Origin of the sequence: Bradyrhizobium zhengyangense, from assembly GCF_022012555.1 — a bacterium.
Classification (GTDB): Bacteria; Pseudomonadota; Alphaproteobacteria; order Rhizobiales; family Xanthobacteraceae; genus Bradyrhizobium; species Bradyrhizobium zhengyangense.
The window spans coordinates 1-57,192 of record NZ_JAKLTZ010000014.1; the positions used below are offsets into that span (position 1 = coordinate 1).

Annotated in this window: 49 protein-coding genes, 1 tRNA gene and 1 pseudogene (1 of these 51 only partly in view); 32 read left to right on the plus strand and 19 right to left on the minus strand. The window is 64.1% G+C overall.

Annotated features, from left to right (window positions below; all coding sequences use genetic code 11):
- Positions 1-265: 265 nt before the first annotated feature.
- On the plus strand, positions 266-1,621 hold the full coding sequence (locus tag L6639_RS33815; RefSeq protein ID WP_237865943.1) for a hypothetical protein: 1,356 nt from the start codon (positions 266-268) through the stop codon (positions 1,619-1,621).
- A gap of 289 nt (positions 1,622-1,910) precedes the next feature.
- Entirely contained in the window at positions 1,911-2,288 is a 378-nt protein-coding gene (locus tag L6639_RS33820; RefSeq protein ID WP_237865944.1) for a thiol-disulfide oxidoreductase DCC family protein, read from the plus strand.
- A gap of 276 nt (positions 2,289-2,564) precedes the next feature.
- Here L6639_RS33820 and L6639_RS33825 read toward each other — a convergent pair whose 3' ends face one another.
- The 4 genes from L6639_RS33825 to L6639_RS33840 all read right to left on the minus strand — a co-directional run bounded on the left by L6639_RS33825 (position 2,565) and on the right by L6639_RS33840 (position 5,344).
- A complete protein-coding gene (locus L6639_RS33825) occupies positions 2,565-2,801 on the minus strand; it encodes a hypothetical protein (protein ID WP_237865945.1) in 237 nt (78 codons plus the stop codon).
- Between the two features lie 446 nt (positions 2,802-3,247).
- Complete coding sequence (locus L6639_RS33830) at positions 3,248-3,622, minus strand: hypothetical protein (RefSeq protein WP_237865946.1); 375 nt, start codon at positions 3,620-3,622, stop codon at positions 3,248-3,250.
- Between the two features lie 132 nt (positions 3,623-3,754).
- Positions 3,755-4,693: an OmpA family protein gene (locus L6639_RS33835; protein ID WP_237865947.1), complete on the minus strand. Its 939-nt coding sequence runs from the start codon at positions 4,691-4,693 to the stop codon at positions 3,755-3,757.
- 111 nt (positions 4,694-4,804) lie between these two features.
- The gene (locus tag L6639_RS33840; protein ID WP_237865948.1) at positions 4,805-5,344 is read right to left on the minus strand and encodes a hypothetical protein; all 540 of its coding nucleotides are present in this window, start codon (positions 5,342-5,344) and stop codon (positions 4,805-4,807) included.
- A 384-nt stretch (positions 5,345-5,728) separates the two neighbouring features.
- On the opposite strand from L6639_RS33840, the gene L6639_RS33845 reads away from it, so the two are divergent.
- Positions 5,729-6,535: a lytic murein transglycosylase gene (locus tag L6639_RS33845; RefSeq protein ID WP_237865949.1), complete on the plus strand. Its 807-nt coding sequence runs from the start codon at positions 5,729-5,731 to the stop codon at positions 6,533-6,535.
- A gap of 130 nt (positions 6,536-6,665) precedes the next feature.
- Here L6639_RS33845 and L6639_RS33850 read toward each other — a convergent pair whose 3' ends face one another.
- On the minus strand, positions 6,666-7,517 hold the full coding sequence (locus L6639_RS33850; protein WP_237865950.1) for an SDR family NAD(P)-dependent oxidoreductase: 852 nt from the start codon (positions 7,515-7,517) through the stop codon (positions 6,666-6,668).
- Positions 7,518-7,642: 125 nt separating this feature from the next.
- On the opposite strand from L6639_RS33850, the gene L6639_RS33855 reads away from it, so the two are divergent.
- The 4 genes from L6639_RS33855 (at position 7,643) to L6639_RS33870 (ending at position 11,135) form a co-directional block, all read left to right on the plus strand.
- On the plus strand, positions 7,643-8,017 hold the full coding sequence (locus L6639_RS33855; RefSeq protein ID WP_237865951.1) for a response regulator: 375 nt from the start codon (positions 7,643-7,645) through the stop codon (positions 8,015-8,017).
- Positions 8,018-8,074: 57 nt separating this feature from the next.
- Positions 8,075-8,686 carry a LysE family translocator gene (locus tag L6639_RS33860; protein WP_237865952.1) on the plus strand — a complete coding sequence of 204 codons (612 nt, stop codon included), beginning with the start codon at positions 8,075-8,077 and terminating at the stop codon, positions 8,684-8,686.
- 589 nt (positions 8,687-9,275) lie between these two features.
- The gene (locus L6639_RS33865) at positions 9,276-10,478 is read left to right on the plus strand and encodes a GGDEF domain-containing protein (RefSeq protein WP_237865953.1); all 1,203 of its coding nucleotides are present in this window, start codon (positions 9,276-9,278) and stop codon (positions 10,476-10,478) included.
- A gap of 36 nt (positions 10,479-10,514) precedes the next feature.
- Positions 10,515-11,135, plus strand: a complete 621-nt coding sequence (locus L6639_RS33870; protein WP_237865954.1) for a peptidoglycan recognition protein family protein — start codon at positions 10,515-10,517, stop codon at positions 11,133-11,135.
- Positions 11,136-11,145: 10 nt separating this feature from the next.
- Here the strand turns inward: L6639_RS33870 and L6639_RS33875 are convergent, their stop codons facing one another.
- From L6639_RS33875 to L6639_RS33885, 3 genes are all read right to left on the minus strand, one after another.
- Entirely contained in the window at positions 11,146-11,487 is a 342-nt protein-coding gene (locus tag L6639_RS33875; RefSeq protein ID WP_237865955.1) for a hypothetical protein, read from the minus strand.
- A 183-nt stretch (positions 11,488-11,670) separates the two neighbouring features.
- A complete protein-coding gene (gene rpoH / locus L6639_RS33880) occupies positions 11,671-12,570 on the minus strand; it encodes an RNA polymerase sigma factor RpoH (RefSeq protein WP_100178250.1) in 900 nt (299 codons plus the stop codon).
- Positions 12,571-12,789: 219 nt separating this feature from the next.
- Entirely contained in the window at positions 12,790-13,797 is a 1,008-nt protein-coding gene (locus L6639_RS33885; RefSeq protein WP_237865956.1) for an RluA family pseudouridine synthase, read from the minus strand.
- Between L6639_RS33885 and L6639_RS33890 the strand changes: the two genes are divergently transcribed.
- The 9 genes from L6639_RS33890 (at position 13,796) to L6639_RS33930 (ending at position 23,194) form a co-directional block, all read left to right on the plus strand.
- Complete coding sequence (locus L6639_RS33890; RefSeq protein WP_237865957.1) at positions 13,796-14,140, plus strand: hypothetical protein; 345 nt, start codon at positions 13,796-13,798, stop codon at positions 14,138-14,140. The two genes, L6639_RS33885 and L6639_RS33890, sit on opposite strands and share 2 nt — an antisense overlap.
- Positions 14,141-14,348: 208 nt before the next feature.
- Positions 14,349-14,423, plus strand: a tRNA-Glu gene (locus tag L6639_RS33895).
- A 159-nt stretch (positions 14,424-14,582) separates the two neighbouring features.
- Positions 14,583-16,976 (plus strand): ATP-binding protein, encoded by a 2,394-nt coding sequence (locus tag L6639_RS33900; RefSeq protein ID WP_237865958.1) that lies wholly within the window; start codon positions 14,583-14,585, stop codon positions 16,974-16,976.
- A gap of 69 nt (positions 16,977-17,045) precedes the next feature.
- On the plus strand, positions 17,046-17,831 hold the full coding sequence (locus L6639_RS33905; protein ID WP_237865959.1) for a substrate-binding periplasmic protein: 786 nt from the start codon (positions 17,046-17,048) through the stop codon (positions 17,829-17,831).
- Between the two features lie 197 nt (positions 17,832-18,028).
- Positions 18,029-18,994, plus strand: a complete 966-nt coding sequence (locus L6639_RS33910; protein WP_237865960.1) for a 3-oxoacyl-ACP synthase III family protein — start codon at positions 18,029-18,031, stop codon at positions 18,992-18,994.
- Positions 18,995-19,969 (plus strand): NAD-dependent epimerase/dehydratase family protein, encoded by a 975-nt coding sequence (locus L6639_RS33915; protein ID WP_237865961.1) that lies wholly within the window; start codon positions 18,995-18,997, stop codon positions 19,967-19,969.
- Between the two features lie 5 nt (positions 19,970-19,974).
- The gene (locus L6639_RS33920; protein WP_237865962.1) at positions 19,975-20,769 is read left to right on the plus strand and encodes an MBL fold metallo-hydrolase; all 795 of its coding nucleotides are present in this window, start codon (positions 19,975-19,977) and stop codon (positions 20,767-20,769) included.
- Positions 20,769-22,049, plus strand: coding sequence for a F390 synthetase-related protein (locus L6639_RS33925; RefSeq protein ID WP_237865963.1), 1,281 nt, complete (start codon positions 20,769-20,771; stop codon positions 22,047-22,049). The genes L6639_RS33920 and L6639_RS33925 overlap by 1 nt, the downstream gene beginning before the upstream one ends.
- A complete protein-coding gene (locus L6639_RS33930) occupies positions 22,046-23,194 on the plus strand; it encodes an ATP-grasp domain-containing protein (RefSeq protein ID WP_237865964.1) in 1,149 nt (382 codons plus the stop codon). Before L6639_RS33925 ends, L6639_RS33930 begins: the two co-directional genes overlap by 4 nt.
- Before the next feature lie 3 nt (positions 23,195-23,197).
- Here the strand turns inward: L6639_RS33930 and L6639_RS33935 are convergent, their stop codons facing one another.
- The 3 genes from L6639_RS33935 to L6639_RS33945 all read right to left on the minus strand — a co-directional run bounded on the left by L6639_RS33935 (position 23,198) and on the right by L6639_RS33945 (position 26,474).
- Positions 23,198-24,181 carry a Rieske 2Fe-2S domain-containing protein gene (locus L6639_RS33935; RefSeq protein WP_237865965.1) on the minus strand — a complete coding sequence of 328 codons (984 nt, stop codon included), beginning with the start codon at positions 24,179-24,181 and terminating at the stop codon, positions 23,198-23,200.
- Positions 24,178-25,278 (minus strand): GNAT family N-acetyltransferase, encoded by a 1,101-nt coding sequence (locus tag L6639_RS43355; protein ID WP_237865966.1) that lies wholly within the window; start codon positions 25,276-25,278, stop codon positions 24,178-24,180. The genes L6639_RS33935 and L6639_RS43355 overlap by 4 nt, the downstream gene beginning before the upstream one ends.
- 98 nt (positions 25,279-25,376) lie before the next feature.
- A complete protein-coding gene (locus L6639_RS33945; RefSeq protein ID WP_237865967.1) occupies positions 25,377-26,474 on the minus strand; it encodes a PcfJ domain-containing protein in 1,098 nt (365 codons plus the stop codon).
- Positions 26,475-26,910: 436 nt separating this feature from the next.
- Between L6639_RS33945 and L6639_RS33950 the strand changes: the two genes are divergently transcribed.
- From L6639_RS33950 to L6639_RS33960, 3 genes are all read left to right on the plus strand, one after another.
- Positions 26,911-28,401, plus strand: coding sequence for an amidohydrolase family protein (locus L6639_RS33950; protein ID WP_237865968.1), 1,491 nt, complete (start codon positions 26,911-26,913; stop codon positions 28,399-28,401).
- A 3-nt stretch (positions 28,402-28,404) separates the two neighbouring features.
- A complete protein-coding gene (locus L6639_RS33955) occupies positions 28,405-29,331 on the plus strand; it encodes a CobW family GTP-binding protein (RefSeq protein WP_237865969.1) in 927 nt (308 codons plus the stop codon).
- Between the two features lie 71 nt (positions 29,332-29,402).
- Positions 29,403-30,272 carry an urea carboxylase-associated family protein gene (locus L6639_RS33960; RefSeq protein ID WP_237865970.1) on the plus strand — a complete coding sequence of 290 codons (870 nt, stop codon included), beginning with the start codon at positions 29,403-29,405 and terminating at the stop codon, positions 30,270-30,272.
- Between the two features lie 3 nt (positions 30,273-30,275).
- Here the strand turns inward: L6639_RS33960 and L6639_RS33965 are convergent, their stop codons facing one another.
- Together L6639_RS33965 and L6639_RS33970 are read right to left on the minus strand one after the other, a co-directional pair.
- Entirely contained in the window at positions 30,276-30,671 is a 396-nt protein-coding gene (locus tag L6639_RS33965; RefSeq protein WP_237865971.1) for a GFA family protein, read from the minus strand.
- A gap of 48 nt (positions 30,672-30,719) precedes the next feature.
- Entirely contained in the window at positions 30,720-31,097 is a 378-nt protein-coding gene (locus tag L6639_RS33970) for a tautomerase family protein (protein ID WP_237865972.1), read from the minus strand.
- A 159-nt stretch (positions 31,098-31,256) separates the two neighbouring features.
- Here L6639_RS33970 and L6639_RS33975 point away from each other — a divergent pair, with 159 nt between their 5' ends.
- The 7 genes and pseudogenes from L6639_RS33975 (at position 31,257) to L6639_RS34005 (ending at position 43,426) form a co-directional block, all read left to right on the plus strand.
- Complete coding sequence (locus tag L6639_RS33975) at positions 31,257-31,856, plus strand: TetR/AcrR family transcriptional regulator (protein WP_237865973.1); 600 nt, start codon at positions 31,257-31,259, stop codon at positions 31,854-31,856.
- A 242-nt stretch (positions 31,857-32,098) separates the two neighbouring features.
- Positions 32,099-33,781, plus strand: coding sequence for a methyl-accepting chemotaxis protein (locus tag L6639_RS33980; protein WP_237865974.1), 1,683 nt, complete (start codon positions 32,099-32,101; stop codon positions 33,779-33,781).
- A gap of 12 nt (positions 33,782-33,793) precedes the next feature.
- Positions 33,794-34,456 (plus strand): aspartate/glutamate racemase family protein, encoded by a 663-nt coding sequence (locus tag L6639_RS33985; protein WP_237865975.1) that lies wholly within the window; start codon positions 33,794-33,796, stop codon positions 34,454-34,456.
- Between the two features lie 139 nt (positions 34,457-34,595).
- Positions 34,596-36,252 (plus strand): annotated as a pseudogene (locus tag L6639_RS33990) (AMP-binding protein).
- A gap of 12 nt (positions 36,253-36,264) precedes the next feature.
- Positions 36,265-39,570: an acetyl-CoA carboxylase family protein gene (locus tag L6639_RS33995; protein ID WP_237865976.1), complete on the plus strand. Its 3,306-nt coding sequence runs from the start codon at positions 36,265-36,267 to the stop codon at positions 39,568-39,570.
- Between the two features lie 96 nt (positions 39,571-39,666).
- Positions 39,667-41,517 (plus strand): sigma-54-dependent Fis family transcriptional regulator, encoded by a 1,851-nt coding sequence (locus L6639_RS34000; RefSeq protein ID WP_237865977.1) that lies wholly within the window; start codon positions 39,667-39,669, stop codon positions 41,515-41,517.
- A gap of 457 nt (positions 41,518-41,974) precedes the next feature.
- On the plus strand, positions 41,975-43,426 hold the full coding sequence (locus L6639_RS34005) for a hypothetical protein (RefSeq protein WP_237865978.1): 1,452 nt from the start codon (positions 41,975-41,977) through the stop codon (positions 43,424-43,426).
- Positions 43,427-43,489: 63 nt separating this feature from the next.
- Here the strand turns inward: L6639_RS34005 and L6639_RS34010 are convergent, their stop codons facing one another.
- Both L6639_RS34010 and L6639_RS34015 read right to left on the minus strand, forming a co-directional pair.
- The gene (locus tag L6639_RS34010) at positions 43,490-44,059 is read right to left on the minus strand and encodes a flavin reductase family protein (protein ID WP_237865979.1); all 570 of its coding nucleotides are present in this window, start codon (positions 44,057-44,059) and stop codon (positions 43,490-43,492) included.
- 57 nt (positions 44,060-44,116) lie between these two features.
- Positions 44,117-45,214: an LLM class flavin-dependent oxidoreductase gene (locus tag L6639_RS34015; protein ID WP_237865980.1), complete on the minus strand. Its 1,098-nt coding sequence runs from the start codon at positions 45,212-45,214 to the stop codon at positions 44,117-44,119.
- Positions 45,215-45,432: 218 nt separating this feature from the next.
- Here L6639_RS34015 and L6639_RS34020 point away from each other — a divergent pair, with 218 nt between their 5' ends.
- The 3 genes from L6639_RS34020 (at position 45,433) to poxB (ending at position 48,810) form a co-directional block, all read left to right on the plus strand.
- Positions 45,433-46,347 (plus strand): 2-dehydro-3-deoxygalactonokinase, encoded by a 915-nt coding sequence (locus L6639_RS34020; protein WP_237865981.1) that lies wholly within the window; start codon positions 45,433-45,435, stop codon positions 46,345-46,347.
- Between the two features lie 13 nt (positions 46,348-46,360).
- Positions 46,361-46,993, plus strand: coding sequence for a 2-dehydro-3-deoxy-6-phosphogalactonate aldolase (locus L6639_RS34025; RefSeq protein WP_237865982.1), 633 nt, complete (start codon positions 46,361-46,363; stop codon positions 46,991-46,993).
- Positions 46,994-47,073: 80 nt separating this feature from the next.
- Entirely contained in the window at positions 47,074-48,810 is a 1,737-nt protein-coding gene (gene poxB / locus L6639_RS34030) for a ubiquinone-dependent pyruvate dehydrogenase (protein WP_237865983.1), read from the plus strand.
- Here the strand turns inward: poxB and L6639_RS34035 are convergent.
- Together L6639_RS34035 and L6639_RS34040 are read right to left on the minus strand one after the other, a co-directional pair.
- Positions 48,807-49,172, minus strand: coding sequence for a hypothetical protein (locus L6639_RS34035; protein ID WP_237865984.1), 366 nt, complete (start codon positions 49,170-49,172; stop codon positions 48,807-48,809). The genes poxB and L6639_RS34035 overlap by 4 nt on opposite strands.
- 79 nt (positions 49,173-49,251) lie before the next feature.
- A complete protein-coding gene (locus L6639_RS34040) occupies positions 49,252-50,160 on the minus strand; it encodes a PaaI family thioesterase (RefSeq protein ID WP_237865985.1) in 909 nt (302 codons plus the stop codon).
- A 130-nt stretch (positions 50,161-50,290) separates the two neighbouring features.
- On the opposite strand from L6639_RS34040, the gene L6639_RS34045 reads away from it, so the two are divergent.
- Both L6639_RS34045 and L6639_RS34050 read left to right on the plus strand, forming a co-directional pair.
- Positions 50,291-50,608, plus strand: coding sequence for a hypothetical protein (locus L6639_RS34045; RefSeq protein ID WP_237865986.1), 318 nt, complete (start codon positions 50,291-50,293; stop codon positions 50,606-50,608).
- Between the two features lie 187 nt (positions 50,609-50,795).
- Entirely contained in the window at positions 50,796-52,022 is a 1,227-nt protein-coding gene (locus L6639_RS34050; protein ID WP_271607379.1) for an LON peptidase substrate-binding domain-containing protein, read from the plus strand.
- A gap of 16 nt (positions 52,023-52,038) precedes the next feature.
- Here the strand turns inward: L6639_RS34050 and L6639_RS34055 are convergent, their stop codons facing one another.
- Positions 52,039-53,514, minus strand: coding sequence for an amidase (locus L6639_RS34055; protein ID WP_237865987.1), 1,476 nt, complete (start codon positions 53,512-53,514; stop codon positions 52,039-52,041).
- A gap of 108 nt (positions 53,515-53,622) precedes the next feature.
- A complete protein-coding gene (gene atzD / locus L6639_RS34060; RefSeq protein WP_237865988.1) occupies positions 53,623-54,738 on the minus strand; it encodes a cyanuric acid amidohydrolase in 1,116 nt (371 codons plus the stop codon).
- A gap of 396 nt (positions 54,739-55,134) precedes the next feature.
- On the opposite strand from atzD, the gene L6639_RS34065 reads away from it, so the two are divergent.
- Positions 55,135-57,192, plus strand: partial view of a Tex family protein gene (locus L6639_RS34065; protein WP_271607377.1) — the 5' portion only. Its footprint extends 279 nt past the window's final position; 2,058 of the gene's 2,337 nt are visible here — the first part of the coding sequence; the start codon lies at positions 55,135-55,137; its stop codon lies off the right edge, out of view.

The window sequence follows — 57,192 nt, forward strand, 5'->3', positions numbered from 1 at the left end:
GTGCCTTGGCGCTTTTTGGACGCCGGTCAGTTCGGCGTGCGGAGCCTCTTTGTCGCCGGCGTCCAAAAACCTGCACAATAGGCGACATGGGGCGCTCTTGGCGGCTGAACCGCGATCCGCTTTCTAGTCTTTTGCAGGGTCTCTTGCGAGGAAAGATCTAGAGGATGCATTAACACTCCAAAGCAATCCTCCTAGAGTCTTTAAGATCGACTTGGCAAACATCGTCTAGGCTGACGGCAGGAGTCGGCCTACAGGGTCCCCAAAAATGCGTCGATGGTTTCCGCTGATTAAGTTTGTTGGCGACATCAGCATCTCCACCGCCATTGTTGCGGCGGGATTGGTCGGTGCTTGGAGATTCGTAAGCACGCTCGGCGAGTTTTTCGCCGTGCTTCTCCTCTTCGGGAACCCAATCGGTCTTGTCCTTGTTGCTGCGCCATTCGTCATTGTGCTGATTCCTCTTCCTGCTTTTGGTCTCGCAAGGGCGCGGTATGGTCTTGTCCTCGGCCCCATCCTTTCTTTGGTGATAACGTATGGCTTTCACTCAAGGGAAATAAAGCAGGAGGACGATGTTTTAGAGCAAAAGAGGGCTGCTTTCGCGAAACTGGCATCCGGGACCGCCGAGCCCGTGGGCGTGGACCACACGCTTCTCGCCGTCGACGGCGATGTGAGTTCGTGCGATGAGGCCTGCATCAAGGTCCTCGCTACATCAAATCACACACTTGCGACAAGAAGCAGCCGCGATAGGGATCGTACTTGGACGCTCTATGCGCAGGCTGAGGGACCCGCGTGCCTTGCCAAGGAGAATGCCAAGCTCACTCTCGAATTCCTTTTGCGCGGTTTTCCAGACAAGTGCGCAACTCAAACGTCGATCCCTGGTTTCGAAGACGGCCTCCTCCTGCGCGCCATCCGGTCGAATAATCCGGGCTACCGGTTAACGCCCGACGCGCCTGAAGGGTTTACCGGCGGCATATACGAGTCCTTTGAACGAATCGACGGCCGTGACCATCTGCTGGCGCGCTATATCGACGGCAGCTTCGAAAGCAAATTGGATCGCTTCCCGCTTTGGAAAAGGCCGCCGGCCATCAAGGTCGGAGCGCCGATCGACCGAATGTCCTTCCTGGCAAGGGCCATCGGGAAGGACGTCAGCTATCTCAGGCAGCCCAACGCCCCCTTTCCGTTCGACGAAGTATTCGCCGGGATCGAGAAATTTTTCGACCAGAAAGAGAAGATTGACGCGAATACGTTCCGCTACGCTAGGTGGGCCTGGCTACAGATCGCTGCAAATGCATCGCGGCCGCAAACCCGGCTTCTGAAAGAGCGCATGCTTCGATTGTTTGCCAGTCACGATCCGTTTCAAATCGAGCTGGCAATCGAAGCTATCTCTTTCATGCGGCTGGACGAGCGTACCTTCCCAGATGATGTGATGCTCGATCTGGTGTTTGCTCCGATAAACAGAGAAGCGACAGTCTCGCTTCTCGAAAAGCAACTCGATCGACAATTTTCTCCGGGGCGGCCCCCTCCGACTGACGAGGTCCGCGAACGGGCGAAAGCTCATTTGAACGACCCGAACCTCAAGACCTGGCAATCGCACATCCTGACTCAGATTAGCCTGCTCCAGTAAAAAAGATGCCATGGTGAATTCTTTTCCAGGTCCGCTTTGGGTCACAAGCGGTAATGCTCTGACTGATCAGAAGATTTCCGCTTGGCCCTCAGAAGCTGACATCTTCGCCTTTATGAGTACAGGCCGTAAGCGAAGAGACCGCTATTCGTTTCGTCGAAATCGATATGACTCATCCAAGCCGGCGGCCGTATCGTGATCTACGCGTTTCTTCTTCGCCCCAACCCGCTCGATACGCTCAATTCCTATCTGGCTTTCTCTCGGACTATACTTCCGAGCGAAAGGCGCATCGATGCCTACCCATCTCACCGTCTACTACAACACCCGCTGCCCGGTCTGTGACGCCGGCATCGACTGGCAGCGCAACAAGCTGTTGGCGTTGGTGCGCAGCGGTGCTGTCGACTTCAAGGACATCAACGAGCAGCCCGATGCGCTGGCGCAATTTGGCGTCTCGCTCGACGACATCAGGCGCCGCCTGCATGCGACCGACGAGTCCGGCCGGCTCATTGTCGGTGCTGACGTCGCGATCGCACTGTGGAGGCTGACGCCGGGCGAGGGGTGGCTTGCGGCGCTATCAGGCAATCGCGTGGCGTTGCCGTTCACGCGGTTTGTCTACGACCGTTTTGCCGATCTGCTGTTTGCCTGGAACAAATGGTACGGGCGCTGGTGAGCGTTTGGCTGGAGCATTGTGGCTTTGGATTGAATTGATTGGCCGCGGACTCTGACACCTCTCCCCAGCGGGGAGAGGTCGATTTGCGCCTCGCGATGCGAAGCATCGTAGAGTGCAAATCGGGTGAGGGGGTGCAGCACACGGTGAGACCGTAAACCCTCACCCGGCGCGCGGGACGATGCTTCGCATCGCCCGGGACGCGCCGACCTCTCCCAAGGGAGAGGTGAACTCCCGATGCCGCACCAGTTCAGCCCAATCTCGTCGAGCCGCGGCTACCTACTTCTTCTTCGCCCCAACGCGATCGAGGCTCTTGATCTCCATCGGCGGTCGCCCGCTCTTTTCCGCGATCTCGCGGTCCTGCTCCATGATGAAGCTGCGCGCGGGTTCGTCGCCGTCGAGGCCGCCGAGCAGCTCTGCGGGCACGCGCCGGTTGGAGCGTTGGGAGCCGTCTTCGTAGACGACGTTGAAGAAGGCGAATTCGCCTTTCGGGTTGGTTCCGGGTTTCTTGGCCATGGCGGCTTGTCGTCGATCAGGGCGCCGCAGTCAAATGACTTCGCGCAGATGTCGACATCCTTCGCGACCAGAATACCGGCCGTATCCGCTGGTGGTGCCTGTTTTCGGGATGCAGCTAGCCGATGCCCGCGTGCGGCCCATCACCTCAATAAACGGCGGGCCGATAAGCCCGCCGTTTATTGGTCTTCAGCGTCGCCCGGGGCTGGCAGGGCGACAACTTGAGATAGAAGGCTATCCCTCGCGCTCCACGATGGCAAGGCAAATCGTGATAGCGATGATGTCGCAGCCAGCGCATCAGATATGCAGACGGTGTCATCAGCGGGTTCCCGCGATCGCGAAAAGCAGATGCTTGGATTATCGAAATAGTTTGTTCATCTTGCAGGCTCTCGCAACGCAACGAGAGCTGGCACCGATGCAAGGGAATGCGCTCATGAAAATAACATGAGTTAGTTGCTCCGACCTTGCGATGCGCCATTCATGTTCGGCCCTGCGCGCCGCGGCAGCTTCTGCATGGCCAATTGCGATGTGGCTCCGCCATTGCCACCGCCTCCGTCATCGTCCGGCTTGCGGCCCTGCGCCATGATCGCGCTGCCCATCGCGGCGGAACCGAAGGTGATGACGAACGAGGCGAGCAGCAACACCAGTCCGATGCCGGGCGCGCGATCAGCGAAGATCAGCTCGCGCAGATGTCCGGGGTTGAGCCACAGCAATCCGCCGACGAGGAGAACGGCCGCGCAGGCGCCGATCGCAAGGTTGATGGCGAGCAGGCGGAGAAGCGGGACGCGCAGCAGGGAAGGGCGGATTGATTTGTCGTTGGGCATTGATGGCTGCCTCATGCTGGCCGCAACCTGAGGGGCGATGGCATGATCATGATACGCGCGCACTGCGGGAGGCGCGCTAACTTAATCATCCCACATCGCCTGCACCACGATGTTGATGCGCATCAAACGCCCTTACGGCGCCACCAGCTCCACGCGCCGGTTCAGCGCGCGGCCGGCCTCCGTCGCATTGGAGCCGACCGGTGCCAGCAAGCCGACGCCGGCGGTGCGTAGCCGTGTCTGCGCGATGCGAAAGCTCTTCACCAGCTCGGCGGCGACCGCCTCGGCGCGGCGCTTCGAAAGGTCGAGATTGTAGTCATAGGCGCCCTGACTGTCGGTGTGGCCGACGATGAAGACGCTCAGCTGCGGCTGGCTGGTCAGCAGCTTTGCGATCTGCTCCAGCGTCGGGCGGCTCTCCGGCTTCAGCACCGCCTTGTCGGTGTCGAAATAAATGCCGTAGAGCGCGATGTGGCCGGTCTCGCCAAGACCCTTCGCCATTGCGGCGGCATCGACCATCTTGTTCGCGATCGCCCCGAGCTCGGCGACGGTGACCTGCGCGGTGATATCCTGGTTGTTCTGGCTGACGATGACGCTGGCCCAGGTCTCGCGCCCGCCCTCGGTCTTGCGGCCGGCGTAATAGCGGTAGTTGAAGCCGTCGACCCACATCTGCGGGACCGGCAGCGTGTCGATGCTTTCGGTGAAGGGAATGGCGCCGCAGGCGTCGGTGTCGCAGGCGAGCAGTGTCTCGAAGCCGGCCTTCGCCAGCTGTGTCTCGAAATTCCTGGAGACTTCGAGGATCGACGGGCCCGGATTGGTGCGATAGGCGATACGGACGATGCGGCCCTCCAGCCGCCGCGCATCGGTCGGCTGGCCGTCCTTGAAGGCGGCCGCCTGCATCCGCGTCGCGTCAAAGTCCTTCACCACGTAAGCCGTGGCGACGCTGCCGGCGAAGCGGCCAATGCCGGGATAGTCGCGCGCGCCCGGCACATCGCGGGTCTGGGCGGACGCCGGGGCCTGGAGGGAGAGCAGGGCGGCAAGGACAAGCGATCCGAGGATGTGTTTCGGCGCGGGCATCGGCACTCTCTATGGGTTCAAGGGAAGGGGGGCGCAGAGGTTAGTCGCGCGCACCGCGCCGCCGGTTCTCCCCGGCGGCCATCCGCTTGCCGATAGCCGAAAAAAGCGCCCTCACGCCGCCGGAGCGATCCGGTCGTCCGGCTTGGTCTGCTGCATCTGCTGACGCGCCATCATGTCCTGCCAAAGCGTGGCGATGCTGGCCTGCGTCTGCGGCGCGATCAGGCAATGGCCCTCATTGTCGAAGCCGCAGAACCGCGCGGACGGGTCTTTCCGGACCACGGTCAGCGCCTGGTTGATCATTTCGAGACAGGTCATGACCTGTTCGATCTGCTGCAGCCGCGTGTGGTGCAGGATGTCCATGAGGCGGAACGTCATCACCGCAGGCTGACCGTAGGTGATGCCGGGCCGGCCGAACTCGAACAGCACGTTCACCGCCGGGAAGGTGCCGCGGATGTGCTCGAGCACGCCGGCGACATCGTCCACGCTGCAGGCGACCAGATGGGCGGTTTGAGCTGGTGCGGCGACAGGCGGTCGCGGCGCAAGTCCTGCCGAATTAAGTCCGAGCGAATTGATCACCTCCTGCTCGATCCATTGCCGCACCGGTGCGGGTGCGTTGCGGATCTGATCTGCGGTCAGGGTAATTCCGGTCATGGGCTGGTCTCCTGGGCTGCTCTTCTGAGCAGGACGCTGCTGTTTGTTCCAGTCTATGAACGAGGGCATGAGGCATGTTGATGCGGATCAAACGGACAGCCTTGGCGCTGTTCGCTTTCGACAGGCGCTTCGCGGGCGGCCGCCAACGCCCGAAGTCTGCGATGCTGGCACTATACCCCTGTTTTGCCCGACGGGTCAATTGTAATTCGGAAAAACAAAATACACGGTTGGCGCTTCTACTGTGCATGGGGTTGTTTTCGGTTTTTGTTCGGCGCTGTCAGGCGCGGACTTCAGCCATGATCGGTTCCGCGGTCGCTTTGACGCGAATCCAGTTCCCGGGCATGATCGCCTTCCGTTTCGCGCCACTGCAGAGGACCCCTTCGTATGTTGAGACCGCTTCTCGCCGCCGCCTTCCTTGTCACGCTGGCCGGCGGGTCGGCTGAGGCCGCGCGCTGCGGCGGCGACTTCAACAGCTTCGTCGCCAGCATGAGCGCCGAAGCGCAAGCAGCCGGCGTCTCGGCGGGCGTGACCAGCGCGGCATTCGGCGGCATCACCCAGGATGGCGCCGTGCTCGCCTTCGACCGGCGCCAGCGCTACACCTTCAACAAGAGCTTCGAGCAGTACGTCTCGACCCGCGTCGGCCCCGGCCGCATCAATGGCGGCCGTGCATTGCTGCAGCGCCATGCCGCGCTGCTCTCGCGCATCGAGCAGCAGTTCGGCGTGCCGCGGCAGATCCTGGTCGCGATCTGGGGCCTGGAGAGCGATTTCGGCAAGGGCGACATGGGCAAGCTGCCGGTGATCCGCACGCTGGCGACGCTCGCGCATGATTGCCGCCGCACCGAGCTGTTCCAGGGCGAGCTGCTCGCCGCCCTGAAGATCGTGCAGCGCGGCGACCTGCCCTTGCGCGACCTCATCGGCGCCTATGCCGGCGAGATCGGCCAGACCCAGTTCCTGCCGTCGTCCTACATCAAATACGGTGTCGATTTCGACGGCGACGGCCATGTCGACCTCCGCCACAGCGTCGCCGACGTGCTCGCCTCGACCGCGAACCTCCTGCACTCGAACGGCTTCAAGATGGGCCAGCCCTATGACGAAGGCTCGGCCAATTTCGAGGCGATGCGCGAGTGGAACAGGGCCGTGATCTATCGCAAGACGATCGGGTATTTTGCCGATCAGCTGGTGGGGCGGTGACCGCATACTCGGTGTCATCGCCCGGCTTGACCGGGCGATCCAGTACGCCGAGGCGGATGTGGTTGAATCGATAGGCCGCGGCGTACTGGATGCCCCGGTCAAGCCGGGGCATGACAGCGTGTGAGGGACGCTACTGCGGCCCCGACGACTTCGCCGCTCCCTTTGCCATCTTCTCCAGCCGCCGCTGCAACGGCGCCCAATAGGTGCCCGGGCGAAAGCGCTGCAGGATGTCCATGAACCTGGCGTCGTTGCCGATCAGGATGCGCGGCTCGTTTTTCTCGATGCCCCTGATGATGCGCAGCGCCGCATCCTTCGGCGTCGTTCGCGCCGCGCTCTCGAACCGGTCGATCATCTGCGCGCGGCGTGCATTGTCGGTGACGCCAACCCCGGTGCGCGATGAGCGCGCGATCGAGGTGGCGACACCGCCGGGATGAACCACCGAGAGCCGCACCGGGCTGCCCGCGACCGCAAGCTCGTGCCGCACGCTCTCGGAAAAGCCGCGCACCGCGAACTTGGCGGCCGCATAGGCCGATTGTCCCGGCGGCGCGATGATGCCGAAGATCGAGGAGATGTTGACGATATGCGCCTCCGGCCTTGCCTTCAGATGCGGCAGAAAGGCGCGGGTGCCGTGCACCACGCCCCAGAAATTGATGTCGAACAGCCAGTCCATCTGCGCCTGGTCGATCTCCTCGAATGTCCCCATCAGCGCCACGCCGGCATTGTTGATGACGATGTTGAGCGCGGGATGCGCAGCGATCGCCTCGCGCGCGAATTGCGCGATGTCGTCGGGTTCGCCGACATCGACGCGATGCACGCTGATCTTGCGCTGTGCGCCGATCTCGGCAGCGAGCGCTTTCAGCCCGGCCTCGTCGCGATCGGCGAGCGCGAGGTCGCAACCGCGGCTGGCGAGTTCAATTGCAAGTGCGCGGCCGATGCCGCTTGCCGCTCCGGTGATGGCGGCGGCGCCGCGAATCGCAGTCATGGGTGGCTCCCTCGATCCAATCTGGAACTTCAATGTACATATTTTCAGTATGGAACCGAACCATATCGCCTCTCGCTTCCTTAACTCACCTGACACGAAGCGGATGCGAGCATTGGAGCAGCCAGATGGTACAGGCCCAGCCATATCGAGCGACCGCGTTGATCGTTGAGGACGATGCCTTGCAGCGGGAGATGCTCTGTCTCCTGCTCGAGGAGAGTGGCTACCAGGTCATCCAGTGCGAGAGTGCGGAAGCCGCCGAGCGTGTGCTGGACAAGAACGCCAGCGCGCTCTGCCTGATGCTGACCGACGTGCAGCTGGCCGGTCGCATGAACGGCGTCGAGCTGGCGCACGTCGCCAAGGATCGCAATCCGAAGCTCGACGTCGTCGTCACCTCCGGCCGCCCCCTGGCGCAGGCCTTGCCCGACGGCGCAAAATTCTGGGCCAAGCCCTGGGCGCCGCTGGACGTGTTGCGCGAAGCCGAGATCGCCCAGCTGAACTGAGGCGCGCTGACCGTGTCGTGACTTCTCGGCAAGCGGGCGGGGTGGTAGGGACAGGACATGTCCTGGTCCTTCCTGCTCACCTCGCTCATCGTCGTCGCCTCGCCCGGCACCGGCGTCCTCTACACCCTGGCTGCGGCACTCACCCGCGGCTCGCGCGCCAGTGTGGCGGCGGCCTTCGGCTGCACGCTCGGGATCGTGCCGCACATGGTCGCGGCGATGCTCGGGCTTGCCGCCGTGCTCCATACCAGCGCGCTCGCCTTTGCCGCGCTGAAATGGTGTGGCGTCGCCTATCTGCTCTATATGTCCTGGCAGGCGCTGCGGGAGACGGGGGCGCTTGCGGTCGACGGCGAGATCAAGGAGCGCTCGAGCGGCCGGGTCATCGTCACCGGCTTCCTGATCAACATCCTCAACCCAAAGCTCTCGATCTTCTTCCTCGCCTTCCTGCCGCAGTTCATCGCGGTGGACGAGGCGCATGTGCTGGGGCGGATGCTGGAATTGAGCGGCGCCTTCATGGCGATGACCTTTGTGGTGTTCGTCATCTACGGCCTCTGCGCCGCCTCCGTGCGCGAGCGCGTCATCTCCCGTCCCGGCGTGATGGCCTGGCTGCGCCGCTCCTTTGCGGCGGGCTTCGCCCTGCTGGGTGCCAAGCTGGCCTTCGCCGAGCGTTAGGCAATAAAAAAGCGGGCCTCGCGCCCGCCATCTTCAAACTCTCTTAGCCTTACCGACGCCCGGGCGGAGCGTGCTCCACCCGGGCAAAGAACATCCGCGCTACTTCTTCTTCGCGGCCTTCTTGGCCTTTTTCTTCGTCGCCTTCTTCGCCTTCTTCGCTTTCTTAGCCATAGGATCCTCTTAGGGGTTAATGGTGAAACGCGACACGAGGATCGCTCGGCGGAGGGCCAGCCTCGCAACATCCTCGATGACAAACTCAGCAGATTCGCGCGTCCATGCCCCGCGCTGTCACATCTGTGTCATTACGTTATCCACAGCCCAGATGCATTTTCAGGTGATTTTGGCCCGCGAATCCGCCTCGCGGTCGGCTCCGACGCGATCGCGCATCGACGCCGGCGGCGTGCCTAACGATCCGATAACCGAGACGCGGCGTTCATGAATCCAAAACCAAGGGCGCGCTTTCGAAGATCGCAGTGAGGTTCCGTTAAGTGCAACCCGCGCATGATCTTCCGCAAGAACACGGGGACGGGGTCATGGACGAACTTCTGCAGGGGACAGGGGGCGGGACGCTGCGCGTATCGCGGACGCCATGCTGAACGTACCGACGCTTTGGACGGTCTTCGTCGTCAACTTCCTGGCGCTGGGCCTGATCTGGGCCTACGTGACGCGTTCGTATCCGAAATTCGAAGCCGCGCGCTACTGGATGGCGTCAGCTTTCCTCGGGGCTTTCGGCGCGATGACGGCCCTGATCCACCTGTTTGTCGATTCTCCAATTCCACTTCTGTTCGCGGGCGCCGGCATCATTGCGGCGAGTTGCTTCTCGGCGATGGGCATTCAGCGCTTCTATGATCGCCCGGTCCATCTGCGCCTCATGGTCGGGACGGCAGTTGTCAGCGTCGCCGGTGTCGTGCTGTTCAAGATCGGCTTCAACCAGCTGCAGCTGCGTATGCTGAGCTACACGATCGGCCAGGGCCTGCCGCTGGTGTTGTCGCTGCGTCTGTTGCTGTCGCCGCCGGAAGGCCGCGTCAGCCCCGGCGCGCGGCTGTCCGGCATCGTCATCCTCATCATCATCGCTGTCTTCGTGGCACGCGCGGTCGGCAATTCGCTCGGCGGCGACTTTTCGGCGATAGCCGGCACTCAGGCCCATGGGGTCATGTTGCTCGGGCTTCTATTTCTGTCGATGACACTCAATTTCGGCTTCCTGCTGATGGCGATGGATCGCCTCCGCAACGAGGTCGCCGACCTTGCGCTGCTTGACGATCTTACCGGCGTCGCCAACCGCCGCCATTTGTTGCAGCGGCTGTCCGAGGAATGCGCCCGTTCGGAGCGCAGCGGCGAGCCGTTCTCGCTGCTGGTGATCGATCTCGACGGCTTCAAGACCATCAACGACACCTATGGCCACGCCGCAGGTGACGCCTGCCTCCAGCACTTCACCCTGATGGCGCAGACGCGCTTGCGGCCGGGCGATATGCTTGCCCGGACCGGTGGTGACGAGTTCTGTGTCGTGCTGCCGTCCTCGTCCTTGCGCGAGGGCGCACTGATTGCTCGCCGCATCCTTGAGGTCTGCCGTCAGGATGCCGCCGGTTGTTCCGGCAACGACATCCCGATCGCGATCTCGATCGGCGTTGCGGAATGGGATCGCGGCGTCGGCCAATTCCCCGACAGGCTGATCGCCCACGCCGACCATGCCCTCTATGCCGCCAAGAAGAACGGCAAGAACGATTTTGCGATCTATGATCAGGCCCCGCCGCTCTCGCCCGAGCCGATCGAACCCGCGCGCAAATTCGCGTAGATCCTGCTACGCTGGGGTCCGTTGTTGGATCCTGTGATGATATCTCGCCTCGTTGCAGCGGTTCTCGCCGCACTCCTGATCGTCCCCGCCGCCGCCATGGATGCCGAGCTCGCAAGGCTCGCGCGCAGCACTGGCACGCCCGATATTCCCGGCCTGAAGATCGTCTGGCTGGCACCGTGGGGCGATGTCGCGAGCGCCCATGCCTGGCGCAACATCATCGTGCACCAGACCGAAGGGCCGACGGGCTCGGCGCGCGGTGGCGCGCAGGAGCAGTTCAAGAATCCCACCCGGCGCGGCGTGATGGTCTGGGTCGAGACCGACGGTACGGTTTACTGGTCGGTCGCGGACAATCTGGTGCCGACCCATACCGACGGCGCCAACCGCAACGACAACAAATACGTCGACAACAGCACGACCTATCATCAGGTCGTGCGCGACAATTCGATCGGCGTCGAATTCGCCGGCAACTATCCCGATGTCACGATCGGTCCGACCGAAGCGCAGGTCGCGGCCTGGAAGATCCTGGTCCAGGTCCTGCGCGCGCGCTACGGCATCCCGCTCGATCACGTCTATGCCCATAACTGGATCGACTTCAAGGATGCCCGCTATTGCGAAGGCTGCTGGCTCGCGACGCTGGCAAGGATTTGGGGGGAGTGACGAGCGCGGCCTACACCGGCTGCGACATCCAGCCGAACAGCCGCCGGATCAATCCCGGCCGCTCAGGCAATTCGGGCGGGCCGTCCGCGGCCAGCACGCGGTTGAGGAAGAAATCCAGAAACACCATGTCGTTCGGCTCGGTGACGGTGAATTCCTCCTCGCCGAAGTAGACGCTGTAATTGAAGAAGAACGGACCCATGATCGGGATCGTCGCGGTCGAGGCATAGTCCTTGGAGATGACGAACTCGCTGGGATCGAGCCCGTGGTCGCGCATGGCCTGCTCGACCTGCGGCAGCTTGCGCATGAACTGGGCCGAGAAGCCGCCGACGGTGGATTGCAGGATGATTGACACGGTGCGTGTCCGTTTTCTGATTGTCCAATCATCTTTGGTCGCTTGACCCGTCACAGGCGTTCAAGATGTCGCGCCGGCATCTCTCGCAACCATGCTGCGGCTTACACAACAAAAAAGCCGGCGTTGCCGCCGGCTTTTGGTGTCTTGTCGATCCGCCAATTCGCGGACCGCGAAAAGCCGCGCTTAGTGCGCGGCTTCCAGCGCGGCCTGTTCGGCCCTTGCGATCGTGCCCTTGACCGCGGACTGCACCTTCTCGAAGGCGCGGACCTCGATCTGGCGGACGCGCTCGCGCGACACGCCGAACTCGGCGGCAAGGTCTTCCAGCGTCATCGGCTCATCGGCGAGGCGGCGCGCCTCGAAGATGCGGCGTTCGCGCGGGTTGAGCACGCCCATGGCGCCATTCAGCGCGTCACGGCGGTGATCATATTCCTCGTGCTCCGCCATCATGGCTTCCTGGTTGGGCGTATTGTCGACCAGCCAGTCCTGCCATTCGCCGGCTTCGCCGTCGTCCCGGATCGGTGCGTTGAGCGACGCATCGCCACCGAGGCGGCGGTTCATGTCGATCACGTCCTGATCGGTGACGCCGAGGCGCTTGGCAATGATCTTCACCTGATCGGGGCGGAGATCGCCCTCGTCCAGCGCGTTGATCTTGCTCTTCGCCTTGCGCAGGTTGAAGAACAGCTTCTTCTGGTTCGCGGTGGTGCCCATCTTCACGAGCGACCAGGAACGCAGGATGTACTCTTGAATCGACGCCTTGATCCACCACATCGCGTAGGTGGCGAGACGGAAGCCCTTCTCGGGCTCGAAACGCTTCACCGCCTGCATCAGGCCGACGTTGCCTTCCGAGACGACCTCGGAGATCGGCAAGCCGTAGCCGCGATAGCCCATGGCGATCTTGGCGACGAGCCGGAGATGGCTGGTGACGAGTTGATGCGCCGCGTCGCGATCGTCATGCTCGCGCCAACGCTTGGCGAGCATGTATTCCTGCTGGGGTTCCAGCATCGGGAACTTGCGGATCTCGGCGAGGTAGCGAGATAGGCCGGATTCTCCATTGAGGACCGGCAGAGCAGCGGTACGGGCCATGGTTAGCCCCTCCAAAGGTTCAGGCCCCCGATAGCGGCGGGCCAGGCAGACGACCGCTTGGTTAAAGCCGGCCGTAGCTGCGATGTTCCACGTTGGTCACTTCCAACGCAGGCGCAATATACCCCATCGGGGGTCAAAAAGGGAAGGATTGCTGACGTCACGTCCCCGTGTGGCAGCTATAACTTTTTGTAAGGTAAGGCCTTTCTCAAAGCCCCTGCGTCATAGCGCCGCTTTCAGAGCGCTCTCAAGGAGAAGCAAATCCTCCGGCAGACCCGCCTCCCAGTGAAGAAGTTCTCCGGTCCTAGGGTGCTCCAATACCAGCAAATAGGCATGCAGAGCCTGCCGCCCAAGGGCCGTCAAAGCGGCCTGCGAGTCGGGCCCGAGCTGGTTCGCTTTGGTCTTGAAATGGGGGCCATAGACCGCATCCCCCATCAGGGGGTGGCCGATATGGGCGAGGTGGACGCGGATCTGGTGGGTGCGCCCGGTCTCGAGCTCGCAGGCGAGCAGGGAGGCCACCGGCTTGCCGTCGCGCCCGTTAAAGCTCTCCAGCAGCTCCCAATGCGTGACCGCCTCGCGGCCGCCCTGGCGCACGGCCATCTTTTCCCGCGCATGCGGATGGCGGTCGATCGGCGCATCGACTGTGCCGCGATGCCGGCCCGGCAGCCCCCAGGCGAAGGCCATATAACCGCGCCGCATCGGTCCGGTGCGGCCGTGATCGGCGAATTGGGCGGTAAGCGAGGCGTGCGCGAGGTCGTTCTTGGCGACCACCATCAGCCCGGTCGTGTCCTTGTCGAGCCGGTGCACGATGCCGGGCCGGCGCACTCCGCCGATGCCCGACAGCGAGTTGCCGCAATGGGCAATCAGCGCGTTGACCAGCGTCCCGGTCTCGTGCCCGGCCGCGGGGTGCACAACCAGGCCTTTGGGCTTGTTGATGACGATGATGTCGTCGTCCTCGAACACGATATCCAGCGCGATATCCTCGCCCTTGGGCTCGGGCGGGGCCGCCTCCGGCACGTCGATTCTGATCGTATCGCCTGAGGCGACGTGATAAGCGGGGTCGCGGATCTCGGCGTCCTTGAGGCTCACCGCGCCCGCCAGAATCAGGGCTTTCAGCCTTGACCGCGACAGCTCCGGCAGGCGCGACGCCAGCACGCGGTCGAGCCGGGCCGAGCCCTCGTCGCCTTCGACCACGACTTCCAACCTCTGCGCTGAACCTGAGCTTTCCATGACGACGTCTGATACCGCTGTTCCCGAACCGACCCCCGAGCAGGCCGCGCTGTTCGCGCGGGTGCGACGGATGATGCTGATCGCGGGGTTGACCACGGCGCTGGCTGTCTGCGCCGTCCTGATCGCGGTGGGCTACCGCCTTTTCAAGTCGGAGGGAAGAGCGCCCGAGCCCACGGGCGACGTCATCGCGACCTTGCCGAAAGGCGCCAAGATCGTCTCCACGGGCGTTGCCGGCGATCGCCTCGTGGTGACCCTGGATATCGGCGGGGTCACCGAGATCCGCACCTTCGACGCCCACACCCTTAGGCCGGCCGGAAAGCTGAAATTTGCCAATGAGCCGTAGGGCCGGCCTCCGCGGTCGTCCTGGCGAAAGCCAGGACCGATAACCACAGGCGGGCATAGTTGCGGAGACTAGGAGTTAACCCTGCGCGTCACAATTGTCCCCTGGGTGATGGGTCCTGGCTTTCGCCAGGACGACGCTGCGGAGACATTTGAAACCCGCAATCTCACCTTGCCGTAGGCAAAATTCGCGGCTATGTCCTCTCCCTCACGCTCCCTTCGTCTAGCGGTTAGGACGCGGCCCTCTCAAGGCTGAAACAGGGGTTCGATTCCCCTAGGGAGCGCCATTCGCACCATATTGCACGGTCAAATTGCCGTTCGGGTGCGCGGGTTTCCGATGAGACCTGGTTGATTTCACACTCCGCTGATCGTTGACTTGCCACACCGAATCCCGAGGCGCAGATTGCGCTCCGCGGTTTCCGTCCATGTTTCGGGGGGAATGGTACTTGGACAAGGGCGAAAATGATCTCAATGGTCGCTACGTCATTGAGCCCGTTGCCGCGAAGGGGGATTTGCAGGCCATCGGATCGTCGCTCGCATCTGACTCGCTTGGCTTCCGCGCGGCCGAGATCCTCGACAGACTCCGCAGCGGTATCGGTTTCCGCCTGCTGGCCGCCGTGCTGCTGTTCAGCTCGCTCGTCACGCTGACGCTGACCGCGCTTCAACTTTACCTCGACTACGATCACGAGGTCGGTGTCATCGAGACGCGTCTCGACGAGATCGGCCGAAGCTACCTTGCGAGCCTGGGCGAGAGCCTTTGGGCGCTTGACCAGCACCAGCTCCAGCTTCAGCTCAACGGCATCCAGCGCCTGCCCGGTATCCGCGCGGTCGAGATCCGCGAGGTCATCGATCGTCCGGATCCGATCCACATCTCCGTCGGCGACCGCAGCGCGCGCGCCAGCATCGCCCGCGATTATCCGCTCGATTACATGGTTCGCGGCACCAAGCGTCCGATCGGGATCCTTTATGTCGAAGCGACGCTCACCGAGGTCTACCAGCATCTGCTGAACCGGACGCTCGTCATCCTCGCGAGCCAGGCGGCCAAGACGTTTCTTGTCTCGCTCTTCATCCTCTACATCTTTCACGTCCTCGTCACCCGTCACCTCGTCACCATTGCCGCCTTTGTCGGAAGCTACAATCTTGCACGGCCGCCGCCGCCGTTGCAGCTGAGCAGGAGGGGTCCCGACAAGCCCGACGAGCTCGACCAGGTCGCGGATGCATTCAATGAGTTGTGCGCCAATTTGCAGCGCGCTTATGGCGATCTGCAGCAAGTGAACGCGCAGCTTCAGCAGGACCTCTTTGTGCGCCAGAAGGCCGAGCAGGACGCCCAGTTGAGCGAGCAGCGCTTTCGCGATTACGCGGAGACGGCATCGGACTGGTTCTGGGAAACCGGACCGGATCATCATTTCACCTATATTTCGGAAAGACTGGATGCCTTCGGGATCGATCGAGCCGCGTTGATCGGCACGAGCCGCATCGACACCGCGATCAACAGCGGCGCCGAGCCGGAGAAATGGCGCGAGCATGAGGCGGTGCTGGAACGCCACGAGCCGTTCCGCAATTTCGAGTACACAAGGCGCGATCTGGCTGGTCGGCTGCGCCATGTCAGCATCAGCGGGCGACCCGTATTCGCACCCGACGGTCGCTTCCTCGGATATCGCGGCACCGGCACCGACCTCACCGAGCAGCACGAGACCACCGAGAGGTTGCGCCAGTCCCAGAAGATGGACGCGATCGGCCAGCTCACCGGCGGTGTCGCTCATGACTTCAACAATGTCCTGACGGTCATCACCGGTACCATCGAGATCATCCAGGAAGGCGTGGCCGACCGGCCTGAACTCGCCGCGATCGCCCACCTCATCGACGAGGCGGCCGTGCGCGGCGCCGAGATCACATCGCAGCTTCTGACCTTCGCGCGCCGCCAGCCGTTGCAGCCGCGCGAGGTCGACATCAATGAACTGGTGCTCGACGTCTGCAAGCTGCTCAAGCCGATGCTCGGTGAGCACATCGAGATCGACACGTTGCTCGCGAGCGATGCGTGGTCTGCGCTGGCCGACCCGTCGCAGCTTTCGGCGGCGATCGTCAATCTCGCGATCAATGCAAGGGATGCCATGCCCGGCGGCGGCAAGCTGGTGCTCGAAAGCGCCAATGTGGTCATCGACGACGCCGCTGCGTTCGATGACGGGGTGCGCGCCGGAGATTTCGTGATGATCGCGATCACCGACACCGGCCAGGGAATTCCACCCGATATCATCGATCGGGTGTTCGAGCCTTTCTTCACGACCAAAGGGGTCGGCCGCGGCACCGGGCTGGGGCTCGCGATGGTCTACGGGTTTGCCAGGCAGACCGGCGGCGCCGTGAAGATCGAAAGCGAACAGGGGCGGGGCACCGTGGTCAGGCTTTATCTGCCACGCTCGGAGATCCGGGCCCCGGTGAAATCGGCATCCGCTCCGGCCATCGCTGCGATCGGCGGCCAGGAAACCATCCTGGTGGTCGAGGATGATCCGCTGGTGCAAGGCTATGTGATCGCCCAGCTCGGCGGCCTCGGCTACAAGACCCTGATCGCCAGCGACGCGGAGGCGGCGTTGGCGCTGGTCGACCAGGGCGCCGAGTTCGATCTTCTGTTCACCGACGTGGTCATGCCGGGCGGAATGAACGGGCGCGAACTGGCCGAAGCCGTGCTCGAGAGTCGCCCGGGGATGAAAGTGCTCTACACATCGGGCTACACCGATGAGTTCGTCCATGACGGACGCCTCGACACCGGCGTCGCCCTGCTGCGCAAGCCATACCGAAGGGCGGACCTCGCGCAGATGATCCGTGAGGTCCTCTCGGCAAAATGATGCGCAAGATCTTGAGCAAGATCCTTTGAATGCCTGCGAGGCCAAGTACCGAATTTGCGAGAGCGCTTCATGTCATCCTCTCATTCCTATGCATCCGAGGGCGGCTTGCGGAACTGCGGATCGTGTTTCCTGTTCGCGGCTCTCCTGCTGCTGGCGGTGTTGCCTCATCCTCTCCGCGCGGAGCCATTGCGTCCGTTCGTGATGGTGACGGACCAGCCGGAAACCACATACGAAGGCAAATGGCAGCGGCTTGCCTACCAGGAGGCGTTCAGGCGGCTCGGCGTTCCGCTCGAGGTCGAGCTGATGCCGACGCAGCGGGTGAGCGCGATGGTCGATTCCGGCGCCGTTGACGGGCAGTTCATGCGCGTTCCCGCCTACGGGGAGACGCACCCCGACCAAGTGCGGGTCGACGAGTCGATCTACGAGGTGAGGTTTGCAATCTGGGCCAGCAATCCGGCGCTGACCTTGCCGCGTTTGGAGGATCTGACCGCGACGAACTGGATCGGCGTCTATCGACGCGGCGTCGAGCTGTGCCAGCGCTCGCTCTCGTCCCTGGTGCCGGAGACGCGCCTGACCAGCATCGCGACCGAATATGACGGGTTGCGCATGCTGCTAAGCGGCCGCGTCGATTTTTTTTGCGAGATCGATGCCGCGCTCCAGAGCGCCCTGTATTCGCCCGAATTCAAGGGCGTCACCTCGGTGCGGCCGCTGCTGACGATCGGCGACCGGGTCGTGCTCTATCCATATCTGTACAAGACCAATGCCGACCTCGCGCCCCGCCTGGCTGCCGTTCTGCAGGAGATGAAGGCGGAGGGCCTGCTGGAACGGTACAAGCAGGAAGCGCGCGAGAAGTGATGGCAGAGAGTCATTTGATCGCTTGGATGGTCGTCGCCTCAGAATGATAACGGCTGCGTGGCTGCGATCATGCGCAAACCCGCGCGATCGGCCTTTCTCGCGTGGCAACCGCCGTGCGCATCCGGTAGTTTAAGGCGCTTTCCACGGGAATCAGAGGGGCCATGACGCCGATTGCGTTCAGCTTGCGCGGAACGGGGATGAGCCTTCCCAGTCAAAAAGTCAGCTCGGCCGCCCTTGATTGCGAGCTGGGAAAGCCGGACGGATGGCTCGAGGCGAATTGCGGCGTCAGGGAGCGGTTCGTTTGCGAGGCCGAGACGCAGGACGAGCTCGCGGCCAGTGCTGCCCGGGTCGCGCTCGGCGAAGCCGGTATCGCGCCGTCTGCGATCGACCTCCTGATCTTCGCCAGCGCCGTTCCCAAATATTCCATTCCCATTACCGCACCGCTGATCGCGCGGCATCTCGGCATTCCATCTGGTGCCTGTTCGACGCTCGACGTGAACTCGACCTGCCTCAGCTTCCTGTCCGGCTTCGACATGGCGACGCTGATGATCGCTACCGGGCGCTATCGCTGTGCCCTGGTCGTCTCGTCCGAGATGGCCTCGCGGGCGTTGCCGTGGCAGACCGATCCGGTCACCGCCGGATTGTTCGGCGATGGCGCCGCGGCCGCCGTGCTGGTCCGGCCCGATCAGGGCGAGGCAAGCCATGTCAGGGCCGTCAGGTTCGAGGTTCATCACGAAGGCTACGAGGTCTGCTCGCTGGCATCGGGCGGGACGGGGATCGACTTCGCGCGCGAGCCGGAGCGCTTTGCGGCGGGGCGCTTCTTCCAGATGAACGGCCGCGAGTTGTTCAAGCTGACCGCGGCCAAGTTTCCCGGCTTCGTCGACCAGCTACTCGAGAGTGCGGGCTGGACACGGGAGAGCGTCGATCTCGTCGTGCCGCATCAGGCCAGCCCGTTTGCGCTAGCCCACCTCGTCAAACGCTGCGGCTTTCCGCGCGACAAGGTCATCGATATCGTCGCCACCCATGGCAATCAGGTGGCCGCGTCGATCCCGACTGCGCTGCATGTTGCGCGGCAGCGGCAACGCATCATCAGGGGATCGCGCATCATCATGCTCGGCACCTCCGCCGGCGTGTCGTTCGGCGGCATTGCGATCGAGATCTAGATGTCGCGAATATTGGTGACCGGAGCGGGTGGGTTCCTCGGCCGTCGCGTGGCTTGCCATCTGGCTGCGCGCGGCCGTGAGGTGATCGCGCTCGGCCGGTCCGACTCGCTACGGGACGTTCTGCGCGGCGAGCGGATCACCGTAGAGACCTGCGATCTCGCCGATGCTGCATCATTGTCCGCGCTCGAGCTCGGGGATGTCGACGCAATCGTTCATTGCGCCGGCCTATCGTCGAATTGGGGACCGCGGCGTGATTTCGAGCGCAACAATGTCACGGCAACGGCCAATCTGCTGGCGCAGGCGCAAAAATGGCGCGCGGCGCATGTCGTCTATGTCTCATCGTCCAGCGTCTACTTCCGTTTTCGTGACGGGCTTGGTGTCAGCGAGGGATCTGCCCTCCCTGCACCCATCAATCATTATGCCTGGAGCAAGGCTGCCGCTGAGCAGCTGGTTCGCTCCACGTCCGATCTGTCCTGGACCATCGTCCGTCCGCGCGGGATCTACGGGGCGGGCGACAAGGCGTTGCTGCCCCGCCTCCTGCGCGCAGCAAAACGCAGGCCGTTGCCGTCCTTCAACGGTGGGCGCGCGGTAATCGATCTCACTCATGTCGACGATGTCGTGGCTGCGATCGCCTGCATTCTCGATGTCAAGGACAAGGCGTCAGGCGCGATCTACAATGTTTCCGGCGGTGAGGCGGTTTCGATCCGCGACATCATTACCCGCAGCGCTGCGCTCGCAGGCGTCGATGTGCGCTGGCGCGAGCTGTCCTGGCCGGTCGCGCTCACCGCCATCCGCGCGATCGAGGGCTTCCACAAGCTGTTCCGACCGCAGGTCGAACCTGTCGTGACGGCCTATTCGGCGGGACTGCTTGCCTTCAGTCAGACGCTCGATCTGTCGGCCATCCGCAAGGATCTCGGCTGGACACCGACCGTCGATTTCGCCGAGGGTCTGCGCCGGACGTTCGGAGGAGAGTAGACAGCATGAAGCTGTTCAACAGCGCGCATATCGATGTCTTCGCCGGTCTCGTCAAGCGCGGCGCCGGCTTGAGGCGCGCGCGGCTGACCGTGCGCTACGGCGTGATCGATCTCGGTGAGCGCGGGCTCTGCCTGGTCGATACCGGCGTTGGACCTGAGGTGACGCAGGGGTCGCGCAGTGCCGCGTTGCGGCTCTATAGCGCGGTACTCCGCCCGCAACTGAATGCCGATGAGGCCGTGGAGACGACGTTGCGCAATCTCGGCGTCGCGCCGGCCGATATCCGCCATGTCATCGTCACGCATTTTCATGCCGATCACGTGTCGAGCCTTCGGTTGTTCGCGAACGCCGCGTTCACCGCCTGGGGCGCGACGGCACGCGCCGTCATGGGCATGAGTACGGCCGCCGCCTTGCACAACGGGATCTTCAAGGAGTTGATCCCGCCCGACATCACGCAGCGATTGATCCCGGTCGAAGGGTTGGCGCGCGTGGCGACCGGCACCGTGCTCGGCGACGGCCATGATCTGTTCGGCGATGGCTCTTATCTCGCAGTGCCGCTGCCGGGGCATGCCTTCGGCCATTTCGGCGTTTTTTGGCGTGAGGCTACCGGCCCCGTGATCTACGCCACCGATGCGGCATGGACGCGCGAGGCGCTGATGCAGGACAAGACACCGTGGATCTCCAGTGCCATCGTGTTCGACGATCGCGATGCCGGCCGCGACAGCCAGCGCCTGCTCAGGGCGTTCGCCGGGCAGGGCGGCAAAGTTCATCTCTGCCACGACGTCGACGAGCCGATATCGTGATGTCGCGGCTGGCTCTCGCTTCGGCCTATCTGCGCACGCGGTTGTTGCGGCGCTGGCTCACGAGCCGCAACAGGATCGAACGATGGCAGCAACCGCGCCTTGCGCGGCTCATGCACGATGCGACGCGGCAGGTCGCCTTCTATCGCGGCTTTCGCGACAAGGACTTGTCAGCTCTTCCTCTCGTCGACAAGCGCGAGGTAATGGCGCGCTTTCAGGATTTTAACCGTCTCGGTCTGATGGCAGCGCAGATCTGGAGCATGATCGATCGGGGCGAGGCGCCCAAAGGCTACGATGTCGGTTGCAGCACGGGTACCAGCGGGAATCAGGGCCTCTACCTGGTTTCTGACCAAGAGCGTTTCGTCTGGCTCGGCACCCTTGTCGCCAAGGCGATTCCTCTCTCTTTGCTGCGACAGCACCGCGTCGCCGTCGTGCTCCCGCGCTCGTCGCGGCTTTACGACGCCGCGAACGAATCGAAATTGCTGAAACTACGCTTCGTCGATCTCAGGCTCGGCCTGCAATCGGCCGCCGAGACGCTCGCCGCGTTCAAGCCTGATGTCGTCGTTGCTCCGCCGAAAGCGTTGCGCTGGTTTGCGGAGAATGACGTCGCGATTGCGCCGCGCACGATGTTTTCGAGCGCGGAAGTGCTCGACCCGCCGGATAGGGAGGTGATCGAGCGCCGCTTCGGCCTGAACTTGCGGCAAATCTACATGGCGACGGAAGGCCTGTTCGGCGTCTCCTGCGAGCGCGGCACGTTGCATCTGGCGGAAGACGTCGTGCATTTCGAGTTCGAACCGGTAGCTGGCAGCCCCGATCTCGTTGTGCCTGTTGTGACCGATTTCACGCGGCGCACGCAGATCATGGCGCGCTATCGCATGAACGATATCTTGCGCCTCGATTCCAGACGCTGCCCTTGTGGTTCGGCCCTGCAAGCCGTCGCGGAAGTGATCGGCCGTCGCGACGATGTCTTTGTTCTGCCGAACCGCGATGCGGCTAGGCCTGACGTCATGGTGACCCCGGATGTCCTGCGCAACGCGGTGCTGGCGGCGGACCGTAGCATCGACGATTTCCGTATCCGGCAGACGGGCGAAAACCGGATCGACATCGTCCTGCCGCTTCACGTCGGCGTTTCCGCCACTGAGGGCGTGCGCACGGCGGTGCTGGTGGCATGCACGCAGCTCGAGGCGCGGCCCGTCGTCGAAATGCAGCACGAGGCCCTGCAGCCGCGCAACGACGCAAAGCTTCGGCGCGTCGAAAATTGCTGGAAGCCGAGCGCCGCATGAGAAAGACCATCCTCATCACCGGAGCCCGGGCGCCGGCCGCCTTGCATCTGGCGCGTATCTTTTATCACGCCGGCCATCGTGTCGTCCTTGCCGATACGTTCCGCTATCCGATGTCGCGGGCGACGCGGATGAAGCATGCCTATGAGCAATTGCCGTCGCCACGGCAGGGCTTTTCGGACTATTGCGCGGCTGTGGCCGCGCTGGTTGCGCGCGAAGCGCCTGACGTCATCGTGCCGACTTGCGAAGAGGTGTTTTATCTCGCAGCGGTCCGCGACATCAGAGGCATCGACATCAAGTTTTTTGCGCCGCATTTCGACCTGCTTGCAAAAGTCCACAACAAGGCGGATTTCGCCGAGGTCGCCATGGGGCTCGGTGCCGATCCGCCGCCGACCGTGCGGCTCTGCTCGCGCGACGACCTGTCTGTTATGCCGCAGCCGGAAGGCCTGGTCCTGAAGCCTGCCTGGTCGCGGTTCGGATCACGCGTGCTGATCCGCCCCTCGCGCGCGGCGCTCGATGCGCTTTGCCCGACCGCGGCCGATCCCTGGGTCGCGCAAGCCTATCTGCCGGGCGAGGAGATCAGCGCCTATGCCGTCGCGGTCAATGGTCGGCTGGCGGCGTTTCAAAGCTACAAGCCGACCTATCGCGTCGGCCAAGGCGCAGGCGTTGCCTTCGCGCCGGTCGCTGATCCCGTTGCGCGAAAATTCGTTGACGGCCTGGTCGCGCGGCTGAACTGGACCGGACAGATATCGTTCGATTTTCGCCGCGACGCGCAAGGCGAACTGCACGTCATCGAATGCAATCCGCGCACGACGAGCGGCGTGCATTATTTCGGGCCGGCAGATGGTCTCGACAAAGCCATTCTCGAAGGACGCGACGCACGCGCATCGTCGACGGCGCCGATGACGCTTCCCTTGGCCATGCTGGCCTATGGCTTGCCAGACGCCATCCGCAATCGCGGCTTTGCACAGTGGCGACGCGATTTCGCCGGCATGCAGGACATCTCAGTCTGGCCCGGCGACCGCGGCCTGTTGTTGTCCCAATTGCGCGCGCTCGGCGAGATCGCCGTCCGCGCGCTGCGAAATGGCACGGGGCTGCTCGAGGCCTCGGTGCGCGACATCGAATGGGATGGCGAGCCGCTGGCGTGAGGCTCACAACTCCATGATGATGTCGAAAGGCGCATCCGCAACGGCGGGGCGCTCGCCACGCAAGATGGACTCGATACTTGGCCTGAGCACGTCGAGCCGGCAGATCACGGGCCGCGCGCCCGGCGGCTTGTTGTCTCGCGCAGCCGTGAGAATGCGTTGATCCTGACGCAGCGCGATCATGAACAGCGGCTTGAACAGCATTGCTTTGATATATCCGAGCCCGCCTTGCATTGGTCCCGCCAGCACGCCGAAGCCGCGAACATGATCGTCGTCCTCCTGGCGCAGATGAAACGTCGTCGACAGGTTGATGCGGTCGCGTCCCCAGAACTCGAGCTCGGCGATCCCAGGCGCGACGAAGCGGCCGACGCTGATCGACCGTTCGCCTTCGAGCAGCCGGCTGATCAGGCCTTCCTGCCGCGGCTCTCCCTCGTAGCGCGCTTCGACCCAGCCATCGCCGCCCGTCACCGATACCTTGACCTTCCAGCGTCGGCTGCTTAGTCCGCGCAGCAGACCGCTGTGGGTGAAATGGGTGTGGGTGGCGTCGAGAATGTTTTCGGCGACGTCGAGCAGCGTCGAGCGAACGCGATTCTCGACAACACTGCTCACAGTGCCCGGCCCTGACAGCACGCCTGCATAGGGTTCGCCGCGCTGGTCTCCCGGCGAAATGTAGATCAGGCCGTTCTGCTCGCGTACGGCATGCGCGGGCACCGCGATGGTCGGCGTCTGCTCCAGGAGCCCCGGCATGCTGCGGCAGCGCCCGCCGCCGTCGAACCGCCAGCCGTGATAGGGGCACTCGATGGCGTCGTCGATCACCCGTCCCTGCGACAACGGCGCGAAGCGGTGCGGGCAGCGGTCAGTCAGGCAGTGCAGCGCCTTGCCGGACCGGAACAGGACGAAGGGCTGTCCGTCGAGCATGACGCGATGTGGTCTGGTGCCGACCTTGCGGCTCAGCGCAACCGCATGCCAGGTCGATGCCCTATCGGTCATAGCTCGAAGCTCCGCAGCACGGGAATGCCGGCCCGTTGCAATATGATCCGGACCGCAGATGCGGCCAATCGCGCCGTCGGCGCATGATGGGCGTTGTAGATGGCGGTATATTCCAGCGCCGCGACGCCGCCCCTGTTGCGCTTGAACGCGGCTGCGCCGGCGCTCATGTTGAACAGCATTTTTCGCTCGCGCGCCCGCTTCAAGGCCAGCGCCATCAGCATGCGATAGAGACCAGCCTCCTGCGGAAGGGTGGCGTCATAGCCGACGATTGGTGCTGTCATGGTTCGGCCGGAGTCGAAGAACGCGATCACACCGGCAAGCTGTCCGTCCGCGGCACGCAATCCCTGGAATTCGAGGATGCCACCCCCATGTGCCGCTTTCATGAACGCAGCCGTGTATTGCGGGTTCAGCCAAGTGTACTTCTCGAGATAGAGATACTGGTAGAGCGTCTGCGCGCGAACGAAATCGTCGTCGCGCAATTCCGCTGGCGCCACGCTCGCGAGACCGGAATCGTCGAGCAGCGCTCGGTCGCGTTTTTCGTCACGACCGGGTTTCGGCTCAGCGTTTCTGCAATCGAACATGTAGATCTGCCGGGCCGGATATAACCGGTAGCCGGCCTCGCGAAAGATCTGCATCGCCGCGCGGTCGCAAAAATCGTTCAGGGAGCGCCAGGCCACCACGTGAGCGGGATGCTGCTGCACGATCGCCTGCGTCGCCGCCAGCAGGGCTTCGAACGTGACGTCGGGGATCGGGTTGGTCGCGAGCAGCCAGTTGTTGATCTGTACCTGCCGGTCGAGCCCGGCTGCCCGGATCAGCGGATAGCCGAGCTTGAGCAGGCCATCCAACACGGTCGACAGAAGCCGGTGTTCCGAAAAGTGACGCAGCTCGTCGCGCGCATAATCGATATAGGCGACCGACGGGCAGCACAGATAGCAGGTCGGCTTGAGACCGCTGTTGGTCGTGACGGGAAGCAAATGGGGACCGATCTGGCGCTGGCCGACCTGGGTGCTGAGATTGCTGATTGCGTTTTCGCTCGGCGCCGATCTGAACAGCTCGCATAGTGATAGTGTCTTCGCGGTAATTTCGATCTCGGTCACCGCGAAGCGCGCTCCTGTTCCGCGCCGGAGAATCCGGCGCAGCCGATCGTTTCAGCTGTTCGGATGGCGGTCAACGCATTGCCAGCGGCTTTGGTGGGTCACAGCGCCTCCAGCGCCGCGCGCGACGGGGCCAAGGGCAGCCAGTCGGGGATGCGACGCTTGGCAAACCAGTAAGGCCGCCACAGCGACACCCAGCTTTCGCGATCGAGCGGCGCTGTTCCCCAGCTTCGCCGCTTGATCACGACCTGCGACAGATCGTGCTTGTGCAGCCATTGACGCGCCGCCCACCATAACTCGCGCGAGGCCTCGCTATTGCCGGGCCCCTTGAGCTGGACAATGTTTGGCAGCGGGTCGCGATAGCGACGGGCGATCTGCAACGTCGCGACGCGTTCGCCGTCCTTCCGTACACTCCAAACCCGGGTTTGATCATGCGCGAGGCCGTCGCCATAGGTCCGGAGGCAGTTCCGCATGGCCTTTGCCTCTTCAGTGATTGCGAACATCGAATCCAGCGGCAGGAATTCGTAACCCGCCATCCGGCCCGCCCGCAGCCACATATCGGCGATGGGCTGGCGCCCGAGATTTGCATGCAGGGCCACCGCGGTTTGCCAATCACCCGCGGCCGAACCCGCGGCATCGATCCGCATGTCCGGCGTCCACCGTCGTTCGATCAGGTCATGCCCAGATGTCGCGGGCTCCGCGGAGAACCAGGCCCAAAGAGCGATGCGCCGCAACCGTGCGAGCGGTACCTGCCGTGGATCGCGGACGTATTCGCGGGCGATCCATGCCGCCAGCGGCTCATGCGCGAGCTCGGCGGCCTCGGCGACGAGCTGAAGCCATGTCGGCGCGAGCTTGGGAGAACGCGGAAGATGGTTCGCGATCTGTCGGCGGAAGAGCTCGCCGTCAGGCAGGTGCGGGATGGGGCGCACGAATGATTCCGGCGGTAACTTGCGCAGCCACATCGGCAGATTGGCCAACGCCGCGATTTGCGCGAGTGCGGCGCCGTCGATCACGGCTGCAACAGCGCACGCGGGATCGAGCCGGTTCCGCTGAACTGCCAGCGCGAACAGAAGCGCGGGAAAGCTCGCCGCGAGGTCGGCAAGGCGCGCGTGACGCTGGGCGAACGCGCGCACCGCTCCCTGGACGTGCGGATGATATCGCCGAAGCCTGCGTTCGAGCAGGTCGGAGCGCCCGGCCACCTGACAGGGGGCCGGCAGAAGATGGGATGTCATGCCAATAGGTTCTCAATCGCGGCGCCGATGGCCACGGCAGATGAGAGTTGATATGGGACTTTATGGTTCACCCGGGACATGGGTCCCGGGGAAGCGCGTCAAATATCGCGCGGCGAACCCGGGAAGCGTGCTGTCGTCGACATGGTCGCCTCCAAAAATGAAAATACGTGCATCCAATAGCTTGGCCTTGGCCAGGATGCAACCCGGGACTGCATCCTGCCTGCGCGATCTCCGCAACGGCGTGCAGCAATCTGCATACTGTGTCGGCTTCAGTGGTGGTGGTGGTTCATCAAAAAATCTGCCTTGATGCGCATCGGGACGGTGCGCGATGCGGCCGGTCGCCGCCTCCGAAGCTGCTGCTGGGCCTTTGGGGGCTTTGGAAATAGCTTGGCGGAGTGGCGATATGAGCGGTTTGGTGATCTCGGGCGGCCGGGTGGTGGATCCTGCGAGCGGGATGGATGCCATCGGCGACGTGGCCGTGGTGGACGGCAAGATCGCTGCAGTCGGCGCCTCGCTTGGCAGTGCCGAGCGGGTGATCGATGCGACCGGCCTCGTGGTCGCGCCCGGCTTCATCGATCTGCATGCGCATGGCCAGTCGATCCCGGCCGACCGCATGCAGGCGTTCGACGGCGTGACGACGACGCTCGATCTCGAGGCCGGCGTGCTGCCGGTCGGCTCCTGGTACGAGCGCCAGGCGAGGAAGGGCCGCGTGCTGAATTATGGTGCCGCCACCAACTGGGCCTTTGCGCGCATCGGTGCGATGACCGGCTCCAACGCAGAGAGCTCGCTGGAGGCGTTCGGCAATGCCATGCGCGACCGCCGCTGGATGGATAATGTCGCGAGCGATGCCGAGGTTTCAGGCATCCTCGATCGCCTCGCGCGCGGCCTCAACGAGGGCGGCATCGGCATCGGAATCTTGAACGCCTATGCTCCGGGCGCCGGCGTGCAGGAGTTGACTGCGGTGTGCCAGCTTGCCGCCAAGCAGAACGTGCCGACCTTCACCCACGTCGCCTACATGTCGCGCATCGACCCCGAGAGCGCGGCGGAGGCCTATATCCGCCTGATCGGCTATGCCGGCGCGACGGGCGCGCACATGCACATCTGCCATTTCAATTCATCGAGCAAGACCGACATCGAGCGCTGCCGCGTGCTGATCGAGAAGGCGCAAGCGCAAGGGCTCCCCATCACGGTCGAGGCTTATCCTTACGGCACCGGATCGACTGTGCTGGCGGCCGCCTTCTTCAGCGATCCGCAATTCGTCGAGCGCAACGGCACCGGCTATGACTCGGTGCAGCGCGTGACCGACGGCTACCGCTTCCACGACCGTGAGGAGCTCTTGAAGGCGCAAGCCGAAGAGCCATCCTCATTGGTGCTCTGGCATATCCTCGACACCGAGCACAATGCGCATCATCGCGACCTCCTCGACATGTCGGTGCTCTATCCCGGCGGCGCGATCGCCTCCGATGCGATGCCGTGGACGACGTCGGACGGCAAGACCTACACCGGTGATGCCTGGCCGCTGCCTGATGACGCCACCTCGCATCCGCGCTCGGCCGGCTGCTTCACGAAGTTCATCCGCGAATGGGTGCGCGAGCGCAAGACCGTGTCGCTGCTCGAAGGCGTGCGCAAATGCGCGCTGATCCCCGCAGAAATCCTGTCGCAGAGCACGCCCGCCATGCGCGCCAAGGGCCGCCTCGCCAAGGATGCCGACGCCGACATCGTCGTGTTCGACTACGAGAAGCTGTCGGACCGCGCGACCTTCACGGCGATGAACCGTCCGTCGGAAGGCGTGCGGCATCTCGTTGTCAGCGGTCAGCCGTTGATCACCGACGGCGTGCTGGATGGGGCGGCGCGGCCCGGAAAGCCCGTCCGCCGACCCGTCGTCGCGAGCTGATCCATGCCGGTCCCCATTCTCCTGGTGACGGGTTTTTTGGGGGCGGGCAAGACCACGGTCGTCAATCATCTGCTGGCTCACGCGGACGGACGGCGCATTGCCGCTGTCGTCAACGATTTCGGAGCGATCAACATCGATGCGGAGTTGATCGCGGGCGCAAGCGACGGCGTGGTCAGCCTTGCCAACGGCTGCATCTGCTGCTCGCTCGAAGGCGATCTGATCCGCACGCTCTCGACCTTGCTGCGGCGTGATCCCAAGCCGGAGTACATCGTCATCGAGACCAGCGGCGTCGCCGATCCCGGCGACATCGTCCGCAATTTGATGGATCCCGTGATCCTGCGCGAGGCGCCGCTCGAAACTGTGCTGTGTGTGATGGACGCGGCAACGCCGACGGCGGCGCTGGATGACGCGCTTCAGCGCTCGCAGCTGCGCGTCGCCGATATCGTGGCGTTGAGCAAGCTGGATCTGGCGGGCGAAGGCGCCGGCGTGCGGATGCGCGAGGCTATCCGCGCGCAGCGCGTGCCCGCATTGGTGGTCGATGCAAAGCACGGCGAGATTCCGTCCGCCTTGCTGTTTCCCGCCAGCGATCGTGCAGCCGTATCGCGCGAGCCAGGGCCGAAACGTCCGGCCGAAGAGCGCTTCGAGACGCTGAGCTGGACCTCCGACCGGCCACTCTCGCTGCCGCGCCTGCAGCAGGCGATCGGCAAGCTGGCGCCGAAGCTGGCGCGCGCCAAAGGCCTGTTCGAGACGGTCGAGCAGCCCGGCCGCCAGATGGTGTTCCAGTTCGCAGGCGGCCGCGCGACGCTCGCGCCAGGCGATGCGCCCGCGCCAGGCGTGCCCCGCGCGCGGATCGTCTTCATCGCCGAACTCGGTGTGCTCTCCAAGACCGAGCTCGACGCGCTCATGGACGGCTGTGTTGCTTCGCCTTGACGCAAGGCGATAGAGTCGATCGTGTCCATTGTCAGCCGCCGCCTGTCTTGCGGTGCCGATCCGAGGCCATCATGCTCCCGAAGAACTCATCCTCCCCCGCCGACACCGCTTTACGTCGCGCTGCCAAGCCGGTCATCGTCTATCCGGCAGGGTCGATGCCCGGGCCTGACATGGCCACGCTCGAATCCGCGCGGCAGACGATGGTCAAGACACACGAGCTGATCGTGCCGCCACGCGATGCCCGAGCCTTTCGCGCGGCGCGCGGGCAGTTTGTCCGCATCGTCAGCATCGACGGCCCTCAGGTCGGCGATCTCAATCTCTGGAACGCGCACGATCTCGCCGAGCGTTTCTTCAGCGGCAAGACGCGGGCGCTCCATGGCACGCATGTCGGCCTCGGTAACAGGCTCTGGAGCACGATGCCTTACCTGCGGCCGATCGCGACCATCAGTCATGATACGCTTGGTTGGTACGGTTTCGACGCTGACGGCGCCGGCATTCACGATGTCATCGGCACACGCTGCGATCCCTACACCAATCTCCTGCTCAACGGCACGGCTTACGATTTCTGCTGCCACTCCAACCTGTCGCGCGCGCTTGCCGCCGAATTGAAGGTCGATCCCGCCGCGGTCGAGCATCATGTCCACGATGTGCTCAACGTCTTCATGTGCACGGGCTTCACGCGGGACACGCATCAATATTTCATGAAGGCAAGTCCGGTCCGCCCCGGCGACTTCATCGAGTTCTTCGCGGAGATCGACCTGCTCGGAGCGTTGTCGGCCTGTCCCGGCGGGGACTGCAGCGCAAGCCATTCCAGCGATGCCGCGGCGTGCTATCCGCTCAAGATCGAGATCTTCGAGCCGGACCGGGCGACACTGAAGGACTGGTCCTGGCCGACGCCGAGCGCGTATCATCGTCACCACGGCGTGCCCGCAGGAGGCTGAGTCCTAATCCTCCACCGGTAATCCATCCCCGTGCGCATACCATTCCGCACGCGAGGCCCACTGCACATGCCGGTCGGGTGTCACGCCCAGCGGCTCGTCGAACGCGCCGGCATGAATGATTGTCTCGCGCCCGCTGCGCGTCAGATGCGGCATCGGGCTGCCGCAGGTCTTGCAGAACGCGGTGGCAAAGCTGCGCGCGTTAGGCAAATCGAAGCGCGCGACGGATGCTTCACCGCGCAGCCAGCGTAGCGCGGTCGCCTCGACGATCACCTCGCATGAATGCGCTGTACCGGTTGCCTTGCGGCAGCGCGAGCAATGGCAATTGAGGAAGCGATCGAACGGAGCTTCGACCTCGAACGCAACCGCGCCGCACAAGCAGCTTCCCCGGAATGCCGTCATGTCACGCCTCCTTCCGCTATTCTCAAGAAGGTGACAGGTCCTCAGCGGTCACTCAAATTGAGTGATGCCGTGTCCGACCGACCAGTTCTCTGCGGGCGCGTCGAGCACATTGACGAACACATCTGCGGGGCGGATGCCGGGATTGTCGCCGAGCAGGTCCACGATCCGGCGGTAGAGCGCCTTCTTCTGCTCAGCGGTGCGCGAGGCGAACACGGTGATCTGGACCAGTACGGCGTCGTCGCTACGCTCGACGCCGTAGGCGTTGCCGCAGCGGAAATTTGCGGGCGATAGCTCGCTGATGGTCATGAACTCGTCGCCTTCGGGCACGTTCAGCGCCTCGCGCATGGCGCGATAGAGGCCGTCGAGGATTGCCTGCCGGTAAGCATCCGGCTTTCCGGCGCGCATCGAGATGTGGAGCAGAGGCATCGGCTGGTCCCTTTGCATGCGGAGCCGACCGGCCGGGCGCATGCAAGCGCCGGTCGTTCGGACCCATTGGCGAAAACGGGCTATCAATCCCGACTGGTTTTTGACACGATGTCCAGAAATCACATTCTTGACGTCGTGTCAAATATTGAGGAGTGTCAATTGAGGCCGCGCGAATTCGATCATGACGACATCCTGCGCATCGCGTTCGACCAGTTCTGGCGCAAGGGCGTGCGCGGCGCCTCGTTGTCGGACATCGCGCGCGATGCCGGCGTTCAGCGCGGCAGTCTCTATAACGCTTTCGGAAGCAAGGAGGCGCTATTCCTTCAGGCCTATGCGCGTTACGCCGGCGATTACCTGCTCGACCTGCAAAAGGCGCTTGGCACCGGCTCGTTGCGCAAGCGCCTCACGGCGTTCTTCGACCTCACCATCACCAATTTCCGCTCCGGCTCGCCGCCACGCGGCTGTCCGACCACGCGCGGGTTGATGGAGCTTGGCGCGGCCGAAGGCGAAGGTCTCGACGAGGATGCACGGAAGGCCTTTGCGAACTTGATATCGCGCATCACCGCGCTGGTTCAGGAGGCAATGTCGGCGGGTGCCGGGCGCGGCGAGTTCAGCGGCGACCCCGCCGCCTCGGCGCTGCACATCATCACGGTGACGCGCGGCCTCGCCGTGCTCGAGCGCGCCTTCGATGACGAACCCCAGTTGCGCAAGATCGCCGCCCACACGATCGACCTCGTGCTCGGCAAGGGCGGCCGCTAGGCGTCAACAGACTGCAAGCGCGCCGACCGCTCGCCTGGCCGCACTTTCCTGCTCGATCGCAGGGATGCTCGCTACGCATTGGCGAGGCCCAAGGTGCACTCATACCGAAATCAGGTCGGTCCCGTTGTCCGACTCGCAGGCGATGCCGAAGATCCCATGTCGGGAACCCGAATGCTTAAAGCTTTGCTAAGGGAGAGCAGGATAATCTGGCATATCTGCCCCGCCAAATCTTGCGAGCACCGATGATTTTCTCCCGCATCAGTTTCAAGCTGGTCCTCATTGTTGGCATCAGTCTTGTCGGCATGATCGCGCTGGCGCCGATCGCGCTGTCGACCTTGCGCAGCCAGATGATCGCCGACCGCCAGGCCAAGACGCAGCACATGGTCGATGTCGGCTACGGCATCCTGGCGCACTACCAGAAGCTCGAGAGCGACGGAAAACTCACGCGCGAACAGGCCCAGGCCGGCGCCATGGCGGAGATCAAGAGCCTCCGCTACGACAAGGTCGAGTATTTCTGGATCAACGACATGACCCCGAAGATGATCATGCATCCGATCAAGCCCGAGCTTGACGGCAAGGATCTCGCGGCAATGAAGGATCCGTCCGGCAACGCGCTGTTCCTCGGCTTCGTTGACGTCGTCAAGAAACAGGGCGCGGGCTTCTACAGCTATCTTTGGCCCAAGCCGGGCTTCGAGCAGCCGGTCGCGAAGATCTCCTATGTGAAGGGCTTTACGCCGTGGGGCTGGATCATCGGGACCGGGATCTATCTCGACGACGTCGACGCCGTGTTCCGCCAGGATGCGATGACCTTCGGCCTGGTGTGTCTTGCAGTGTTCGTGCTCGTGCTCGGCGCCTCCTTCGTGATCGGCCGCAGCGTGACGCGGCCGCTGGCCAAAATCACTGATCTCACTGAGCGCCTCGCTGCCGGTGACAGCGCTTTCGAGGTGCCCTACACCAACCGCGCTGACGAGGTCGGCGGACTCGCCAAGGCGCTGGCCGTGTTCAAGGACAATGCGTCGGCTGTGGGCCGGATGCACGCCGAGCAGCAGGAGACGAAGCAGCGCGTCGACGACGAGAAGCGCAGGACCATGGCCGATCTCGCCGGCAAGTTCGAGGCGAGCGTCCAGGCCGTCGTCCGCGACGTCTTCAACGAGGCGCGCGCGATGCAGCAGGCCGCGCAAGGCATGTCGGAGACCGCCGATAAGGCGACCGACCGCGCCAGCTTCGTCGCCACCGCCTGCCAGCAGGCCTCGAACAATGTGCAGACGGTGGCGTCCGCCGCCGGACAGCTGTCGGCCTCGATCACCGAGATCAGCCAGCGCGTTGCACAGGCTGCGACGGTCGCCGACAAGGCGGCCGCCGACGGCCAGCGCACCAACGACACCGTGCAGGGGCTCGCTCAGGCCGCCCACAAGATCGGCGAGGTCATCGACCTCATCAACCAGATCGCCTCGCAGACCAATCTGCTTGCGCTTAATGCGACCATTGAAGCCGCGCGCGCCGGCGAGGCCGGCAAGGGCTTTGCGGTGGTCGCGAGCGAAGTGAAGTCGCTGGCGAGCCAGACCGCAAAGGCGACCGACGAGATCGGCGCGCAGATCACCGCGATCCAGGCCGAGACCAACCAGGTCGTCGGCAATATCGAGAGCATCCGGGCCACCATCATGGAGGTCAACGAGATCTCCTCGTCGATCGCAGCCGCGGTCGAGGAGCAGGGTGCCGCGACGCAGGCCATTGCGCACAGCGTGCAGGAAGCGGCCTCCGGCACCGACCAGGTCTCGCAAAACATCTCCGGCGTCACCGATGCGACCGCCGAGACCGGCCAGGCCGCGGGCCGCGTGCTGCAATCGAGCGGCCGGCTGACCGAGAAGCTGCAATCGCTGGAGAACGAGGTCAGTGCCTTCGTTGCCGGCGTGCGGGCGGCCTAGTATGGTTGGGGGATGGCTTCGTCCCCCCACCGCATCCTCCTGATCAATCCGAACAGCAACGCGGCGACCACCGCGATGATGGTCGCGATCGCGAAGTCCGCCGCGGCCGAAGCTTTCGACATCATCGGCGCCACGGCAACGCGCGCGCCGATGATGATCGTCTCCGCGGACGCATTGGAGGCCGCCGCGTCTGAGGTCGAAGAGATCGCGCTCGCCCATCAAGGTTCCTGTGACGGCATCATCGTCTCGGCGTTCGGCGATCCCGGCCTCGCGGCAATCAAGGCGGAGATGAAATTGCCGGCGGTCGGCATCGGCGAGTCCTCGATGCTGGTAGCGGCCGAAGGTGGCCGCCGCTTCGGCGTCGCCACCACGACGCCGCTGCTGAAGGCGAAGATCGACGCGCTGGCCGACGCGCTGGGATTGCGCTCGCATTACACCGGCTGCCGCTTTGCCGGCCGTGATCCGCAAGAGTTGATGCGCGATCCCCCACGATTGCGCACGGCGCTGGCGGGCGCGGTCGATGCCTGCATCGAGCATGATCGCGCCGAGGCGGTTATCATCGGCGGCGGCCCGCTGGGTGAAGCTGCGCGCGACCTGCAGCCGATGTTTGCCGTGCCTGTCATTGCGCCGGTCCCGTCTGCCGTGGCGCGGATGATGCGGCTGATCAATACGTAGTTTTTCCGCGTCGCGGCATCGGCCGTGACGTGGAGAACTGTTTTCCTTGACATGACCTCTGCCGTGCTCGACCTGTAACGATGTCGATGGGCGGCCCGCGCATGCCCGGCGAACAAGAAAAGCAACACGGGACAACGTCATGAGTGCAGGCCTCAACGAAAAGGATTACCTCGCCACCTTGCACGGGCTGTGGGAGAAGGCGTGGCCCAAGGGCCTGCCGCGCTCGCCCAACTATCTGCACGGCGAAGTCCCCTTGACGGAATATCTGCGCGCCTGGGCCAAGCAAAGCCCCGATCGTCCCGCGGTGATCTTCTACGGTCACGTCACCACCTACGCTGATCTCGACCGGCAGAGCGACCGCTTTGCGGCGCTGCTGCAGGCGAAGGGCGTGCGTAAGGGCGATCGCGTCGCCGTCTTCCTGCCGAACTGTCCGCAATTCCACATCGTGTTCTTCGGCATCCTGAAGCTCGGTGCGGTCCATGTTCCCGTGAGCCCGCTGTCGCGTGCGTTCGAGCTCTCCTATGAGCTGAACGACACCAAGGCCGAAGTGATCGTGGCGCTCGACCAGCTCATTCCTGTCGTCGAGCAGGTGAGGGGCGAGGTGAGCCTGCGCGAGATCATCGTCACCAGCTTTGCCGATGTCGTGCCCGTCACGCCCACCTTTCCGACGCCGGATTCGATCCGCACGCCGCGCATTGCGGTTGCAGGCGCGACCGATCTTCTGCCTGCGCTTGCCGCGCTTCCCGCACCCCTGCCGCTGCCGCCGCCCGGCCTCGATGAGGTCGCCGCGCTCAACTACACCGGCGGCACCACCGGCATGCCCAAGGGCTGCGTCCATACCCACCGCGACATGGTCTATACGGCCGCCGCCAATTACGGCATCTCGCTGCTGTCGGACGAGAGCAGCACCTTCCTGTCGTTCTTTCCGGAGTTCTGGATTGCCGGCGAAAATCTCGGTTTGATCTTCCCGCTGTTTTCAGGCGCGACGCTGGTGCTGCTGGCGCGCTGGGATGCCGTCGGCGCGATGGCCGCGATCGACAAGTACAAGGTGACGATCACGGCGATGCCTGTCGACGGCGCGGTCGAGTTGATGGACCATCCGCGCTGGAGCGAGTTCGATCTGTCGTCGCTGCAACAGGTCCGCGTGGTCTCCTTCGTCAAGAAGCTCAACGCCGACTATCGCAAACGCTGGAAGGACCTCACGGGCACCATCCTCATGGAGGCGGCCTGGGGCATGACGGAGACCCACACCTCCAACACGTTCACATCAGGTTTCCAGGACGACGATTTCGATCTCAACAATCAGCCGATCTTCGTCGGGCTGCCGGTTCCCGGCGCCGAGTTCAAGATCACCGATTTCGAGACCGGCGCGCTGCTGCCGCTCGGTGCGGAAGGCGAGATCCGCGTGCGCACGCCCTCGCTGCTCAAGAGCTACTGGAACAAGCGGGAGGCGACTGCGGAGTCGCTGATCGACGGCTGGCTGCGCACCGGCGACATCGGCGTCATCGACAAGGACGGCTTTCTGCACTTCCTCGGCCGCCGCAAGGAGATGCTGAAGGTCAAGGGCATGAGCGTGTTTCCGCCGGAGATCGAGGCACTGCTCGGCCAGCATCCGAAGGTGCTGGGCTCCGGAGGCCGTCGGCACCGTCTCCGGCGAAGATATTCGCGCCTGGTGCGCCGAGCGAATGGCCGTCTACAAGGTGCCGGAGGTGCGCATCATCGACGCGCTGCCGTTGACCGCAACGGGCAAGGTGAAGAAGCAGGACCTCAACCCGAACCAGCCTGCTGCAGCCTGAGTGAGAGAGACGATGTCGTTCAAGAAACTCCTGATCGCCAATCGCGGTGAGATCGCCATCCGCATCGCGCGCGCCGCGGCCGACGCCGGCATCGCCACGGTCGCGATCCATCCCCCTGAAGATGCGCTCTCCCTGCATGTGCGCGTCGCCGACGAGGCGATCGAAATCCCCGGTCGCGGCGCACGGGCCTATCTCGATATCGAGGCCGTGGTGAAGGCGGCGAAAGGCGCGGGTTGCGATGCGGTCCATCCCGGCTACGGCTTCCTCAGCGAGAACGCGGCGTTCGCGAAAGCCTGCGCCGATGCGGGCATTGTCTTCGTCGGGCCGAAGCCGGCCGCGCTGGAACTGTTCGGCGACAAGGTGGCTGCACGGCAATTGGCAAAGCGTTGCGGCGTGCCCATCATCGCCGGCACCAGCGGGCCGTCGTCGCTGGAGGAGATCACCGCGTTCTTCACCTCGCTCGGCAGCAATGCGGCGATCGTCATCAAGGCGATGGCGGGCGGCGGTGGCCGCGGCATGCGCGTTGTGGAGAATGCTTCCGATCTTGCGGAGGCCTATGCGCGCTGCCAGTCCGAAGCCAAGGCGGCGTTCGGCTTCGATGGCGTCTATGCCGAGCGGCTGATCCGTCAGGCGCGCCATATCGAGGTGCAGATCATCGGCGACCGTCATGCTGCGATCTCGCATCTCTGGGAGCGGGAATGCACCATCCAGCGCCGGCATCAGAAGCTGATCGAGGTGGCGCCGAGCCCGTCGCTCAGCGACGGCTTGCGCGGCCGTATCATCGAGGCGGCGAAGCAGTTGGCGGCGGCCGCGTCGTACGACAATCTCGGCACCTTCGAATTCCTCATCGACGGCACCGCCGAAGACAGTTTTGCCTTCATCGAGGCCAATCCGCGGCTTCAGGTCGAGCACACCGTGACGGAAGAGGTGCTCGGCCTCGACCTCGTCCGTGCCCAGCTTGCGATTGCCGCTGGCAGCTCATTGGCTTCGCTGGGCCTCTTGCAAAGCGGGATTCCCAAGCCGCGCGGCTACGCCATGCAGCTCCGTGTCAACATGGAGACGCTGGACGAAACGGGGGCGACGCATCCGACCGGCGGCGTGCTCGCCGTGTTCGAGCCCCCGTCGGGCCCCGGCGTCCGCGTCGACAGTTTTGGCTATGCCGGCTACAAGACCAGCGCGGCCTTTGACTCGCTGCTCGCAAAAGTCATCGTGCATACGCCGGGCGAGGCCTGGCACGACGTGGTCGCAAAAGCCTCGCGCGCCCTGCGCGAGTTCCGGATCGACGGCGTCGTCACCAACATCGCCTTTCTGCAGGCGGTGCTGGCACATCCCGACTTCAAAACCAACCGCATCGCGACCGATTTCATCGATCGCAATATCGCCAAGCTGGTCGAGGCGGCGGACGGCGCGGCCAAGCCACTCTATTTTGCGGCGGCCGAGCGTGGCGGCGCGCAAGCCGCCGAGGCGCAGGTCGCGCAAGCGGTTCCTGAAGGTGCCGTGATGGTCGCGGCGCCCTTGCAGGGCACCATCGTCACCATTCAGGTCAAAGAGGGCGAGATCGTGCGCCCTGGCCAACAGCTCGCCGTGATCGAGTCCATGAAGATGGAGCATCTTGTCATGGCCGAGCAGGGCGGCCGGGTCATGAAGCTCGCCGCGGACGACGGCGTCACGCTGCTTCATGGCGAGCCGATCATGTATCTCGAGCCGCTCGATGTCGCGGCCGATCATTCGGCGGCGGAAGCCGATATCGATCTCGATCATATCCGCCCTGATCTTGCCGAGTTGATCGCCCGCCAGGCGAATACGCTCGACGAAAACCGCCCGGCTTCGGTCGAGCGCCGCCGCAACACCAACCAGCGCACCGCGCGCGAGAACGTCGCACAGCTCGTCGACGACGGCTCGTTCATGGAATACGGCAGCCTCGCCATCGCGGCGCAGCGGCGCAGGCGCAAGCTCGACGATCTCATCAAGAACACGCCGGCCGACGGCCTCGTCATGGGCGTTGCCACCGTGAACGCCGAAAAATTCAGCCCCGAGGCCGCGCGCTGCATCGTCGTGGCCTACGACTACACCGTGCTCGCGGGCACGCAGGGGCACATGAACCACAAGAAGATCGATCGCATGCTGACCCTTGCGGAAGACTGGCGCGTGCCGCTGGTGTTTTACGCCGAAGGCGGCGGCGGCCGGCCCGGTGACACCGACCGGCTCGGCATGACCGGGCTCGACGGCCCGTCCTTCGTGCAGTTCGCAAGGCTCTCCGGCCTCGTGCCAGTCATCGGCGTCGTCTCCGGCTATTGCTTCGCCGGCAACGCCGCGATGCTCGGCTGCTGCGACGTCATCATCGCCACCAGGAATGCCTCGATCGGCATGGGCGGCCCCGCCATGATCGAGGGCGGCGGCCTTGGCGTCTATCATCCGGCCGAGGTCGGCCCAGTCTCGTTCCAGTCGCCGAACGGCGTGATCGATATCCTGGTCGAGGACGAGGAGGAGGCGACCTCGGTTGCGCAGAAATACCTCTCTTACTTCCAGGGCGCAGTGAAGGATTGGGAGGCTGCCGATCAACGCCTGCTCCGGCGCGCCATCCCCGAGAATCGCCTGCGCGTCTACGACATCCGCAACGTAATCGATCTTGTCGCCGACAAGGACAGCGTGCTGGAGCTGCGCCGCGACTACGGCGTCGGCATGATCACCGCGCTGATCCGCATCGAGGGCAAGCCGTTCGGCCTGATCGCCAACAATCCGCGCCATCTCGGCGGCGCCATCGATGCCGATGCGGGCGACAAGGCCGCGCGGTTCCTCCAGCTCTGCGATGCCTTCGATCTGCCTGTTGTCTCGCTCTGCGACACGCCCGGCTTCATGGTTGGGCCGGAAGCGGAGAAGACCGCGATCGTCCGCCACGTCTCGCGCATGTTCGTCACAGGCGCAAGCCTCACCGTGCCGCTGTTCGGCATCGTGCTGCGCAAGGGCTACGGACTTGGCGCGCAGTCGATGATCGGCGGCGGCTTCCATGCCTCGTTCTTCACCGCGGCCTGGCCGACCGGCGAGTTCGGCGGCATGGGCCTGGAAGGCTATGTCCGCCTCGGCTTCCGCAAGGAGATGGAGGCGATCGCCGACCCCGAGGAGCGTGAGACTTATTACCGCAACAAGGTCGCCGAGCTCTACGCCAACGGCAAGGCGGTCTCGATCGCCTCGGTGTTCGAGATCGACAACGTCATCGATCCCGCCGAGACGCGGCGATGGATCATGGCGGGGCTTCGGTCGGTGCCGAAGCCGCCCGTGCGGACGGAGAAGAAACGGCCATGCATCGATACGTGGTGAGGGCAGTGCAGCAATAGCCTGCGTCCCGGTTCCCGATTGACATCCCCGCCTGTGGTGCCAGACTTTGCATCATAATACAGGGTGGAGACGTCTGCGATGGCCAGCCTTTCGGCCTCGAACCATGTCGCCCGTGTCTTGTCCGTGGCCAATCATGCGGCCGACGTCGACGCATCGTCGCGCATCGAGAACTCCTGGCGGCGCTGCCTGATCAGCCACAGGCTCGATCCCGCCCGTCAGGGCCCGCCGCAGACGCTCACCGAAGCCGAGATCCGCCACGTCGCCGAGCCGATGGAAGAGACCATCCGGCAGCTAACGCCCGAGCTCGACGATCTCGCCCGCGTACTGCGCGACGCCGGCTATTGCGTCAATCTGGCCGACGCCAACGCGACCATGCTGTTCAGCCGCCTGCCTGGAGAGGCCGACGCGCGGATGTTCATGGACTGGAAGATCTACACCGGTTCGAACTTTGCCGAGACCTTCGAGGGCACCAATGGTCTCGGGACCTGCCTTGCCGAGCAGAAGCCGATCCTGGTGCATCGCGACGAGCATTTTCGTGCGCAGTGGCACATGTTCTCCTGCGCGGTGGCGCCGTTGTTCGACCAGGCCGGGCGTCTCGCCGGCGCTGTGAACATTACCTCGTGCCGCGAGGATCTCGAACGCGCCGCGCATCAGCTCGCGCTCGCGGTGACCATGGAGGCGACGCGGCGGATGGAGGGGGCGATCTTCCGCGATCACTTCCGCAACGCCTGGATCGCGACCGTGCCCGGCGATGGCGGCAGCGGCCTGCTCGCCTATGACGAGGATCGTCGCATCGTCGGCGCCTGCCGCTCCGCCCGCGCACTGCTCGGCCTCACCGACGGCTTGATCGCCTCGGGCATCGACCTGTCGCGCTACATCAAGCTCGATCATGCGCGTAACGTCGACGAGGTCGTCGAGCTGCGCCGCGCCGACGGCCGTCCGCTGGGTCAGAGCCATGTCTCCCCGCCGCTGCGCGCAAAACCCTCTCCGCTCGGGCAAGATGCGTCCGTCGATCGCTTCGACGCGCTGCATCGGCTCGCCGGTCGCGATCCCGGCCTCATCAGAAGCGTGAAGCGCCTCCGGAGCATCGGCGATCACAATCTGCCGGTGCTGCTGCACGGCGAGACCGGCGTCGGCAAGGATGTGTTCGCGCGCGCCATCCACGCGGCCAGCAACCGCGCGCGCAACAATTACGTCGCGCTGAATTGCGCGGCGATGCCGGAGAGCCTGATCGACGCCGAGCTGTTCGGCTACGAGGCCGGGGCGTTCACCGGCGCGCGGCGCGATGGCTCGAAGGGCCTGATCGTGCAGGCGGATGGCGGAACGCTGTTCCTGGATGAGATCGGCGACATGCCGATCGCGCTGCAGACGCGCCTCTTGCGCGTGCTGGAAAATCGCGAGGTCTGGCCGCTCGGAGCGCTGAAGCCGGTGCCGGTGGATATCCGCCTGATCAGCGCAACCCATCGCGATCTCGGCCGCATGGCGGAGGAGGGGGCCTTCCGCGCCGATCTCTATTTCCGCCTGCGCGGCATGGAGGTGCGGCTGCCGGCGCTGCGCGAGCGCGCTGACAGGGATGACATCATCGCCCAGATCGCGCGCGAGGAGGCGCCGAACTGCCGCCTCTCGAGCGAAGCCTGGGCGCTGCTCTCGGCCTATCCCTATCCCGGCAACATGCGCCAGCTCCGCCATGTGCTGCGGCTCGCCGGCTGCACGGCGGAGGATGGCGTCATCACCGACGCCGATCTCGATCTGCCACCGTTCGGCGGGAGGGCTGCGGAGACCGATCTCGCAGCTGCCGAGCGCGCGACGATCGTGGAAGCGCTCCGCCAGCACGGTGGCCGCGTGACGGAAGCAGCGCGTGCCCTGAAACTCAGCCGCGCGACGTTGTATCGCAAGATCAAGCAGCTGAAGATCGAGACCGCGCGGTAGCGTTCGATCGCGTACGGCGGACGTTCTTCTCCTCTCCCCCTGTGGGCCTGTCGCGCAATCCATCAATTGTGTGTTTGAGAATGCCGGTGTTGTCCTCTAGCGTGGCACGGCGCTGACGCGGCCTTAATCGAGGCAGTATCGGAATCCCTCGAGCTCCAGCACGATCATGCGCAGATGCCTGCGCTTGGCCTCGATATTGGGCGCGTCACAGTCGACTGTCAGTACTTACGTCTCTTCGTGGCGAGCCTGACACCGGCCGACGATCGATCTTCAGCCCCACTCGCTCCACTCCGCTCCCACGGTGCGGGCGACTGTATTTCCGAAGGGATCGAAGTCTGACAGGATTACAATCCGCGGTTGAAGAGTCGAATAGCAGTCGCGCTGCCCTAACGCATCTGTGACCAGCGGCAGTGAGCCGGTTCACACACAAAAAGCCCAGCGTCGCCTAAATCAACGAATGCATTCTTCGGTCCACGCACGACTGTCGTCGACCGCGAATGATTTTCTGACAGAATATTTGGGTGTGCTGATGAGTATTGATCACGCGGCCGGCTGCAGCGGCCTTTCTACCCTGTTCAATTCCAGACGCGTCAGGTCAAGATGCACAAAAGCGGTAATGTTTTCCGGATGTTTGGTTGTCAACCTCATCTCAATGACCGGCACGGCGTCCGCTCACGTGAAGTGGTTCGTGCCATGCATCGTGTCCGACGATCCGCTGCCGGTTCAGGCAGTATTCACCACCATTTTTTTTCTGTTCTTGGCGCTGTTTCTCGCGATGTTTTATCTCGCCTGCGCGGCAGAGCAGACCACGTTCGGGCTCATGCTCTCAAGATTTCTGAATCACGTGACCGAGCCTCTGCGCCGTCGCGTCGATGACCTCTTGCGAGGGGCCGCGGCGGTGTTCTTCGCTTTGTTGTGGGCTCACGGCGGGCTCATTCTCACCCCGGAACTCGAAGCAAACAGTATCTGGCTCTCGGCCATTCAGTTGCTCATCCCGTTGTTTTTGGCCGCGCGGCCCACACTCCCGGCGGCGGGGGCAGCCATACTGCTGCTCTATGGCTATGGTGCCGCCTGCTATGGTCTGTTTCACATGCTGGACTACCCGGTCTTTCTGGGGCTCGGGGTGTGGTTCGCGCTTTCTGTATCGCACGACGCCAAACTGCTTGCTTTTCGTTCTGATTTCCTGCGGTGGACTGTCGCCCTGTCCTTGTTATGGCCGTCGATGGAGAAATTTGTGTACCCGGCCTGGGTCGCGGCGATCGCGGTAAATCATCCAGAGTTGACCTTGGGTTTCGATGTCTCGACTGTCGTTACCGCCGCCGGGATTGTGGAATTCGGCCTGGCTTTCGCGCTGTTCTGGACACCGTTGGTCCGACGTCTTTCCGCGCTTGCCTTGGTGCTGCTGCTTACCGCCGCAACTCTCGATTTTGGCAAGGTGGACGGCATAGGTCATTTGATGATCGTCGCCATACTTTTCGTGGTGTTCGCGGATCGAGAAGATCGGCCTGTCCAGTATCGTCCCGCGCTCGCTCCGCTAGTTAGCAGTATGGCTTTGCCGGCCACGCTCCTTCTCTACACCGGGGCTCACACGCTCTCTTACGCATCTTTGAGCGCCCCGATCGAGCCGCTCGCGGGCGGCGCGGCATTGCTGCTCCTCATCTTCCTTTGCCTGCGCCGGTTCACGGGACATCCGACCAACCGACGCGATAAGAGCGAACAGGACCCTGTCCGCCAAGTACCGCTCCGCGCAAGCATCCTGGTGGTTTCGCCCGATGCTGCGCCCGAAGTGGCGTTTGGCGGTGTCGCCCTGGCGGCTGTCGTGTTGATTGCGTTGGGCCTGCACGGCCATGAGTTGAAAGTTCCGCCCTCGGGCGCAAGCGTAGCACCTCGGCAGCAGCACTCGACATGAGCACCAGTGGCTAGCCTTTGCCTCTCCCCGCAAGCGGGGAGGGCGCGCACTGCCGATGCCTGCTCACGAAAAATCCGTCCAGCTCAAATGCCTCGAGTCGAGGTCGCCGACCGAAACGGTCTCACGTGTCTCCTGCGGCGTGTGGAAGCTGCTGCGCAGATATACCAGCGGCGTCGCCGTAGCCGAATGCGCGGCGCCCCGCACCTCGCCGACGAAGATCGAATGCGTCTTGGTCTCGAACTCCTGCGCCAGCACACAGTCGAACGCGGCGACGGCGTCCGTTAAAACCGGCGCACCGGTTGCACCCCGCGTCCATTGCCCGAACGCAAAACGGTCGTCGCCGTTGACGCCCTTCTGGCCGCTGAAGGTCAGCGCCAGCAGGGCGTGATCTTCGTGCAGGAAATTGACGGCAAACGCGCCTTCCTCGCGGATGCGGGCATGGGCACTGGCGTTGCGGTTGACGCACACGATCAGCGACGGCGGATTGTCCGACAGTGAGGTCGCCGACGTCACGGTCAGCCCGGTGCGCTTGCCGTGTTCGGCACCAACAGTGACGAGAGCAACTGCGCCTGCGCATTGGCGCATCGCCTGTTTGAAATCCTTTGCGTCGAGAGGTTTGGCGTCGGCCGTCACGCGGAAATCTCCGAAACAGTAGCGGGTGCGACACGTTCGCGCCGCACCCGCCATGCGTCAAGCCGCCTTCTTCGCGGAGCCGAGATGCTTCAAACGCGGCATCACCTCGTTCTTCAGCAGCGCGAGCGAGTGGTGCCAGGCTTCCGGCTTGTGCTTGTAGTCGAAGCCGAACACGCAGAGCACGCCGAAGCCGCCGACCTCGTCGTAGATCTTCTCGATCTTCTCGGCCACGGTCGTGGGCGAGCCGACGATCCAGTTCCGCTTGGCGCAATATTCGACCGTGACGTCGCTATCGGGCACATCAGGTGCGTGCTTCAGATAATCCTTGAAGCCGAAATGGCCGAGCAGGGGCAGGAAGTACTCGCTCATCATCCGGCCCATCATGTCGCCGGTCGAGAGCTTCCAGGCCTCCTCGTCGGTGTCGGCCACGAACACCTCGCGCACCAGGCGCCAGTCCTGCCGGTTCGGTTTGCGCCCAGTCTTGGCCGCACCGATCTCGACCGAGTCCCAATGGCTGCCGACATAGGCCGGGTTGAGATTGAGGCTCATCGGAATGAAGCCGCGCTCGCCTGCAAGCTTGAGCGTGTCAGAGTTCTTCGACAGCCCGGCAACGCCGATCGGCGGATGCGGCGCCTGCAGCGGCTTGATGTGCGGCTTGAGGAAGTCGAACATCGTGTCCGGCTTGGTCACCGTCCAGAACTTGCCCTTGTAGGTCCAGGGCGCCGGATCGCTCCACATCTTCAAGATGATCTCCAGCGCCTCGCGGGTCATGTCGCGGTTCTGGCCGCTCATGCCGTCGACGTTGAACATCGCCCAGTCGCTCGGCAGGCCCGAAGCCGCCACGCCGAAATTGAGCCGGCCCTCGGAGAGATGATCCAGCATCGCGACGCGGTTGGCGAGCTCGGCCGGATGGTGATAGGGCAGCAGGAAGCCGCCCGGTCCGATGCGCAGGCGCTTGGTCTGCATCAGGGCCTGCGCGATCAAGAGGTCCGGCGTGGGATTGGGTTCCCAGGGCGCGGTGTGGTGCTCGCCGATCCAGGCTTCCTGATAGCCGAGCTCGTCGAGCCAGCGCAGGACCTGCAGGTCCCAGTCATGTCCTTCCTTCAGGCCGCACTCCGGCGGATGCGAAGGCATCGTGAAATAGCCGATCTCCATGGGTTTCCTCATCTGATGTTGACGCGTCTTGCTGCGCGTTCGCTGGCTTGAACAGGAACAGCTTCAGCAAGCGGTGTGCCAGCGTGGGATGCGCCCGACCCACGCGAGAAAACGCTGGTTTAGGGCGGCAATTGTCGATATTCCCGGGGCAGATTTGCAAGACCCGTCTCATCGTCGCGAGACGGCGTCTCAGCGGTGAGACGAGGATACGATTCGAAATGACCGAACCCGCTTATGTCGCGGTGGACTGGGGCACCAGCAGTTTCCGGCTCTGGCTGGTCGATCGCACCGGTAAAGTGCTGGCCGAGCGCCGCAGCGATGAAGGCATGCTGGCGGCGGCCAAGGCCGGCTTCCCCGGCGTGCTGCAAGCCCATCTTGCTGCCGTCAGCGCGCCCGATCATCCGCCGGTCCTGGTCTGCGGCATGGCGGGCGCCAAGACTGGCTGGGTCGAGGCCGGCTATGTCGACACGCCGGCGCCGCTCTCGGCGATCCTGAAGCAGGCCGCCCGCGTGCCAGGCGAGGCGCGCGACATCCGCATCCTGCCCGGCATCGCGCAGCGCGACACCAAGGCGCCCGACGTGATGCGCGGCGAGGAGACGCAATTGCTCGGCGCGCTCGGTCTCGATGCCGCTGGCGAGGCGAAGGTCTGCATGCCCGGCACCCATTCCAAATGGGTGCGGGTCAAGGACGGCACTGTTGCGCATTTCTCGACCTTCATGACCGGCGAACTCTTCAGCGTCGTCTCGCGCGAGACGATTTTGTCGCTCGCGGTCGCCGGCGCAAACGAGGCCGAGGATGCCGCGAGCTTCAAGTCGGCGGTGAAAGCCGCATTCGAGGCGCCAGCTTTCGCCGCCAATCTTCTGTTCACTGCGCGATCGCGGCAGCTGCTGTTCGGCGGCACGCCGGCTGCGGCGCGCGAGACATTGTCGGGCACACTGATCGGCGTAGAGCTCGCGGCGGGCCTCTCCGGTAGCGTGCCGAAAACCGGCATCACGTTGATTGCATCGGGGCGGCTCGCGGCGCTGTACCGGCAGGCATTCGATGCGCTGGCGGTTACCGTGAACCCGATCGATGCCGATGAAGCGGTGCGCCGCGGCCTGTCGATGGCGGCAGCTGCGATCTGGACGCAGTAGAAGGATCCTTGAGATGAGCGTTCCCTTTCCGCCGATGAAGCGCCCCCTGGTCGCGATCCTGCGCGGCGTCAAGCCGGAGGAGACCGAAGCGATCGTCAGTGTGCTGATCGAGGGCGGCATGACCGCGATCGAGATTCCCCTGAACTCGCCGGATCCGTTCCGCTCGATCGGCCTTGCAGCAAAGCTCGCGCCTTCAGGCGTGCTGATCGGCGCCGGCACGGTGCTGACCACTGCAGAAGTCGATCGTCTCAATGACGTCGGCGGCAAGCTGATGGTCTCGCCGAATGTGGATACGCAGGTGCTCGCGCGTGCACATCAGTATGCGATGGTGACGCTGCCGGGCGTGTTCTCGCCGACCGAGGCGCTGCTCGCCGCGCGCTCCGGCGCATCGGGCCTGAAGTTCTTTCCGGCAAGCGTGCTCGGCGCCTCCGGCATCGCCGCAATCCGCGCCATCCTGCCGGCCGGTGTAATGATCGCTGCCGTCGGCGGCGTCTCCGACCAGAATTTTGCGGAGTACATCAAGGGCGGCGTGACGGCGTTCGGGCTCGGCTCCAGCCTCTACAAGCCTGGCATGTCGGCCGCCGATGTCGCCGCGCGCGCAAAGGCGACGATCGAGGCCTACGATCGGGCGATTGCGAAAGACTGACGCGGCAATAAACAAGCCGTGATGCCGTCACGCTCGTGCGTTGTCCTATCTTGCTGCTATAGCGAGATCAGGAGTCCGACATGGCGATCAACAACATAGCCGATCTGTTCGTGGCAACGCTCGAACAGGCCGGCGTCAAGCGCATCTATGGCATTGTCGGCGACAGTCTGAACGGTTTCACCGAGGCGCTGCGCCGCCGCGGCACCATCGAATGGATCCACGTCCGCCACGAAGAGGTCGCGGCGTTCGCGGCCGCCGGCGAAGCCGAGATGACCGGCAGCCTTGCGGTCTGCGCGGGCTCCTGCGGCCCGGGCAATCTGCATCTGATCAACGGCCTGTTCGACGCGCATCGCAGCCGCGTGCCGGTGTTGGCGATCGCCGCGCAAATCCCCTCGGCCGAGATCGGCGGCGGCTATTTTCAGGAAACCCATCCGCAGAACCTGTTTCGCGAATGCAGCCATTATTGCGAGCTGATCTCCGATGCGAGTCAGCTGCCTTTCGTGCTGGAAAATGCGATCCGCGCGGCCGTGGGCTTGCGCGGCGTTGCCGTCGTCGCGATGCCCGGCGATGTCGCGTTCCGCTCGCCGCCGAAGCGCGCACTGTCGACCAATCGCGGGTTGTCGCTCGCGGCACCCAAGGTCGTTCCTCAAGCCGATGAGCTGAAGGCGCTCGCCGACCTGTTGAATAGCTCGGAGCGCATTACCCTGTTCTGCGGCCGCGGCTGTGCCGGCGCGCATGCGCCCTTGATGCAACTCGCAGAGATCTTGAAGAGCCCGATCGTGCACGCACTCGGCGGCAAGGAGCATGTCGAATACGACAATCCCTATGACGTCGGCATGACCGGCTTCATCGGCTTCTCCTCGGGCTACGCCGCCATGCACGCCTGCGACGCGCTGGTGATGCTGGGCACCGACTTTCCCTACAAGCAGTTCTTCCCCATTGATGCGAAGATCGTGCAGATCGACATCCGTCCGGAAAATCTGGGCCGGCGTGCCAAGATCGATCTTGGCCTCGTCGGCGACGTCAAGCTCACCATCGAGGCGCTGTTGCCGCTGCTCGAGGCCAAGACGCAGCGCAGGCATCTCGACGACGCCGTCGCGCATTACAAGAAGGCCCGCGAAGGCCTCGACTCCCTCGCCAAGGGCACGCCCGGAGCCAAGCCGATCCATCCGCAATATCTGGCAAGGGTCATCAGCGACCACGCCTCCGAGGATGCCGTCTTCACGGCCGATGTCGGCACGCCGACGGTGTGGGCGGCGCGCTATCTCGCCATGAACGGTCGCCGCCGGCTGATCGGCTCCTTCGTGCACGGCTCGATGGCCAATGCCATGCCGCAGGCGATCGGCGCGCAGGCCGCGCAACCCGGCCGTCAGGTGATCTCGCTGTCGGGCGACGGCGGCTTCACCATGCTGATGGGCGACCTGATCACGCTGACGCAGATGAAGCTGCCGGTGAAGATCGTCGTCTTCAACAACGGCGTGCTCGGATTCGTCGCGCTGGAGATGAAGGCCGCCGGCTTCGTCGACACCAATGTCGATCTGGAGAATCCAGACTTCGCCGCGATGGCGCGCGCGATGGGCATCTTTGCGAGGCGCGTCGAGGACCCCGGCGAGCTCCCGGGCGCGATGAAGGAGATGCTGGCCCACGACGGCCCGGCGCTGCTCGACGTCGTCACCGCCAAGCAGGAGCTGTCGATGCCGCCGACCATCACGGCCGAACAGGTCAAGGGCTTTAGCCTGTGGGTGCTGCGCGCGGTGATGAGCGGCCGCGGCGACGAGGTGATCGACCTCGCGAAGACGAACTTGCTGTCGCGCTAACTCCGCTTCACCGACGGCGCGGGCAGCTGCTCATGGCGGCGCTGGAAGCGCTGCCAGTGCAGCACGAGGCCGATGATGGCAGCCGGCACGAAGCCGAGCAGCAGAAGCCAGAGCGGCAATTCCTTCGGCGAGATGAAGGCGATGGCGATGTCAGAGATCAGCCAGAGCGCAGCGAACATCACCGCAAAATCCGTGCGCGGGCAGCGCAGGTAGTAGAACACGGCGGTGATGACAATTGCGGGCGCGATCGCAACCGCGATCATGACTGCCGTCAGTTCCTTCGGCGTCACCGCGTCGAGCACCATCGAGGCCAGCAGCCAGATGGCGGCGAACATGGCGATGATGTCGATCGGATGCCGCAAGCGAATACCTCTCGATGGAACGCGCTATGGTGGGGCCCCAACCTTCGACGTCGAGCCCGGTCCGTCAAGTAAAATACGCCTATTCCTCGTCGCTTCCCGGCGTCGGACGCAGCATGAAATGACCGAAGGCGGACGCGATCGGCTTGGCGGGATCGTCCTGCCAGGCCCGCGCCTCGAAGGCAACGATACGCCTTCCCTGTTTTACGATCGAGACATTGGCGATCGTGTCCAGCGCCCGACCGGAGCGTAAGTAGTTGATAGTGAGTCCGATTGGCTTGGGCAGCGTCGCGATCCCGAGCTCGCGCCGAACGCCAAAAATCGCCGTGGTCTCGAGGAACGCGCCAGTCATGCCGCCGTGGATCGCGGGTAGGATCGGGTTGCCGATGATTTGCGGCGAGAACGGCATTATCAGCGTGCCGTCATCGTTGACACGAATGCCGAGGGCGCGTGCGAACGGACTGCGCGCGAACGGACCCTCCGGATCATCAGGCGCTTCCAGCGTCGGGATGCTGCGTGTGTCCATCCGGCGATCAGCCAGCATGTTGGTGCGGTTGGCACCGATCATGAAGCAGCCGGTCGCGGTCGCCACCGGATCGTCCTCTGACTCCTGGTATGCGGTGGAGCGCACGAAGGCGATCGAGCGCGTGGTGCGGTAGCAGACTGAATGCGCCTTGATGGCAAGCCCGGGCGTCGCCGGCTTCTGGTAGTCGATGCGCAAATCGAGCGTTGCGATCGCGCTGCTGCCGTCAAGCGCAAGCTGCACGGCCATGCCGCAGCTCTCGTCCAGCATCGCGGTGACGACGCCGCCATGCAGCACACCGGTTTCGGTGTCGCCGACGAAGACAGGGCGGTAGGGCAGGCTTGACCAGGCCTCAGCAGGCGCGAACCGGTCGAGCTGGAGCCCGCTGATATGGCCGTAATCGGAACGGCGGCCCTTGATGGCCTCGGCGAGTTCCTCGAACGGAAGCGTAGCGGCTGATGTAGACATGGAGATGTTCTAGACCAGTCGGGCGCCGCGCAAAACCCCGCTTGCGCCGCTGCGCGGCAGGTTTGGCCTCGACAGGGCCCGCTGAAGCAACGATGGTGGGCATCCGTTCCCTGCCCGCGAGGAGTACCCCATGGCCGATCCCGAAACACCCGCCGCCAACCAGGGGCCCGTCACCATTTCCACTTCGAGCTCGGAACGGGCGCCGATCATCTATTTCGACGGCGCATCCTGCTTCGGCCATCACAACGGCGCGATCCAGATCGAGCTGGCCGCAAATCTCCTGATGCCCATCGGTGCCGCCGTCAGGGTCGACGTGGTCCAGACCGCGCACCTACGCTGCAGCCCGGCCGCGGCACTCGCCTTGCGCGAAGCGCTCGACAAGGCGCTTGCGATGCTCAAGCTCGGCCAGCAGCAACCGGACGAGGCGATCCCGACGGTGAAGAACTGAGCAGGAACTGAGATTGACAGTCATCCGGCTTTGAGTCACTTTTCGTGCAGGTTGATACGACCTGCCGGTTGCACCCTCCGTGGTACGGTGAATGTATCGAGCCATCATCGGCCCCCTTTGCCCGAGCGACCGGGTCAGCAACGCAACCACCTGACACACCTGGATCGCTCATGCAGAGGAAGAACCGATGCGCGATTTTCGCGATGCCAAGGCTATGGCGCAGACCTTGCGCGAATCCCTGACCACCAAGGCCGTCACCATCAGTCACAGCGAAAGCCTCGAACTGGTGTCGCGGATGCTCGGCATTGCCGACTGGAATACGTTGTCGGCGCTGCTCCACGCGGAGCGGGGTGATCTGTCGGCGCCGCCTGCGAAGCTCAAGACGACAACGGCGTACTATCCAGCCGTTCCGCTCCGCGATCTCGTTCCGTTTCCGAACGCGACTTATCCCATGTTTGTGGGTCGCGAGAGCACCATCCAGGCTCTGAACCAGGCGTTTGAGGGCGGACGTGAGGTCGTGCTGGCGATCCAACGCGAGGCGGGTGTCGATGATCCCCGATTTGCCGATGTCTACGAGATCGGTGTTCTGGCCCAGCTGCTCGAACTCGAACCGCTTGGCGATGGTACGTTCAGAGTGCTGACTCGGGGACTTCGGCGTGTTGCGATAGGCAGCTTTGCCGTTGAAGCGGCTGCCTATCGGGCTGAGGCGGCGGACGTCAGCGAGGCAGCGGTTCGCGATGCCCGGGATCTGATCCGAAGCATCTATCAGCGTTTTCAGGACTACACGGCGGCGCACGGAATATTGGTGCCGGATATCTGGCTGTTCTTTGACCAAACCCGTGATCCCGGGCAGATCGCGGATATCGTCGCGACGCGAATGAAGTTGCCCATCAAGGACAAATACCAGCTTCTGGCGACGCTCGATCCCATGAAGCGGCTCGAGCGGATCGAGGCGTTACTCGACCTGCCGCAGCGCCCGGTTTCGGCAAGTTACATGGCCACGAAACGAAAGGCGCTCGAGTACGCTGATCGGCGTCGCCATCAATACGCGACGCTCGAGCATCTGCTGCTCGCCCTGACCGATGATGCGGACGCCTCCGCCGTGATGCGCGCCTGCGAGGCCGATCTTGGCAAGCTGAGACAAAGCCTGACGCAGTATCTCGACAACGAGCTCAAGCACATCGTGACCGAGGGCGGAAGCGCCGTGCCTACGCCGGCGTTCGAGCGCGTCGAGCAGCGCGCCGCGCTTCACGCCCAGGAAGTCGGCGATCCCGCAGTGACCGGCGTCAATGCCCTCGTCGCTCTCTTTCCGGAGACGCGAAGCCCTGCGGCTCGCATGCTCGCCGAACAGGGCGTGTCGCGCTTTCGCGTAGACAAAGCCATTGTACGAAATGCCGCCAAGGACAAAGGCTAGCGCGCGCGGCGGCGGCTTACGCCTTGGTCACATGCACCGACGGCGTCTTGCCGCCGTTCCACTTGCCGTCCAGCGCGCGCTCGATCTGGGCGGCGAGTTGCAGCAGCAGGCCGTCATTGGCCTGCTTGGCGATGGCCTGGATGCCGAGCGGCAGGCCGTGGTCCTGGGCGGCCATCGGCAGCGAGATCGCCGGCATGCCGCAGAGATTGCCGAGCGGCGTGAAGGCGAAGAAGCGCCAGAGATTGTCGAACCAGTCGAGCACGTCAGGATTGTCGGAGAGGGTGAGATATTGCTTCGTGCCCACTTTCGGCGTCGGCAGCGCCGTGATCGGCGTCAGGATCACGTCCCACTGCTCGAAGAAGCTGCCGAAGCCGCGCGAGGTCGTGTTGAACACGGCCTGCATCTTCGCACGGTCGGCGAAGCTGGTATGAAGCCCGGCTTCCCAGATCCGGATGTTCATGGGCTCGATCAGATCTTCCGGCGGGCGCTCCAGCCCGCGCGCGGCGAGCATGTTGGAGATCACGACCGAGAAATTCGAGATGTAGCAGGTGGTCTGCGCGGCGAAGGCGGCGCGGAAATCGAGTTCGGGCAGTGCGTAATCGACGTGATGGCCGAGGCCTTCCAGGAAGCGACCAGTCTTCTCCAGCTCGGCGGCGATCTCCGGCGTCGCGGTGTAATCGCCCCAGGTGTGCGACAGCGCGATCCGCAGCTTCGATGGATCGCGCTTGATCATCTCGCTGTAAGGCTGCGCTGTGGTCCAGAACGGCATGAACTCGCCCGGCGCAGGCCCGCGGGCATGATCGACGAAAGCCGCTGTATCGCGCACCGAGCGCGACTGGCAGCCCTGGATCGAAACGAGACCGGTGAGATCGGACATGTGCGGCGCCAGCGAGAACACGCCGCGCGAGACTTTCAGACCGATATTGCCGTTGACGCCGGCGGGAATGCGGATCGAGCCGCCGCCGTCGGTTGCGTGCGCGATCGGCACCACGCCGGCCGCCACCATCGCGGCGCTGCCCGCCGACGAACCGCAGGTGGTGTAATCGGTATTCCAGGGATTGCGCGTGACGTAGACAGCCGGATTGTCGGCCGAAGAGCACACCCCGAACTCCGGCGTCGTCGTGCGCCCGATCAGATTGAGTCCTGCCTGGCGGAATTTCCCGGTCAGGAATGTGTCGGCCGCGGCGCGATTGCCGCGCATCAACAGCGAGCCCATCTCCTGCAGCCGGCCCTTCATGGTCGGCCCGAGATCCTTCATCAGGAAGGGCAGGCCGGCGAAGGGCCCCGCGAGATTGGCGCCGTCCTTGGCGGGGTCGGCGATCGCGTCATCGAACAGCTCGACCACGCCCGACAGCGTCGGATTGACCTTGGCGACGGCGGCCGCGGCCTGCCGTGCCAATTCCTTTGCCGTCAGCTCACCCTTGCGGACGCGTGCCGCAAGGCCGACGCCATCGTGCTGCGCCCATTCGTTCCAGCTCATCGGCAAAGTCATGAAGTCAAAATCCCCTTGGATAGCGGCGCCACCTTTTTCGCAAGGACCCGCGTGAATCAACTGAGCCGGCGCGAGGGGCAGGGTTGCGCCGGGCGGAGGGGTTGCCTCTCAATCGGAGAGCCGCGCGATCACCGCAACCGGGCCGCCGCCGGCGGGGCCCTGGTGCTCGGCGCCGCCGGAGACGTAGACCGCGCCGGTAGCCGCAAGGCCGGCGATCAGTCCGCCGACCGCCGCGCGGGCGTGGCGTGTCGAGCTGATGTCGGTGTCCTCGAGCATTGTGTGGCGGAGGCCGCGCACGGTGCCGTCAGGCGAAGCCTCGGCCTTGGCGAGCACGTTGACGAGCTCGCGGCCGGCTTTTGCCGGCGCGCCAAGTCCGACACTAAGTCCGACGCTATTCAGCGCTTCTGTCACGGCAGCAGCATCGATCGCATCGCTCATCACGGCATGGCCGATCTCGAATTCGCTCGCTGATGCCCCCGAATTGCCGAGCACGATGACGACGTTGTGCATCAGCTCGATCCCTGACGAGGTCGAGGCCACCTTCGAGAACAGATCGTAGCGCCGCAGCACGTCCTCGTCGCGGACGTCCGCGGCGATCTCGCCGAGCGCGACTGCAACGCCGAGCGCGGAAGCGCCGCGCGAATAGGCCATCGAGCTGTAGGCGCTGATCGTCGCCGTCTTGTGGCCGCGCGCGGCGGCCGCCTCGACACGCTCACTGGTGAGCAGCGGGCACTTGATCTGGACGAAATGGACATCCGAAGCATCGCTGATGCCGGCATCTTCCATCGCGGCCTTCACCGCTTTGGCGGTCTCGGTGATCTGGGCGGAGCGGCCGAGCTCTTCGGGCAGGAAATCCCGGGTTTGCGCCATGCCGATGCTCAGGCGCTTGCCTGACATGTTTGCCGGGCGCTCCGCCTCGCGGCGCGTGAATACCGTGATGTGTGGGCTGAGCACGCCCTCGGTCCCGCCGGACATCACGAAGGCGATGCGTTGCTCGACCGCGTGCGGCGTCAGGCCCAGCTTCGGCGCCAGCGCCGCGCAAAGCGCGGCGACGGCATATTCCCGGGTGAAATCGTTGACGCCGCCATTGCCCTCGGTCTTGCCGAGGATGGCGAGAATGGAGGCGGGATCAATCGCGCCTGAGCCGATCAGGCTCATGAGGCCGGAGACGTCGCCGGGACCCTTGGTGGCGATCTTGAAAACGCCGACCGACGTGGTGCGCATGGATGGTCCTCGTGGGCAGTTCGGTGGTCCGGCGCGCCCAACAGCCGTGGAAGCGGGGTGGATGTCAATCCCTGATGTTGTCCTGGCGAAAGCCATGTCCAATGCATAGAGGTCGAACACATAGATCATGTTGTTTTGGTCTCATGCCCCGGACGCAGTGCAGCGCCCCTTCGGCGGTGCGCAGCAACGCAAGAGCGTTGCAGCGTGTCCGGGACACGAGCGCCAATACCCGCGACACCCCCATGATTGTGGCGAGATCGCATCGGTCTGGCAAAAAATCCTCTGTCGACGGTTGCGCGCCGCACCTTGATGAATCAACCTTGGTTGGTCCATAAGCGGCGTCCCGCGGCCCGATTTCGGTTTGCGTCGCGTGCATGGATGGAGAGGAAATCTCGCGTGGCAAATATCAACCAGAAAATTGCGCAGGAGCTTGGGGTACGGGCGGAGCAGGTCGAGGCGGCGGTGACGCTGCTCGACGGCGGCGCCACGGTTCCCTTCATCGCGCGCTACCGCAAGGAAGCGACCGGTGCGCTCGACGACGCGCAATTGCGCACCCTGGAGGAGCGCCTGGTTTACCTGCGCGAGCTCGAAGACCGCCGCAAGGCCATCCTCGAATCGGTCCGCGAGCAGGGCAAGCTCGATGCCGCGCTGGAAGCCTCGATCATGGCCGCCGACAGCAAGGCGCGCCTCGAAGACATTTATCTGCCGTTCAAGCCGAAGCGCCGCACCAAGGCGGAGATCGCTAAGGAAGCCGGCCTCGAGCCGCTCGCCAACCAGCTGATGGCGGAGCCCGCCAATGATCCCAGGATCGTCGCCGAAGCCTTCATCAATGCCGAGAAGGGCGTTGCCGATGCCGTGGCTGCGCTCGATGGCGCCCGCGCCATCCTGGTCGAACGCTTCGATGAAGACGCCGATTTGATCGGTGCCTTGCGTGAGGAGATGTGGACCAATGCGCGCATGGCCTCCAAGGTGCGCGACGGCAAGAAGACCGAGGGCGAAAAATTCGCCGACTATTTCGACTTCTCCGAGCCGCTGACGAAACTGCCGTCGCATCGCATCCTCGCGATGTTCCGCGGCGAGAAGGAAGAGATCCTCGATCTCCAGATCCAGGCCGAGGAAGCGCCGCCCGCCGGCGTTCCGGGCGCCTACGAGCTGAAGATCATGAAGCGGTTCGGCATCGCCGACCTCAAGCGCGCTGGCGACCGCTGGTTGATCGACACGGTGCGCTGGGCTTGGCGCACCAAGATCCAGGTGCACCTCAATATCGACCTGCGTATGCGGCTGTGGAACGCGGCCGAGACTGAAGCCGTGCGCGTGTTCGCCTCGAACCTGCGCGACCTGCTGCTGGCCGCGCCCGCCGGCACCCGCGCCACCATGGGCCTCGATCCCGGGTACCGCACCGGCGTCAAGGTCGCCGTGACAGATGCGACCGGCAAGGTGGTCGATACCGCCGTGATCTATCCACACGAGCCGCAGCGGCAGTGGAACGAGTCGCTCGCGATCCTGGGCAAGCTTGCGATCAAGCATCGCGTCGAGTTGATCGCGATCGGCAACGGCACCGCCTCGCGCGAGACCGACAAGCTCGCGGGCGAGCTGGTCAAGGGCCTCGCCGAGCTGAAGATGTCGAAGATCGTGGTGTCGGAAGCCGGCGCCTCGGTCTATTCCGCCTCGGCCTTCGCCTCGGAGGAGTTGCCCGGCCTCGACGTCACCCTGCGCGGTGCGGTCTCGATCGCCCGCCGGCTGCAGGATCCGCTCGCCGAGCTCGTCAAGATCGAACCCAAGGCGATCGGCGTCGGCCAGTATCAGCACGATCTCGGTCAGGCCAAGCTGGCCAAATCACTCGATGCCGTGGTCGAAGACTGCGTGAACGCGGTTGGCGTCGACGTCAACACGGCCTCCGCGCCGCTGCTCGCGCGCGTGTCGGGCGTCGGCTCGGGCCTCGCGCAAAGCATCGTGGCCCATCGCGATGCCAACGGACCGTTCAAGTCGCGCAAAGCTTTGAAGGAAGTGCCGCGGCTTGGGCCGAAGGCGTTCGAGCAGTGCGCAGGCTTTTTGCGCATCCTCGGCGGCGAAGACCCGCTCGATGCCTCCGGCGTCCATCCGGAAGCCTATCCGGTGGTGCGTCGCATCCTTGCAGCGACCAAGAGCGACATCAAGGCGCTGATCGGCTCGAGCGAGATCGTGCGTACGCTGAAGCCGAAGGATTTCGTCGACGAGACCTTTGGTCTGCCGACCGTCACCGACATCTTGAAGGAATTGGAAAAGCCCGGCCGCGATCCGCGTCCGGCATTCAAGGCCGCGGTGTTCAAGGAGGGCGTCGAGGAGATCAAGCATCTCCAGAAGGGCATGATCCTGGAGGGTACCGTGACCAATGTCGCGGCCTTCGGCGCCTTCGTCGACATCGGCGTGCACCAGGACGGCCTCGTTCACATCTCGGCGATGTCGAAGAACTTC

Bases quoted from the DNA above. Each gene is read 5' to 3' on its own strand.
- L6639_RS33980 (WP_237865974.1), top strand. From the start codon at position 32,099: ATGATTTTCTCCCGCATCAGTTTCAAGCTGGTCCTCATTGTTGGCATC.
- L6639_RS34025 (WP_237865982.1), top strand. From the start codon at position 46,361: ATGAGCGTTCCCTTTCCGCCGATGAAGCGCCCCCTGGTCGCGATCCTG.
- L6639_RS33915 (WP_237865961.1), top strand. From the start codon at position 18,995: ATGTCGCGAATATTGGTGACCGGAGCGGGTGGGTTCCTCGGCCGTCGC.
- L6639_RS33995 (WP_237865976.1), top strand. From the start codon at position 36,265: ATGTCGTTCAAGAAACTCCTGATCGCCAATCGCGGTGAGATCGCCATC.
- L6639_RS33930 (WP_237865964.1), top strand. From the start codon at position 22,046: ATGAGAAAGACCATCCTCATCACCGGAGCCCGGGCGCCGGCCGCCTTG.
- L6639_RS33865 (WP_237865953.1), top strand. From the start codon at position 9,276: ATGCTGAACGTACCGACGCTTTGGACGGTCTTCGTCGTCAACTTCCTG.
- L6639_RS33815 (WP_237865943.1), top strand. From the start codon at position 266: ATGCGTCGATGGTTTCCGCTGATTAAGTTTGTTGGCGACATCAGCATC.
- L6639_RS33910 (WP_237865960.1), top strand. From the start codon at position 18,029: ATGAGCCTTCCCAGTCAAAAAGTCAGCTCGGCCGCCCTTGATTGCGAG.
- L6639_RS33905 (WP_237865959.1), top strand. From the start codon at position 17,046: ATGTCATCCTCTCATTCCTATGCATCCGAGGGCGGCTTGCGGAACTGC.
- L6639_RS34050 (WP_271607379.1), top strand. From the start codon at position 50,796: ATGCGCGATTTTCGCGATGCCAAGGCTATGGCGCAGACCTTGCGCGAA.
- L6639_RS33850 (WP_237865950.1), bottom strand. From the start codon at position 7,517: ATGACTGCGATTCGCGGCGCCGCCGCCATCACCGGAGCGGCAAGCGGC.
- L6639_RS33985 (WP_237865975.1), top strand. From the start codon at position 33,794: ATGGCTTCGTCCCCCCACCGCATCCTCCTGATCAATCCGAACAGCAAC.
- rpoH (WP_100178250.1), bottom strand. From the start codon at position 12,570: ATGGCCCGTACCGCTGCTCTGCCGGTCCTCAATGGAGAATCCGGCCTA.
- L6639_RS33840 (WP_237865948.1), bottom strand. From the start codon at position 5,344: ATGACCGGAATTACCCTGACCGCAGATCAGATCCGCAACGCACCCGCA.
- L6639_RS33950 (WP_237865968.1), top strand. From the start codon at position 26,911: ATGAGCGGTTTGGTGATCTCGGGCGGCCGGGTGGTGGATCCTGCGAGC.
- poxB (WP_237865983.1), top strand. From the start codon at position 47,074: ATGGCGATCAACAACATAGCCGATCTGTTCGTGGCAACGCTCGAACAG.
- L6639_RS33925 (WP_237865963.1), top strand. From the start codon at position 20,769: ATGTCGCGGCTGGCTCTCGCTTCGGCCTATCTGCGCACGCGGTTGTTG.
- L6639_RS34000 (WP_237865977.1), top strand. From the start codon at position 39,667: ATGGCCAGCCTTTCGGCCTCGAACCATGTCGCCCGTGTCTTGTCCGTG.
- L6639_RS34045 (WP_237865986.1), top strand. From the start codon at position 50,291: ATGGCCGATCCCGAAACACCCGCCGCCAACCAGGGGCCCGTCACCATT.
- L6639_RS33970 (WP_237865972.1), bottom strand. From the start codon at position 31,097: ATGCCTCTGCTCCACATCTCGATGCGCGCCGGAAAGCCGGATGCTTAC.
- L6639_RS33960 (WP_237865970.1), top strand. From the start codon at position 29,403: ATGCTCCCGAAGAACTCATCCTCCCCCGCCGACACCGCTTTACGTCGC.
- L6639_RS34005 (WP_237865978.1), top strand. From the start codon at position 41,975: ATGCATTCTTCGGTCCACGCACGACTGTCGTCGACCGCGAATGATTTT.
- L6639_RS34015 (WP_237865980.1), bottom strand. From the start codon at position 45,214: ATGGAGATCGGCTATTTCACGATGCCTTCGCATCCGCCGGAGTGCGGC.
- L6639_RS33885 (WP_237865956.1), bottom strand. From the start codon at position 13,797: ATGGAAAGCTCAGGTTCAGCGCAGAGGTTGGAAGTCGTGGTCGAAGGC.
- L6639_RS33935 (WP_237865965.1), bottom strand. From the start codon at position 24,181: ATGACCGATAGGGCATCGACCTGGCATGCGGTTGCGCTGAGCCGCAAG.
- L6639_RS33955 (WP_237865969.1), top strand. From the start codon at position 28,405: ATGCCGGTCCCCATTCTCCTGGTGACGGGTTTTTTGGGGGCGGGCAAG.
- L6639_RS34020 (WP_237865981.1), top strand. From the start codon at position 45,433: ATGACCGAACCCGCTTATGTCGCGGTGGACTGGGGCACCAGCAGTTTC.
- L6639_RS34055 (WP_237865987.1), bottom strand. From the start codon at position 53,514: ATGACTTTGCCGATGAGCTGGAACGAATGGGCGCAGCACGATGGCGTC.
- L6639_RS33825 (WP_237865945.1), bottom strand. From the start codon at position 2,801: ATGGCCAAGAAACCCGGAACCAACCCGAAAGGCGAATTCGCCTTCTTC.
- L6639_RS33835 (WP_237865947.1), bottom strand. From the start codon at position 4,693: ATGCCCGCGCCGAAACACATCCTCGGATCGCTTGTCCTTGCCGCCCTG.
- L6639_RS33855 (WP_237865951.1), top strand. From the start codon at position 7,643: ATGGTACAGGCCCAGCCATATCGAGCGACCGCGTTGATCGTTGAGGAC.
- L6639_RS33890 (WP_237865957.1), top strand. From the start codon at position 13,796: ATGACGACGTCTGATACCGCTGTTCCCGAACCGACCCCCGAGCAGGCC.
- L6639_RS33845 (WP_237865949.1), top strand. From the start codon at position 5,729: ATGTTGAGACCGCTTCTCGCCGCCGCCTTCCTTGTCACGCTGGCCGGC.
- L6639_RS34040 (WP_237865985.1), bottom strand. From the start codon at position 50,160: ATGTCTACATCAGCCGCTACGCTTCCGTTCGAGGAACTCGCCGAGGCC.
- L6639_RS33820 (WP_237865944.1), top strand. From the start codon at position 1,911: ATGCCTACCCATCTCACCGTCTACTACAACACCCGCTGCCCGGTCTGT.
- L6639_RS33870 (WP_237865954.1), top strand. From the start codon at position 10,515: ATGATATCTCGCCTCGTTGCAGCGGTTCTCGCCGCACTCCTGATCGTC.
- L6639_RS33920 (WP_237865962.1), top strand. From the start codon at position 19,975: ATGAAGCTGTTCAACAGCGCGCATATCGATGTCTTCGCCGGTCTCGTC.
- atzD (WP_237865988.1), bottom strand. From the start codon at position 54,738: ATGCGCACCACGTCGGTCGGCGTTTTCAAGATCGCCACCAAGGGTCCC.
- L6639_RS33965 (WP_237865971.1), bottom strand. From the start codon at position 30,671: ATGACGGCATTCCGGGGAAGCTGCTTGTGCGGCGCGGTTGCGTTCGAG.
- L6639_RS33860 (WP_237865952.1), top strand. From the start codon at position 8,075: ATGTCCTGGTCCTTCCTGCTCACCTCGCTCATCGTCGTCGCCTCGCCC.
- L6639_RS33830 (WP_237865946.1), bottom strand. From the start codon at position 3,622: ATGCCCAACGACAAATCAATCCGCCCTTCCCTGCTGCGCGTCCCGCTT.